We start from the raw sequence: 57,671 nt of genomic DNA, 5'->3' as shown, positions 1-57,671 counted from the left end.
TGTGGGTTTATCAAATTTTAATTAATTTAATTCAAATTTACTCATGGGCGTTGATCATATATATTTTAATGTCCTGGTTCCCGAATGCAAGAGAGACAGCGATTGGGCAATTCCTTGCTAGAATCTGTGAACCGTACCTGGAACCATTCAGACGGATTGTTCCATCGATCGGGATGATTGATATTTCACCAATTGTGGCATTCATTGTATTAAACCTGGCGCAATCAGGTTTAACGCAATTATTTAGATGGCTTATTTAATTGGAGCTGTAACCCATAAAGGACTGAAACCGGTCAATCCGTTTCAGTCCTTTTATTTTGGGTAAAACAAGGAGGGGATGAACTCATGTCTTCAATTTATCAACACTTTAGACCTGATGAGAAAGAGTTTGTAGATGCTGTCTTAGAGTGGAAGGATTCTGTAGAACACCAATATGCACCGAAACGGACGGACTTTTTGGATCCAAGACAGCAGCATATTGTCGAGTCGATTATAGGAAACAACGATGAAATCCGGCTTTCTTTCTTTCCGGAAGATACGGAACGGAAACGAGCATTAATATATCCCTCCTATTTTCAGCCGCAGGAAGAAGATTTTGGTATAAAGGTATTTGAAATACAGTATCCATCGAAGTTTGTTACAATAGAACATAGGCAGGTATTAGGGACCCTTATGTCTCTTGGATTAAAACGGGATAAATTCGGGGATATTGTGACCGGTGAAGAGGCCATCCATTTGTTGCTTGCAGATGAAATCTCAGATTACGTTCGCATGGAACTCACTCAAATTGGAAAAGCCAAGGCATCTTTAAAGGAAATACCATTGCATGAAAAAATGGAGAGTCAACAAGAGTGGCAGGACAAAACAACGACTGTCAGTTCATTAAGGCTTGATGTCGTACTCGCTGCAATTTACAATGATTCACGTCAAAAGGCTCAAACATTGATTAAGAGCGGTCATGTGAAAGTGAATTGGAAAACCGTTGAAAATCCATCTTTCGAAGTTGAAGCTTCAGATGTACTATCCGCAAGAGGATACGGAAGAAGTAAGTTACTGTCCTTAGAAGGAAGAACAAAACGGGATAAATGGCGAATTTCTGTTGGAATACTGAAATAATTTCAGAAAAATAAAGGAATTCCCCCACATACTGTCGAAATTTTAGTTATAATAAATATGTAATTCACCAAGTACTGGAGGTGGCTCCCATGCCTTTAACGCCATTAGACATACATAATAAAGAATTTAGTCGTGGCTTTCGTGGTTATGATGAGGATGAGGTTAATGAATTTTTAGATCAAATTATTAAAGATTATGAAATTCTGATCCGTGAGAAGAAAGAAACGGAAGAACGTTTAAACTCATTGAATGAACGTTTAGGTCATTTTACCAACATTGAGGAAACGTTGAACAAATCAATCGTCATTGCTCAAGAAGCAGGGGAAGAAGTCAAGAGAAATGCAATGAAAGAGTCAAAGCTCATCATTAAAGAAGCAGAGAAGAATGCTGATCGAATCGTGAACGAATCATTGTCAAAGGCCCGTAAGATTGCCATTGAGATTGAGGAGCTCAAAAAACAGTCAAAAGTGTTCAGGACCCGATTCAAAATGCTTATCGAAGCACAGCTTGATCTCCTAGATACAAATGATTGGGATCAATTGATGGAATTTGATCTGGATGCTACGGATTTAAAAACATTAAAAGAAGAAGAGACATTGTCTTGACGAAAAGCGCAATATTTTCATATAATTGAACAACACATTCTTAATTGTCATAGGTTAAGACAGGGACAGTACGTTCTTTTAAATACATCCTTTCTAGCGAGTCGGGGACGGTGTGAGCCCGACAAGGAAAAGAGAGCGGAATATCACCCTCGAGCCCTACTCATGAAATTCGGATAGAAGAGTAATGACTAGCGATTTATTCACGTTACGAATCTTAACAAGTGAAGATCATTTACGATCTTTATGAGGGTGGTACCGCGGGAAAGCTTTCTCGTCCCTTTATCAGGGATGAGAAAGCTTTTTTTATTTTAATATAAATGAGTAAAGTACACCTGTTCTGATTAAGACGCGAAGGATTTAGAAATGATGGCAATAAAGATTAACGATTTAGGAGGAAGAGTTTCATGGAATATAAAGATACTTTATTAATGCCAAAAACGGAATTCCCGATGAGAGGGAATTTACCGAAACGCGAGCCGGATACACAGAAGAAATGGGAAGAAATGAACATTTACCAACAGGTTCAGGAAAGAACAAGTGATCGTCCTTTATTCATCCTTCATGACGGACCTCCATATGCGAATGGTAATATTCATATGGGTCATGCGTTGAATAAGGTCCTCAAGGACTTCATCGTGCGATATAAATCCATGAGTGGATTTCACGCACCGTATGTTCCGGGTTGGGATACCCATGGGTTGCCGATCGAGCAGGCCTTAACAAATAAAGGCGTAAAACGCAAAGAAATGACGATCGCAGAATTCCGTAAATTATGTGAGGAATATGCATATGAGCAGGTGGATAATCAACGTAAGCAATTCAAACAATTAGGCGTACGAGGCGATTGGGATAATCCTTACATTACACTGAAGCCTGAATATGAAGCCCAGCAGATCAAAGTGTTCGGTGATATGGCGAAAAAAGGATACATCTATAAAGGGAAAAAGCCAGTCTATTGGTCACCATCAAGTGAATCAGCACTTGCTGAAGCAGAGATCGAATATCAGGATAAGCGTTCCCCATCCATTTATGTTGGATTTGCCGTTACAGATGGAAAGGGTGTCCTGGAGGAAGGAACCCAGCTCGTCATCTGGACGACAACTCCTTGGACGATTCCTGCCAATCTTGGAATCGCAGTTCATGCTGATCTTAGCTATGTCGTTGTCAATGTGAAGGGAAACAGCTATGTAGTAGCTGAAGATTTACTTGAAGAAGTAGCAAAGAATCTTGAGTGGGAAGACTATTCTGTATCCAAGAAGGTAATTGGTGCTGAGCTTGAGCGTATCGTTGCAAAACACCCGCTTTACGAGCGAGAGTCACTTGTCGTCCTTGGAGAGCATGTTACGACTGATTCTGGTACAGGTTGTGTTCATACAGCTCCAGGGCATGGTGAGGATGATTTCCTTGTAGGGAAAAAATATGGCCTTGAAGTGTTATGTCCTGTAGACGATAAAGGGGTTATGACATCGGAAGCTCCTGGCTTTGAAGGGTTATTCTATGACAAAGCCAATAAGCCGATTACTGATAAGCTTCAGGAAGTGGGTGCGTTACTCAAGTTAAACTTCATTACTCACTCCTATCCACATGATTGGCGTACGAAGAAGCCGGTTATTTTCAGAGCGACCGCTCAGTGGTTTGCATCTATCGATAAATTCCGTAAAGAGTTATTAGAAGCGGTAAATGAAACGAAATGGGTTCCGGCATGGGGAGAAACACGCCTCTACAATATGGTCAGAGATCGTGGGGACTGGTGTATTTCCCGTCAACGTGCATGGGGTGTGCCAATACCGGTATTCTATGCTGAAAATGGTCAGGAAATCATTACAGATGAAACGATTGATCATGTGTCTAAGCTCTTCCGTGAACACGGGTCGAATATTTGGTTTGAGAAAGAAGCGAAAGACCTTCTACCTGAAGGATTCACTCATGAAGGAAGCCCGAATGGGACGTTCACAAAAGAACAGGATATCATGGATGTCTGGTTTGACTCAGGTTCTTCGCATCAGGCAGTCCTTGAGGAACGAGAGGATCTACAACGTCCGGCAGATCTTTATTTAGAAGGCTCTGACCAATATCGCGGGTGGTTCAACTCATCTTTAACGACGAGTGTAGCCGTTTCTGGAAAAGCTCCATATAAAGGCGTATTGAGTCATGGATTCGCCCTGGATGGTGACGGAAGGAAAATGAGTAAGTCACTGGGCAATGTCATGGTTCCTGAGAAAGTCATGAAACAGCTCGGTGCCGACATTCTGCGCCTCTGGGTCGCATCTGTTGATTATCAAGCGGATGTACGCGTATCAGATCCTATTCTAAAGCAGGTAGCTGAAGTTTACCGAAAGATCCGTAATACCTTCCGTTTCTTATTGGGGAATCTTTCTGACTTTGATCCTAAATCCAATGCTGTATCGTTCGATCAGCTAAGAGAAGTCGATCAATTCATGCTTGTAAAGCTGAATGACCTCGTGAAAAATGTGAAAAACTCATACGATAAGTATGAATTTGCGAGCATCTATCATGCAGTGAATAATTTCTGTACATTGGATTTAAGTTCATTCTACTTGGATTTTGCCAAGGATGTTCTTTATATCGAGTCAGAAAATCATGACGAGCGTCGTGCGATTCAGACTGTCTTATATGAATGTCTTGTGTCCCTGACAAAACTGATGTCGCCAATCCTTTCTCATACAGCAGATGAGATTTGGGCATATATACCGGGAGCAGAGGGAGAAAGCGTGCAACTGACGGATATGCCTGAAGTGCAAACATTCGCCAATGCTGATGAATTGAAGAAAAAATGGAATGCATTCCTTGAATTGAGAGATGATGTACTAAAGGCTCTTGAGGAAGCACGTAACCAGAAGATTATCGGGAAATCGTTGACGGCTAAAGTGACTCTTTTCGTGAATGATGAAACGAAAGGCTTACTACATTCCATCAAAGAAGACTTAAAGCAATTATTTATCGTATCTGCCTTTGAAATAGGTGGAGCGGTAAATGAAGCCCCTGAGCATGCCTTAAGTCTTGGTGAAAACAATATCGTTGTCGAAAAAGCTGATGGTGAAACATGTGATCGCTGCTGGATTGTGACTCCAACAGTTGGCGAGGATAAAGATCATCCAACCCTATGCACACGCTGTGCGTCTGTTGTGAAAGAAAGCTATTCTCACCTGGCGTAATGAAAAGGTGACCTGCCGATCGGCGGGTCACCTTTTTTCTGTCTTTATACGCCCGCATTCAAATTCCATAATTGCTATATCTTGCAACACAATATTCATGACTATTTCCTCCATACTATAAGTGGAGGGATCAAGATGACATATGACCGATACACATCTATTGTAGAAGAGCTGATGACATCCTTACAGGAGCTTGAGGCAAGTCAATCTCAACATCCTTTAATACAGAAATATATTGACGAAGAAATTACCGAGGTGAAACAAGCTTTGGTTCGTATCCAGGATAATCAATTCGGATACTGTGAAATGAGCGGGGAAGAAATTCCTTTTGATTACATGATGATGAATCCAACCTGTACATCGATTGAGAATGCCTTAGACTGGAGAAGGTTTGGGAAGATTTCATCCTACTCCTGAATTTCTCTTGTGTTTCCATCAATCTCCTCTAGTTTCAGTGTCTTTATTTCCCCTTTTATGCTAAAATGCAAAGGTAATCAATTAACGATGTTCGGAGGTTGCCTTTGTGTATTATTATTTATTGGCTTTGATTGTTATTGGATTGGATCAATTAACAAAATGGTTGGTTGTGAGACGAATGACCGAGGGAGAAAGCATTTCGATTATCGATAATGTCTTTTATCTTACTTCTCATCGGAATCAAGGTGCAGCATGGGGAATCCTCCAAGGACAAATGTGGTTTTTTTATGTTATTACATTAGTTGTGATTGTAGGTATCGTGTATTATATGCAAGTCCATGCAAAAGGGCATTCTTTGTTTAGTCTTAGTCTCGCTTTTATGCTTGGTGGAGCAATTGGAAACTTTATTGATCGTGTCTTTAGAAAAGAAGTGGTCGATTTCTTAAATACATACATTTTTTCCTATGATTTTCCGATTTTTAATATTGCCGATGCAGCATTAACCATTGGAGTGGCATTGTTACTCATTTACATGTATTTAGACGAACGAAAAGCAAAGAAGGAGAACAAAAATGGAAGTAATTCAGCACAACATACTTGAAGAAGAACAGGGAGAACGTATTGACAAGGTTGTAAGTCAATTGAATAAAGAATGGTCCCGTTCCCAGGTCCAGCAATGGATTAAAGAAGGTCATATCAAAGTCAATGATGAAAATGTTAAACCAAACTTAAAATGTCCTTTGAACGCTGTGATTACGGTTTCGATCCCTGAACCGGAAGAATTGGATGTGGAACCGGAGAACTTACATCTGGATATCGCCTATGAAGATGGCGATGTCATCGTCGTGAATAAGCCAAAGGGGATGGTCGTCCATCCAGCTCCTGGACATTATTCAGGAACGATGGTGAATGGATTGATGTATCATTGTAAAGATCTTTCAGGCATCAACGGAGTTCTAAGACCGGGGATTGTCCATAGAATTGACAAGGATACATCCGGTTTACTCATGGTAGCCAAGAATGATATGGCCCATGAACATCTTGTAAACCAGTTAGTAGAGAAGTCTGTAACCAGGAAATATACGGCCATTGTACATGGCTTGATCCCACACGAATACGGGACGATAGATGCTCCGATCGGAAGGGACCCAAAAGATCGCCAGAGTATGGCTGTCGTAGATAATGGAAAACAAGCGGTCACCCATTTCAAGGTATTGGACCGATATAAAGATTTCACTCTCGTAGAATGTGAATTGGAAACAGGAAGAACCCATCAAATCCGGGTGCATATGAAGTACATCGGCTTTCCTCTGGCGGGAGATCCGAAATATGGTCCTCGTAAAACGTTGAGTATTGAAGGACAGGCCCTTCATGCCGGAGTGCTTGGCTTTGTTCATCCAAGAACGGAAGAATATATGGAGTTCCATGCAAAGTTACCTGAAGAATTCACAAAGTTGATTAACCATCTTGAAAATAACCGTTGACAAATTTCGACGTAAGCTTTATGATGTAATTAATTGAATACGTAACCTTTAATACGGTCCCGTGAGGCTGAGAAGGAGCAATGTACGACCAATTATATTGGCGTGCAATCGATTATAACGATAAGTCTGCCCTCTCATCTTTAACGGTGAGAGGGATTTTTTATGCGAATAATTAAAAAGCGAGGTGGCTGTAAATGACTAAGAAAGCAACGGTGTTGGATCAACCCGCCATTCGAAGAGCACTTACAAGGATCGCTCATGAAATCATTGAACGAAACAAAGGGATTGAAGATTGCATTCTTGTAGGAATCAAAACAAGAGGCATTTACATCGCCAACAGATTAGCCGAACGGATTCATGCGATTGAAGGGGAAGAAATTCCCGTCGGCGAAATAGACATCACGCTTTACCGAGATGATTTAACAAAGAAAACAGACGATCACGAACCAGAGGTGAAAGGTTCTGACCTGCCGGTTGATATTACAAACAAGAAAGTCATTCTGGTAGATGATGTATTATTCACTGGGAGAACGGTCCGAGCGGGCTTGGATGCCTTAATGGACCTTGGCCGGCCAAGTCAGATCCAACTTGCGGTCCTTGTCGATCGGGGACATAGGGAGTTGCCGATTCGGGCGGATTTCGTCGGGAAAAACATTCCGACCTCAAGCTCTGAGAAAATCATGGTTGCTTTAACCGAAGTAGATCAGGAAGACGCAGTCACAATATACGAAAAAGAATAACGGAAGTCCTTTTAAGAGCGGTCCAGTGAGGCTGACAAAGGATGGGATTTGAAGGTGGAAACAGGCCTTCTTGTACCCTCTTTGTGCCCTCTTTAGGACAAAGAGGGTTTTTTAATGGGGAAATATGGGTATCAGAGGAGGAAACAGATATGAATCAAAAACAAGATATCGTATTAGATGTAGAAGAAATACCGAATATAGGGAAATGGGTCACACTAAGTATACAACACTTATTCGCCATGTTTGGAGCGACAGTACTGGTTCCATTCCTGGTGGGTTTAAGTCCGGGAGTCGCCTTGATATCAAGTGGGTTGGGAACACTTGCTTACCTCCTGATTACTAAAGGACGAATACCTGCTTATCTGGGATCATCATTCGCATTCATTGCGCCCATCCTTGCTGCTAAGAGTCTTGGGGGTCCCGAGGCTGCCATGATGGGAAGCTTCCTCGCAGGTATTGTATACGGAATCGTAGCATTACTCATCTCGAAACTTGGCTTAAAATGGCTGATTAGAATCCTGCCTCCGGTTGTTGTAGGGCCGGTTATCATGGTCATCGGGTTGGGTCTTGCCGGAACGGCTGTGAATATGGCCATGTATGAAAATCCTGGAGCAGAGCAATTGGTTTACAGCAACACGCACTTCATGGTGGCACTTGCGACATTGGCCATCACGGTCATCTGCTCGATTTACTTCAAAGGTTTTCTTGGAATGGTGCCGATCCTTGCAGGGATCATTGGCGGATATGTCATCGCGGTTTTCGCAGGGCTAGTAGACTTCCAACAAGTGATCGATGCACCCTTCTTCCAGATGCCGGACTTCTTTGTCCCGTTTATAGATTACACTCCGAGCTTCTCATGGGAAATCGTATCCATCATGGTCCCTGTTGCACTGGTGACCCTGGCAGAGCATACGGGGGATCAGATGGTATTAAGTAAGGTCGTAGGACGGAATTTTATTGAAAAGCCTGGCCTTCACCGCTCCATTCTCGGTGACGGGGTAGCGACGATGATTGCATCCTTCCTGGGTGGACCTCCGAATACAACGTATGGTGAGAACATTGGGGTCCTTGCCATTACACGGGTGTTCAGCGTTTTCGTCATCGGTGGGGCAGCAGTGTTAGCCATCATGTTCGGATTCATCGGGAAAATAACGGCATTGATCGGCTCGATTCCATCAGCTGTCATGGGTGGTGTATCGATCCTACTGTTCGGAATCATCGCTTCAAGCGGACTCCGTATGCTGATCGATAATAAAGTAGACCTGGGTAACAAGCGGAATTTAGTCATCTCAAGTGTCATCCTTGTAATCGGGGTGGGAGGAGCATTTGTGAAAATCAATGAGAATGTATCCTTGTCGGGTATGGCCCTTGCCGCGATCGTAGGAGTGTTCCTGAACCTGGTATTACCGGGAAGGAAGGAAAGTGAAGGAGAAAACAACTTATTCCAAGAAGAAAATGCTAAGCAAGATGTTGCATAGAACCACCTTTTAACATGGTCCAGAGAGTCTAGGAAGGGTGAATTTGAACAAGACATGCGGGATCTCCGCACTGTCCCGGTTGGTATGTTCAAAAACACCCTGTCAGAAAAATGGCAGGGTGTTTTTTTGAAAATAAAAGGTAAGATAGGGGGGCTCATGGTGAAAAATTTGTTGACGATGAAAGACTTATCCAAAGAGGAAATACTTCGGATATTGGATGAGGCCGAGCGCTTTAAAGAAGGAGAAACATGGAGGGATGGTTCAAGTAAATATGTGGCCAACCTTTTCTTCGAGGCAAGTACAAGGACAAAATGCAGCTTTGAAATGGCTGAAAGGAAGCTTGGACTTGAAGTCATTCCCTTTGAAGCACAAACATCGAGCGTCCAGAAAGGTGAAAGCTTGTATGACACGGTGAAAACGTTGGAAAGCATCGGAGTCGAGGCGGTCGTCATCCGTCATTCTCTTGAACGATACTTTGATGAACTGGCACCTCTCAACATAAGTGTGATCAATGGTGGAGATGGATGTGGGAATCACCCTACTCAATGTCTGTTAGACCTGCTGACTATACGTCAGGAATTCGGGGGATTTGAAGGACTCAGGGTTTCCATCATCGGGGATATAGCCCATAGCAGGGTAGCCAGGTCCAATGCAGAAGCCCTCACTAAACTAGGTGCGGAAGTCTTTTTCTCAGGGCCGAAAGAATGGTTCCCTTCAGAAGATCGACATCAATATATGCCTATAGATGAATGTATAACAGATTCTGATGTCATCATGCTTCTGCGTATCCAGCACGAGCGCCACGAAAGTACATCCAGTCTGTCAAGAGAGGAATATCATGAATCGTTCGGATTAACAGAAAGTAGAAGAGCCCGAATGAAACCAACTGGCATCATCATGCATCCGGCGCCGGTCAATCGGGGAGTGGAAATTGCAGATTCATTGGTTGAATGTGAACAATCAAGGATTTTCAAACAGATGGAAAATGGAGTATTCGTAAGAATGGCTATTTTAAAAAGAGCGCTTGAAAACAACTAACCAGGGGGAACTTGAGATGAAATGGATAATCCGAAATGCACGTGTTCTAACAAAAAACGGTGACTTAGAGAATGTGGATGTCAAGGTGGAGAATACGAAAATCATCGAGATGGGTCCAGGATTGAAGGGGACAGATCACCAGGAATTCCAAGCAGAAGGGTTATTGCTTTCCCCGGGATTTGTCGATTTGCATGTCCATTTAAGAGAACCGGGCGGCGAACATAAAGAAACGATTGAAACAGGTACAAAAGCAGCTGCAAAGGGTGGATTCACAACCATTGCCGCTATGCCGAATACCAGACCGGTTCCAGATACAGTTGAAAACCTCGAGGCTCTAAACAATAAAATCATGGAAACAGGTACTGTCAGGGTCTTACCGTATGCCGCCATTACGGAACGTCAAATTGGAAAAACCATGAATGACTTACCTGCCTTAAAGAAAATGGGGGCATTTGCCTTCACCGATGATGGAGTGGGGGTACAATCTGCCGGCATGATGTTTGAAGCGATGAAAACTGCAGCAAGTATCAATGCCGCCATCGTCGCCCACTGTGAAGAAAATACATTGATTTATGGTGGAGCGGTTCACGAAGGTGAATTCTCAAAGAAGCATGACCTGCCTGGGATCCCCTCCATATGTGAAGCCGTACATATCGCAAGGGATGTGCTTCTGGCAGAGGCAACAGGAGTGCATTATCACGTATGTCATATCTCAACAAAAGAATCAGTAAGGGTGGTCCGGGACGCGAAGAAAGCTGGCATCAATGTGACAGCTGAGGTAACTCCCCATCATCTTCTGTTATGTGAAGATGATATCCCGGGACTTGACCCCAACTTCAAGATGAATCCGCCTCTTCGAAGTAAAGAGGATCAACAAGCGCTCATAGAAGGTTTACTGGATGGAACAATCGATTTTATCGCTACCGACCATGCACCACATACAGAAACAGAAAAGTCAGAAGGGATAGAGCTCGCTCCATTCGGTATCGTGGGATTGGAAACAGCCTTTCCGTTGCTTTATACACACTTTGTGGAAAAAGAAATCTTTACTCTGAAGCAATTGATTGACTGGATGACGATTAAACCGAGCTCTCTGTTCAATCTTCCGTTTGGACTACTTGAAGTAGGAGGAGGAGCCGATTTTACTCTTATAGATTTAAATGAACAAAAAATGATCGACCCGGCTGAATTTATATCAAAAGGTAAAAACACTCCATTTAAAGAGTGGGAGTGCAAAGGATGGCCGAAAGCAACTTTTTATCAGGGATCTCTTGTATGGAATGAAGGAGGAAACGAACAATGAAAAGACAACTCATTTTAGACGATGGAACAGTTTTCGTGGGAGAAGGATTTGGAGCAAATGAAGATAGTATTGGTGAAGTTGTATTCAATACGAGTATGACTGGCTACCAGGAGATTCTATCCGATCCATCCTACTGCGGACAGCTTGTAACCCTGACCTATCCGCTTATAGGGAACTATGGAATCAACCGGGACGATTTTGAATCGATCTCTCCAGCCATAAAAGCGTTCATTGTCAGAGAAGTGGCTGATTTTCCTTCAAACTGGAGAAATGAATCAACGTTGGACGAATTATTAAAAATAAAAGGTATTCCAGGAATTTCAGATATCGACACCAGAAAGTTAACAAGGATCATCAGAAAGCATGGAGCCATGAAAGGCATCATTTGTTCTGCTGAATATAATCCACAAGACATGCTAAATAAATTGAAGGATACTACCCTTAGGACTGACCAGGTAAAACAGGTTTCCACGAAGACAGCTTATGCTAGCCCCGGGAGAGGTTATCGCGTGGTGTTGATGGATTTTGGGATGAAGCACGGTATCTTACGGGAATTGAATAAACGTGATTGTGACGTAATAGTGGTGCCTTATGATACTTCCGCGGAAGAAATCAGACGCCTGCAGCCTGACGGAATCATGTTATCAAATGGACCGGGGGATCCGAAAGATGTACCGGAAGCGATAGAAACAATCAAAGAACTTCTGGGTGAAATTCCACTCTTCGGCATCTGCTTAGGTCATCAATTATTCGCTCTCGCCTGTGGTGGCGACTCTTTCAAGATGAAGTTCGGCCACCGTGGAGGCAACCATCCGGTTAAAGATTTGAAAACAGGTAAAGTTGCGCTGACCTCTCAGAACCATGGATATGCAGTAGATGAAAAATCCTTAGCAGGTTCGAGATTACAGGTGACACATACTGCAATAAACGATGGATCAGTAGAAGGATTGAAGCACTTGGACTTCCCGGCATTTACGGTTCAATATCACCCTGAAGCATCTCCGGGACCTGAAGATTCAAACTACTTATTCGATGATTTCTTACAACTTATGAAAGAAGAGAAAAGAAAGGAGCTTCAACATGCCTAAACGTACAGACATCAAAACCATCTTAGTTATCGGAAGTGGACCTATCATCATTGGACAGGCGGCAGAATTCGACTATGCCGGAACACAAGCATGCATCGCCCTAAAAGAGGAAGGCTACCGGGTAATCCTGGTGAACTCGAATCCTGCAACTATCATGACGGATGCCGAAATGGCTGATAAAGTGTATATCGAACCGTTGACATTGGAGTTTGTCAGCAGGATTATCCGCAAAGAACGACCGGATGCCCTGCTGCCTACATTAGGTGGTCAAACAGGATTGAACATGGCTGTTGAGCTCGCTCAATCAGGGGTTCTGGAAGAGTGCGGAGTGGAAATTCTCGGGACGAAGCTTTCTGCCATCGAGAAAGCGGAAGACCGTGACTTATTCAGGAATTTGATGAATGAAATGGGTGAGCCCGTACCGGAAAGTGAAATCATTCATTCATTGGATGAAGCCTATCAATTTGTGAACGAAATTGGATATCCAGTCATCGTCCGCCCTGCTTATACTCTTGGTGGAACCGGCGGTGGAATCTGTCATAACGAAGATGAATTGATCGAGATTGTCAGCTCAGGATTGAAGTACAGCCCGGTAACCCAGTGTCTCTTGGAGAAGAGCATTGCTGGCTTCAAGGAAATAGAATATGAGGTTATGAGAGATGCAGCAGATAATGCGATCGTGGTGTGTAATATGGAAAACATCGACCCGGTTGGTATCCATACGGGAGATTCGATTGTAGTAGCACCTAGTCAGACCTTAAGTGACCGTGAGTATCAGATGTTGAGGAATACAAGTTTGAATATCATCCGGGAGTTGGGAATAGAAGGGGGCTGTAACGTTCAGCTTGCCCTTGATCCGGACAGCTTCCAGTACTACATCATTGAGGTGAATCCGAGGGTGAGCAGGTCTTCTGCACTTGCTTCTAAAGCTACTGGATATCCAATCGCGAAGCTTGCTGCCAAAATAGCAGTCGGTCTTACCCTGGATGAAATGATGAATCCTGTTACTGGCAAAACATATGCATCATTCGAACCTGCACTTGATTATGTGGTGACCAAGATTCCAAGATGGCCATTTGATAAATTCGAAGCGGCAAAGCGTAACCTGGGTACCCAAATGAAAGCAACAGGAGAGGTAATGGCGATCGGCAGAACCTTCGAAGAGTCACTCCTGAAAGCGATCCGCTCCCTTGAAAGCAACACATATCACATGGAACTGAGTGATGCACAGCAATTGACGGACGAGTGGATCGAGAAAAGGATTCGAAAGGCCGGGGATGAACGCCTATTCTACATCGGCGAAGCCCTTAGAAGAGGGGTAACGATTGAAACCATACATGAATGGAGTAAAATCGATCTCTTCTTCTTATATAAAATGAATAGAATCGTAGAGTTTGAAAAGGAATTATCTCAGAATCATTTCCACTTTGAACTCGGTCAAAAAGCTAAGCGCATGGGCTTTTCAGATATCACCGTGGCCAAGCTATGGGATAGTACAGAAGCAGAAGTGTATAACTGGAGAAAAGAACATGACCTGACGCCTGTCTATAAAATGGTCGATACTTGCGCAGCAGAGTTTGAATCAGAGACGCCTTACTTCTACGGCACCTATGAAGATGAGAATGAATCCAGGGTCACTGAACGTGAGAGCGTCATCGTCCTTGGTTCGGGTCCGATCAGGATCGGACAGGGAGTGGAGTTTGATTATGCAACGGTTCACTCAGTATGGGCGATTAAAGAAGCAGGTTATGAAGCGATCATTGTGAATAACAACCCGGAAACGGTTTCGACTGACTTCAGTATTTCGGATAAATTATACTTCGAACCACTGACGGTAGAAGATGTCATGCATATCATTGATCTTGAAAAGCCTAAGGGCGTCGTAGTGCAGTTTGGCGGACAGACGGCAATCAATCTGGCAGACGAGTTGGTCAGAAGGGGAGTCACGATTCTCGGTACCACCCTTGAGGATCTCGACCGGGCAGAGAACCGGGATAAATTTGAACATACTCTGAATGAACTGGGGATTCCACAACCGGAGGGGAAAACGGCAGTATCTGTGGAAGGTGCCCTGTCTATAGCTGGAAACATCGGTTATCCGGTCCTAGTCAGACCATCATACGTTCTCGGCGGAAGGGCAATGGAAATCGTTTACAGGGAAGAAGAGCTTCTTATGTACATGAAGAATGCCGTAAAGGTCAATCCTCAGCACCCTGTATTAATCGACCGCTATCTGATCGGAAAAGAAATTGAAGTGGATGCCATTTCGGATGGAACAGACGTCGTCATCCCTGGAATCATGGAGCATATCGAGCGGGCCGGGGTCCACTCAGGTGACTCCATTGCTGTGTATCCTCCACAACAGCTGACGCCAGAACAAAAGCAAACCATTGTCGATTACACGACGAAACTCGCTAAAGGCTTGAATATTGTGGGCCTCTTGAATATTCAATATGTCATCTCAAAAGGTGAGGTCTTTGTCCTGGAAGTGAACCCGCGATCCAGTCGCACAGTGCCATTCATCAGTAAAATCACAAATGTACCGATGGCCAATATTGCGACCAAATCGATTCTTGGAATTTCCCTTAAGGACCAAGGATATGAGTCGGGGCTAATCCCTGAAAAGCATGGAGTGTACGTTAAAGTGCCTGTCTTCTCCTTTGCCAAATTAAGACGGGTGGACATCACTCTCGGGCCTGAAATGAAATCTACAGGTGAAGTAATGGGGAAAGATTTCACATTGGAAAAAGCTCTCTACAAAGGAATGGTTGCAGCGGGAATGCAGATGAAGGAATATGGATCGGTTCTCATGACTGTTGCAGATAAAGACAAAGACGAAGCCGTGATTCTGGCTCAACGCTTCATCGATATTGGTTATCAAATCCTTGCAACAAAGGGTACGGCAGAGCATCTGACAAAAGCAGGTATTGCTGTTCGTGAAGTAGATAAAATCGGGTCAAGCGGCCCTACATTATTAGATATCATCCAGAGTGGTGAAACACAGCTTGTCATCAATACATTGACCAAAGGGAAACAACCTGCCCGGGATGGGTTCAGAATTCGAAGGGAATCAGTGGAAAATGGCATCCCTTGCCTAACTTCACTGGATACTGCCGAAGCCATCCTGAGAGTGATTGAATCGATGACATTCTCTGCCGAGGCACTGCAAGCACATTCGAAAGCGAAAGAGGCGGTGTTTCAATGATCGTAAACGAAAAGATGGTCGTGCTTTCTCATGAAAGGATTGCTGAAAACATCTTCGAGATCGTACTTCAAGGAGATTTAGTGGAGGAAATAAAGGCTCCAGGCCAATTTGTTCACGTGAAAGTCGGGACTGGAATCGACCCCTTATTAAGGAGGCCGATATCCATCGCATCCCATGACCTTCATGAGAAGACCATGACATTGATCTACCGCGCCGAAGGGAAAGGCACGATGCTCCTTTCCAAAGTTGGAACGAGAGAAAGGGTCGACGTATTAGGCCCACTTGGAAATGGATTCTCCGTAGAACGTGGAAATAAGACCGCACTTTTAGTAGGTGGAGGAATTGGAGTTCCTCCCCTCTACGGTCTTTCTAAAAAGCTGGTTGACAGCGGTTGGAAAGTGAACCATATCCTCGGTTTTCAAAATGAAGCTGTCAGCTTTTACGAAAATGAATTCCGGGAACTCGGAGACACATATATTGCAACTGTAGATGGATCCCTTGGTACTGCAGGCTTTGTAACGGATGTTATCAAGGAAGAAAAGCCAGCCTTTGATGTATTTTATTCTTGTGGTCCTACACCCATGCTGAAAGCGCTGGAATCTCAATTGGATGACAAACGTGGTTTCATCTCATTGGAAGAAAGGATGGGCTGTGGAATCGGGGCTTGTTTCGCCTGTGTCTGTCATAAACAGGATGATCCTGAAGGGGCGAGTTATGTGAAGGTTTGCAGTGACGGCCCGGTATTTCCTGCAGGGGAGGTGCTTCTATGAAGTCATTACAAATCGAATTACCCGGATTATCTCTAAAAAACCCTGTCATGCCTGCTTCAGGTTGTTTTGGATTCGGACGGGAATATAGTCAGTTCTATGATTTAAGCGAGCTTGGAGCAATCATGATCAAAGCGACGACGGAAGAGGCGCGCTTTGGTAATCCGACTCCCCGGGTTGCTGAAACGAATGGCGGTATGCTCAATGCAATTGGTTTACAAAATCCCGGACTCACCGGTGTGATGGAAAAGGAACTTCCTTGGCTTTCACAATATGATGTACCGATCATCGCAAACGTGGCAGGCTCTCAGGTCGAGGATTATGTTGAAGTGGCAAGAGTCATCTCTTCCGCTCAAAACGTGAGAGCCCTGGAGCTTAATATCTCCTGTCCTAATGTTAAAACAGGAGGAATTGCTTTTGGGACTATCCCTGAAGTAGCGAAAGAATTGACCGAGAAGGTAAAAGAAGTCTCTCAGGTTCCCCTGTATGTAAAGCTGTCACCGAACGTAGCCAATATTGTGGAAATGGCAAAGGCCGTTGAAGCAGGTGGGGCGGATGGTTTGACAATGATCAATACACTCCTCGGAATGCGATTGGATATGAAGACAGGGAAGCCGATTTTGGCAAACAAAACCGGCGGCCTATCAGGACCTGCGATTAAACCCGTTGCCATCCGGATGATTTATGAAGTGAGTCAACAAGTAGACCTGCCAATCATCGGAATGGGTGGAATCCAGTCGGCTGAAGACGTCATCGAATACTTCTATGCAGGAGCAAGCGCGATTGCAGTCGGGACAGCAAACTTCGTTGATCCATTCGTATGCAAAACAATCATAAACGATCTACCGCCATTACTCGATGAACTTGGAGTCGATCATATTTCGCAATTAACCGGAAGGAGCTGGGGGAAGAATGACTCAAAAGCCGTTTATAGCTCTTGATTTCCCTTCTTGGGAGATGACATCAAACTTTTTGGATCAATTTTCGGAAAGTTTACATGTAAAGGTAGGTATGGAGCTCTATCTTCAAAATGGCCCTGTCATACTTGAGAAGCTTTTAAATAAAAATCATAGGATATTCCTGGACCTGAAACTTCATGATATTCCCAACACAGTCTACGGAGCCATGAAGGGGCTAGCGAGCTTTGACCTGGAGCTTATCAATGTGCATGCAGCAGGTGGCAGCATAATGATGGAAAAGGCGTTGGAAGGTTTATACGCAGGTACACCGGCCAACCATGAACGCGCTTCTCTAATTGCAGTTACACAGCTGACATCGACATCAGAAGAACAAATGCGAATAGAGCAATTGATCCCTAAAACCATCGATGAATCTGTCTTACACTATGCAACCCTTGCGAAACAAGCAGGGCTTGATGGAGTGGTTTGTTCTCCACGTGAAGCATCTATGATTAAAGAATATTGTGGGAATGACTTTTTACGTGTCACTCCTGGAATTCGCTTAGCTGAAGATGATGCAGGAGATCAAAAAAGGGTCACAACTCCACATTTGGCAAGAGAATTAGGCTCTTCCTACATAGTCGTCGGAAGAAGCATCACGGGTGCAGATCAACCGCTACACGCTTATGAACGGATCGTAAAGGAATGGGAGGGCAAAGCATGAAACAAGAAATAGCAAAGAAATTATTAGACATCGAAGCTGTATATTTAAATCCGGAAGAGCCGTTTACGTGGTCATCGGGAATAAAGTCACCCATCTATTGTGATAATCGTCTGACACTATCTTATCCTTCTGTACGGAATAGCATCGCAGAGGGACTGTCAGAGATGATCCGGCAGCACTTTCCTGATGCAGAGGTCATTGCAGGTACGGCAACGGCGGGAATTCCCCATGCTGCGTGGGTTAGCGAGAAGTTAAACCTCCCTATGTGTTATGTCAGGTCAAAGGCCAAAGCCCACGGAAAAGGAAAGCAGATTGAAGGAATTGCGGCTGCTGGGCAAAAGGTGGTAGTGGTGGAAGACCTAATTTCAACGGGAGGAAGCTGTATAACAGCGGTTGACGCCTTAAGAGAAGCAGGATGTGACGTATTAGGGGTAGTCGCTATATTCACATATGAACTGGATAAAGGGAAAAGGATGCTTAAAGAACAAGATATTAAATCATTTGCACTCTCGGATTATTCAAGTTTATTGGAAGTAGCGGTCCAGAGTGGAATCATCCGAGAAGATGATTTAGCACAATTGAAGCGTTGGAAAGAAGACCCGGAGAATTGGGGAAGTTAAGTGGGAAAGCAACTCGTATGTGAGTTGCTTTTTTTATTATTTCGAGGGGAAGGACCATCATATCTATTATCTGCCTTTTTTTGACATGCAAAAAGTTCAATATGTCTGCTGTTCGAGAGAATCCTCAATATTCCCATAAAAAGCTCAAAACAAAAAAACTCCCACTCCAGTCCAAAATATGACGGAGTGAAAGTGCTTCCTCTCAATATTAATCCCTCAGCGCTCGAACCAGATCCAAATCTGGTGTTACATACACGGTTTGTTGTCCGTCATAAATGACAAAACCCGGCTTTGCGCCTTTTGGTTTCTTTACCTGTTTGACTTCGGTGAAATCTACCGGAACCGAACTTGATTCACGTGCCTTACTGAAGTAGGCAGCGATATTGGCCGCTTCCTTGATGGTTTGTTCAGAAGGGTTGGGATTCTTGATGACAACATGAGAGCCCGGTATATCCTTCGTATGAAGCCAAATCTCTTCTCTTCCAGCGACCCTGCTGGTTAAGTAGTCGTTTTGCTTGTTGTTTTTCCCAACCAGGATTTGAGTACCGTCACTTGAAGTGTACTGTTCAAGTACAGGCTTGGAATTGAGCTTTCTCTTTTTCGTTTGCTTACGAGCCCTAAGGTAACCTTCTTCCTCCAGCTCTTCCCTGATTTCTTCAACATCTTTTGTAGAAGCGGATTCTAATTGCTGCAGCAGTTGCTCTAGGTACACAATCTCTTCCTGAGCTTTTTCGATTTGTTCATGAACGATCGTAATGGCATTCTTCGCTTTTTGATAACGGGAGAAATAATTCTGTGCGTTATCAGAAGGAGATTTTTGAGGATTAAGCGGAATCGTTATACTTTCCCCATTTTCATCATAGTAATTAACCACGCTGACCTCCGTCATGCCACGTTCCACGGCATACAGATTCGACGTAAGGAGTTCCCCGAGTAATTGATAGCGGTCAGCCTGTTGGGCGTCATCTAAAGTCTTCTTTAACTTCTCGATTTTATTGATGTTTTTATCCCGTTCATTTCGGATGAACCGCTCCAAGTCGTTCCCTTGTTGCTTGACGCGGTCCCGTGCAGCTTTTTGATAGAAGAATCGGTCCAGCAATTCACTTAAGGAAGAAAAGGTATGTTTTTCACCCTTGAGATGCTCAAGATCCATCCAGTAGAATGTTTCTTTCTCACCAGTGATAAGGGTCGGATTCTTGTCAAAGGTTTTTGCATGATGAATCAATGATAAGAATGATTCAGCGATGGTTGACTGGTTTCCGATCCCTGCCCGGTGAATGACTTCTTTCGCATAAAGCGGAGATATTCCTGCGAAGGATTGAACGATCTGTTTATCGAGCTTTCCGGCATTGAAATCAAGGGCTCTCAGGACATCATCCTTCGTAGCTTCGAGCGGATCTTTCTTGTCCTGCTGGGGCGGCAGTACATACGTGTGGCCTGGTAATACTGTACGATGTGTATTCATGCTAGGTGAAATATGCTTGATGCTATCAAGGATCATATTTCTTCCTTTATCCACCAGGATGATATTACTATGCCGTCCCATGATTTCAATGATTAATTGTTTGTAAGAAATATCTCCAATTTCGTTTCTTCCTTTAACTTCGAAAATGATCATCCGATCCAATTCCACCTGATTGATGCCTTCAATGATGTATCCTTCAAGGTGTTTTCGTAACAGCATGCAGAACATCGGTGGGACAGAAGGATTTTCATAATTTTCTTTGGTTATTTGGACACGTGAATAACTTGGGTGAGCCGACAAGAGCACTTTGTGGTTTTTCCCGTTCGCCCTGATGATCATGATGATTTCGTTTTTATATGGTTGATGTATTTTATTAATGCGTCCATGCAATAAGCTTTCATTCAATTCTTTCGTCATATTTCTTGTAAATAATCCATCAAATGACATATATAACATCCTCTGCTTTAATCAATTTCAGTGTAATTACATTTTATCCGTTTTACCTGCTGTCTAAAATGTAACGAAGGTAACCGATTTTTCCTCTTTCCTTGGTAAAATGCAAAACCTATATAAATCATATCATTTTTTAGGACGAGTCTGAATAAGAATGCTATGAGAAGGATAACTTTTCGTATCGTAGGAGGAGAGTGACATGGTTGCATGAAATTTCATGAGATGAGACAAGAGGACATAGAGCAGTCATTAAATACTAATTATCAAGAGGGGCTATCAACAGATCATGTAGCAGAAAGACGGAAACAGTTTGGATACAATCAATTGGAAGAAGCTGAAAAGCAGTCTGCTTTGTTATTGTTTTTCAGTCAATTCAAGGATTTTATGGTTCTCGTGTTATTGGCAGCCACTCTCATTTCGGGATTGCTTGGGGAATACATCGATGCGATTGCCATCATTGCCATTGTACTTATAAACGGTTTTTTAGGGTTTTTCCAAGAACGAAAAGCGGAAAGATCCCTGCAGGCATTAAAGGAGCTTTCTGCACCGCAAGTCTCGGTATTGAGAGATGGAAAGTGGGTGAAGATTGTCTCAAAAGAGGTTATCATCGGGGATGTTATTCGATTTGGCAGTGGAGACAGAATCGGTGCTGATGTACGCCTTATCGAAGCGAATAACCTGGAGATAGAGGAATCTGCACTTACGGGTGAATCAGTTCCAGTTGCAAAATCCACTCAACCTGTCAATGGTGAGAATATGAGTCTTGGAGATTTGGAAAACATGGCGTTTATGGGAACGATGGTCACACGAGGAAACGGGATTGGTGTCGTGACCTCGATTGGCATGAAGACAGCCATGGGACAGATTGCGGATATGATTCAAAAGGCTGAAACCATGACGACCCCTCTTCAGAGAAGACTTGAAGAATTAGGGAAAATCCTCATTACGGTTGCACTTGTATTGACGGCGCTGGTGGTGGGAATCGGTGTGATTCAGGGCCATGATATGTATACAATGTTTTTGGCAGGGGTTTCATTAGCTGTTGCAGCCATTCCTGAAGGGTTACCGGCCATTGTAACTGTGGCTCTTTCACTGGGCGTTCAGCGGATGATTAAAAAGAAGGCAATCGTTCGAAAGCTTCCGGCTGTTGAAACGTTAGGCTGTGCTTCGGTTATTTGTTCGGATAAGACAGGTACCCTTACTCAAAATAAAATGACGGTCACCCATCTGTGGAGCGGCGGGAAAACGTGGACGGTAACTGGAACAGGATACGAGCCGGACGGACAATTCTATAACGGGGAGCGACGTGTGACTCCTCATAGTGAGAATGCCTTACAGCAATTATTGACGTTTGGAATGCTCTGTAACCATGCAGAACTCGTAACCCGTGAAGGAAGCTTTATTGTCGATGGAGATCCTACTGAAGGAGCACTGCTTGTTGCAGGTTTGAAAGCGGGACTCTCAAGAGAGTCATTACAGAAAAAATTTACGATTGTGAAAGAGTTCCCATTCGATTCCACCAGGAAGATGATGAGTATCATCGCAGTTGATCAAAATGGAAAGTACTTCTCTGTAACCAAAGGTGCCCCGGATGTTTTGGTCGGGAAGAGCGAGTCGGTCCTTTGGGAAGGAAGGCTCCAAAGGAAATCCTCAGAAATCACGGGAGAAGTAGAGGGTGCCATCCATGACATGTCTTCTAACGCTTTAAGAAACATTGCCATTGCATATAAACCGATCAAGGATAGGGCCTGGGAGTCATTAACGGAGTCAGACATAGAAGAAGGTGTCACTTTCATCGGCTTGCAGGGAATGATTGATCCCCCAAGACCGGAAGTAAAGCAAGCGGTAAAAGAGTGTCGTGCAGCCGGCATCAAGACGGTCATGATCACCGGGGATCATGTGCTGACGGCCAAAGCCATTGCGAAACAGCTGGGAATATTGAAAAATAAAGATCGCGTACTCGACGGTAAGGCTTTAAATCAGATGGAAGTACATGAACTGGAAGAAATTGTGGATGAAGTATCGGTGTTTGCAAGGGTGTCTCCAGAACATAAATTGAAGATTGTCAAAGCATTGCAAAATAGGGGGCATGTAGTAGCGATGACCGGGGACGGGGTAAATGATGCCCCGGCCATTAAATCTTCTGATATTGGAGTGGCTATGGGGATAACCGGTACAGACGTTGCAAAGGAATCTTCCTCTTTGGTTCTCTTGGATGATAACTTTGCTACGATCAAATCAGCGATCCAGGAAGGCAGGAACATCTATGAAAATATCCGGAAATTTATTCGGTACCTTCTCGCGTCGAACGTCGGTGAAATACTCGTCATGCTATTTGCCATGATTCTTGCCCTTCCACTGCCGTTGGTCCCGATTCAGATTTTATGGGTGAATCTTGTGACAGATGGCCTTCCTGCCATGGCATTAGGTCTGGATAAGCCGGAAGATGATGTTATGAAGAGGAAACCGAGGCATCCGAAAGAAGGTGTGTTTGCACGGGGACTCGGCTGGAAAGTCGTGTCAAGGGGATTCCTGATCGGAGGGGCGACTTTACTTGCGTTCATGTTATCCTACAAGACACACCCTGATCATCTGGCTTATGCCCAAACCGTCGCGTTCGCTACATTGGTCATGGCACAGCTGATCCATGTGTTTGATTGCCGTAGTGAAGTTTCGGTGTTTTCAAGAAATCCTTTTGGGAACATGTATCTTGTCTGGGCCGTATTATCTTCGCTTATTTTAATGCTGATCGTCATCTATGTACCATCATTGCAGCCAATCTTCCATACGGTGCCGATCGTGTTAAAGGACTGGCTCTTAATCATCGGTTTAAGCTCAGTTCCGACGTTTTTACTTGCAGGGTCATTTTTTGCAAGAAAAAAACAGTGAAATGTGGTATAATCCAAAAGGTAATAGAGAAAATCCTCTATTACCTTTTTTATATAAATAGTGATGTATCGATTATAAGGGATTGTTCCCTTCGCTGAATGAACAGTACAAGATAGGGAGATCAGCGTTGTTCTACATACGTAAACCGTCAAAGGATTGGATGTGATCGTAATGGTTGTCAGTATGACAGGCTTTGGCAGAAGCAAAGTAGAGTCTGAACAACATTCTGTAACGGTAGAAATGAAATCCGTTAATCACAGATTCAGTGAGTGTTATATAAGGATGCCGCGTCAATTATTGAAGCTCGAGGATAAAATAAAGAAACAAGTTTCCCAAAGCGTCAAAAGAGGGAAAGTGGATATTTTCATCACGATCAGCGGTGAAGGCCTCGTACATAAAAACCTGCATATTGACTGGAAGCTCATTCAAGATTATTATCAGTTAGTAAATAAGGTGAAAAAAACCTTCTCATTACATGATGAAGTGCAACTATCCCATCTGTTAGACAGAGAAGAATTTGTGATGGTTGAAGAAATGGAAGAAGAAAATGAAGAGCTTGAGCACTTGGTATTAAAAGCTGTTGATGAAGCCGTGTTGGATCTCAGAAGGATGCGGGAGAAAGAAGGTGAGCTCCTTAAGAATGACTTTCTCACACATCTCCAAAAATTTGAGCTGAGCGTAGGGGAGCTGACCCAGCATGCCCCTGAAGTGGTCAATCTATATAGGGAACGATTAAGAAAAAGAATAGTAGAATACAATGAAAATTCTTTTGACGAAAGTCGTATCCTTACGGAAGTGGCCATCTTTGCGGATAAATCAGATATCACAGAGGAATTGACAAGGCTTAAAAGTCACATTCAGTATTTTCATTCCACATTGATGAATGAAGGCCCTGTAGGCAGGAAATTGGATTTCATGATCCAGGAAATGAACAGGGAAGTCAATACAATTGGTTCAAAAGCAAATGATTCCTTCATTGCCACCATTGTGGTAGAACTGAAATCAACACTTGAGAAGCTGAGAGAACAAGTGCAAAATGTAGAATAAGAAGTTTAGTTTTCCGGCATTCCGGCGAAACTAAACTATTGATTAGGAGGAGCATTATGTCGATCAAGCTCATCAATATAGGATTTGGAAATATCGTTTCAGCTAACCGGATCATTTCAATTGTAAGTCCGGAATCAGCCCCGATCAAGCGCCTGATACAAGATGCAAGGGATCGTGGAACACTCGTTGATGCTACATACGGAAGAAGAACAAGAGCGGTCATTATTACGGACAGCGATCACGTCATTCTTTCAGCTGTTCAACCCGAAACCGTTGCTCATCGTTTGACAGATAAAGAGGATTTAGTAGAAGAAGGGCAGGGTAAATAAATGAAAGAAAAAGGATTGCTGATCGTTCTTTCCGGACCATCAGGTGTAGGGAAAGGAACAGTTCGTAAAGCGATTTTTTCCCAGGAAGATACAAAGTTTGAATATTCCATTTCGATGACCACACGGAAACCCCGTGAAGGAGAAGTGGATGGTGTAGATTATTTCTTCAAATCAAGAGAAGACTTCGAAGCGCTCATCACCGAGGGCAAGTTGTTGGAGTATGCAGAGTTCGTTGGGAACTATTACGGGACTCCTGTGGACTATGTACGTGAAACACTGGATGCAGGAAAAGATGTTTTTCTTGAAATCGAGGTACAAGGTGCACAGCAGGTAAGAGATAAATTTCCTGAAGGACTGTTTATCTTTCTGGCACCCCCAAGTCTATCCGAACTTCAAAACCGCCTCGTCACTAGAGGAACTGAAACGGACGATTTGATCCAAGGTAGAATGAATACAGCAAGAAAAGAAATTGAAATGATGAATTTATATGATTACATTGTTGAAAATGATCAGATTGAACATGCAGTAGACAAAATTAAATCCATCGTTCAGGCAGAACACTGCAAGCGGGAACGCGTGCAACAACGATACTTAAATATGCTGGAGGCTGAGTAAATGTTAAACCCATCCATTGATTCATTAATGAAAAAGATCGATTCTAAATATTCGCTGGTAAGTATTGCTGCTAAGCGTGCAAGGAACCTTCAAGACACGGGTGATTATCGTTTGAACCGTTATGATTCTCATAAGTTCGTAGGGAAAGCTCTTGAAGAAATCCATGCAGGTCAATTGTCTATGAAAGAAAGAGATGCCAAAGCAGTCTATTCTGATGAATAAACGGCAGTGTGCTTATTGAATAACTCCAGGGGTTGACTCGAAAGATTTCATCATCTTTCGGGACAACCCTATTTTCTTTTTCTATTAATATCCTTCATAATATAAAGAGGATAAAGAGTAATGGGGGAAAGTAGAATGATGCAGGGGAAAAAAATACTATTATGTGTTTCTGGTGGAATCGCTGTATATAAAGCAGCGGCATTGACGAGCAAGCTTGTTCAAGAGGGTGCACAAGTGAAAGTGATCATGACAGAGTCAGCACGAAATTTCGTTGCCCCCCTCACGTTTCAGGCATTATCACGTCAAGATGTATACTGGGATACTTTCGATGAAAAGGATTCATCTAAAATCGCTCATATTGATTTAGCGGATTGGGCCGATCTGGTACTGGTGGCACCTGCAACGGCCAATATAATTGGAAAACTTGCAAACGGCATTGCGGACGATATGATCACCACAACCATCTTAGCGACGACGGCGAAAGTGTGGATCGCCCCGGCCATGAATGTACATATGTATGATCACCCGGCAGTAAAACGCAATATTGATATACTATTTGAGTTTGGCTACCAATTTGTCGAACCAAGTGAAGGGTATCTGGCATGTGGATATGTAGGGAAGGGAAGACTCGAAGAACCGGAGAAGGTAGTCGAATTGATCAGTGATTATTTTTCAAATGGTGACAAAGAAACTATGCTTTTACGAGGAAAGAAAGTAGTGATAACAGCAGGTCCTACAAGGGAAATGGTCGATCCTGTACGTTTCTTCTCTAATCGCTCTACCGGGAAAATGGGATTCTCCCTTGCAGAAGCGGCGGTTTCCCTTGGGGCAGAGGTGTTGCTGATTTCCGGTCCTTCTGAATTACCCGTTCCAAAGGGTGTTGAATATGTTTCCGTCACGAGTGCAGAAGACATGTACAATGCCGTCCACGAAGCTTTCCCGTCTGCTGATATCGTTGTGAAAAGCGCTGCGGTTGCTGATTATCGCCCTAAAGAAATCCTGGGGGACAAGTTAAAGAAAAAAGATGGAAATCTCGTGATTGAATTCCAGCGGACAAAGGATATCTTAATGAGCCTTGGTGAGAGAAAGACCCATCAATACCTGATCGGATTTGCAGCAGAGACGACAAATGTCATAGAGTATGCCAGAGCTAAGCTTGAGAAAAAAAGGGCGGATATGATTGTCGCGAATAATGTGAAGGAGTCGGGATCCGGATTCGGAACAGATACGAACAAAGTAATCATTGTGACAAATCGAGGTAACGATCGTGAGTTACCATTACTACCAAAAGTAGAGGTAGCTAAAGAAATCTTCAAAGAAGCGATTGCTCAAATGGAGAAGGGTACCGCACATGAACGTAGCTAGTGTCATAGTAGATGTTCCTGCCATGCAGACGGATCGGACGTATGATTATATCATCCCAGATGAGTGGATGGACAGCATCGTTCCCGGCATGAGAGTCATCGTTCCATTTGGTCCAAGGAAGATTCAGGGCTTTGTCATTGAATTAAAGGAAAAAGGGGAAGTCTCGAAGCTGAAATCGATCATCGAGCCGATGGACCTTGTACCGGTTTTGAATAAGGAGCTACTCACACTGGGGAACTGGCTTACAGAGAAGACGCTCTGCTTTAAAATATCAGCATTTCAAGCGATGCTGCCGGCTGCGATGAAAGCAAAATATGAAAAATACTTTCGGCTGGAAGAAAACAGGAGTAAAAGCGAACTTCATCTCTCCCTGCAGCGGTTCTTTCAGAATGGAAAAGACGTCGCCTGGAAAGTGATCGAAGAAAGCGGCCTTCTCCCGCTTGTACATAAAGAGGTAAAACGAGGTAACCTTGAAGTCCTTTACAGAGTGAAAGCAAAAGGCAGTAAGAAAACCGTTCGTAAGCTTTATCTTAATGTACCGGCTGATAAAGCGGATGAAGTGAAAAACAGTCTGCCTCCCCAGGCAAGTAAACAAAAACAAATTATTGAATATATGATCGATTCTACGCCTGGTGGAGATGGTATCCTCCAGTCCACACTCTTGGATGACATGTCTACGACTTCAAGTACAATCAAATCGTTGGTTAATAAGGGGATCCTCATTGAGAAGAACGTTGAAATGTACCGGGATCCATTTCAAAATAGAGTATTTGAGAATACTTCACCTCTTCCGTTGACCCCACAGCAAGATCAGGCGATTCGTCCGATACTGAGTACCATCGATCAAGAAGAGCATCACACATTTCTCTTGTATGGTGTAACGGGTAGTGGGAAAACAGAAATTTATTTACAATCGATCCAGCGTGTCTTACAGGAAGGGAAGGAAGCCATCGTACTGGTTCCTGAAATATCCCTTACACCACAAATGGTCCACCGTTTTAAAGGACGCTTCGGCGACGATGTTGCCGTCCTTCACAGCGGATTGTCAGTAGGTGAAAAATATGATGAATGGAGAAAGATCCAACGCAAAGAAGTGAAAGTGGTGGTAGGTGCACGCTCTGCCGTTTTTGCCCCCTTCGAAAATTTAGGGATCATCATCATCGACGAGGAGCATGAAACGAGTTACAAGCAAGAAGAAAATCCTCGTTATCATGCGAGGGAAGTGGCGATCTATCGAGGCGAAATCCATGGTTGTCCAGTGATTTTAGGCAGTGCGACCCCATCTTTGGAAACATTCGCCCGGGCTTCTAAAGGTGTATATGAGCTCTTGACACTGGATAAACGTATGAATGACGGCCCGCTCCCATCTGTCGATATCGTGGACATGCGGGAGGAATTAAGGAATGGTAACCGTTCCATGTTTTCAACCACCCTGTTTGAAAAGCTTCAATCCCGGATCGAAAAAGGAGAGCAAACCGTGCTATTCCTTAATCGCAGAGGACACTCCTCCTTCATCATGTGCAGGGATTGCGGCTTTGTCCTGCAATGTCCTAACTGCGACATTTCCTTGACGTATCATCGATTTTCCAACGGGATGAAATGTCATTACTGCGGTCATGAAGAAAGTGTACCTACCACTTGTCCGGAATGCATGAGTGAGCATATCCGTTACTTTGGAACGGGCACTCAGAAGGTGGAGGAAGAATTGACGAAGCTCCTACCGGATGCAAGGATCATTCGCATGGATGTCGATACCACATCCCGAAAAGGATCCCATGAAAAGCTATTAACGGCTTTCGGGGAAGGAAAGGCGGATATCCTTCTTGGTACCCAAATGATCGCCAAAGGTCTCGATTTTCCGAATATCACGTTAGTCGGAGTTCTTAGTGCAGACACCATGCTGCATCTGCCGGATTTCCGTGCTGCTGAGAAAACGTTTCAGTTATTGACACAAGTGAGCGGGCGGGCTGGCAGGCACACATTACCAGGTGAAGTCGTCATTCAAACCTACACACCTGAGCACTACTCGATCGAGTTGGCGTCTGATCATGATTATAATCGGTTTTATCAGCAGGAAATGATGATGAGGAAAATGGGCTCATACCCACCTTTTTACTACATAACACTGATCACATTAAGTCATGAGGATGTCATGAAGGTAGTGGATATTTCGGAAAAGATGACATCTTACGTCCGTTCTAAGCTATCTGATACGACAATCATTCTCGGGCCTGTGGCGTCACCGATTCCCAGGATCAAGAATAGATATCGATACCAATGTTTGATAAAATACAAACGGGAACCAAATCTTGGCATCACATTGAAAACAGTACTTGATCAGTTCCAAAAACAATATACATCACAGGGGCTAACCATCTCCATTGATGTGAATCCTTATGTGATGATGTAATCAATTAGAAAAATGGAGGACAGTTATGGCAATACTTCCAATTGTAATGCACCCAAATGCCATTCTCGAAAAAGAGTGTGAGAAGGTAACGGATTTTGATAAAAAACTAAAGAAATTACTTGCAAATATGTATGACACAATGCTTGAGGCTGATGGAGTGGGACTTGCTGCCCCCCAGGTGGGAATCGACCTGCAAGTAGCCGTCGTCGACATCGGGGATGATTCAGGAACAATCGAATTGATCAACCCGGAAATCATAGAGTCGAACGGATCTCAAACGGACCTGGAAGGATGTCTCAGTTTCCCTGGTCTATATGGTGAAGTGACCCGTCCATACTCCATCAAGGTGCGTACACAAGATCGAAAAGGAAGAACGGTTGAATTTCAAGCCGAAGACTTTATGGCAAGGGCGATTCAACATGAAATCGATCACCTTCACGGCATTTTATTTACATCCAAAGTAGAGAAATATATCACAGAAGAAGAATTAGAAGGGTATGAAGCTTAATGACAAAAGTGATTTTTATGGGAACACCGGATTTCTCGGTTCCTGTTCTTCAATCATTAATAGATGAAAAATATGACGTGATCGCGGTTGTGACTCAACCCGACCGCCCTGTGGGAAGAAAGAGGATCCTCACCCCGCCGCCTGTTAAAGTGGCAGCTGAAAAGCATGGTATCCCGGTTTATCAGCCCGAAAAGATTAAGAATGAAGATGAGTTAAACCAGGTGCTTGCTTTAAAGCCTGATCTTATTGTGACCGCTGCGTTCGGGCAAATCCTTCCCAATGCTCTCCTTGAGGCACCGAAATATGGTTGCATCAATGTACATGCCTCACTTCTTCCGGAATTGAGAGGCGGTGCGCCTATTCATTATTCAATCCTACAAGGTAAAGAGAAGACGGGAATCACCATCATGTATATGGTGGAAAAACTGGATGCAGGAGACATCATCAGTCAAGTGGAAGTAGATATTGATGAACGGGATCATGTGGGGACCTTGCATGACAAATTAAGCGTTGCGGGTGCCAAACTGTTGATTGATACGATTCCGCAATTGTTGGAAGGGAAAATATCCCCAGTGAAACAAGATGATTCTAAAGCCACTTTTGCACGCAATATCAAACGCGAACAAGAGAAAATAGATTGGAAGAATGACGGAGAGCAAATCTACAACCATATCAGGGGTCTTCACCCTTGGCCGGTTGCTTACACCACTTTGGAAGGATCGGTCATGAAAATATGGTGGGGAGAGAAAGTAAGCGGGGTCACTTCTTCACCTGGCGAAATCATCAGGGTGGAAGAGGATGGTTTCATCATTTCAACCGGGAATTCAACGGGCATCAAAATTACCGATTTACAGCCTTCAGGTAAGAAAAGAATGAGTGCAAAGGACTACCTCCGAGGAGCAGGAGCTCATTTAAAAACCGGCATGATGTTAGGAGATAACGATGAGTAAACGAAATAAAACCGTTCGCGAAGCAGCGCTAGATGTTATCATAGCGGTTGATAAAAATCAATCGTATAGTAATTTGCTGCTTCATTCCGTCATTGAAAAAAATGAACTGCCACAGAAGGATATTGGTTTATTGACGGAGCTGACATATGGAACCATTCAACGAAAAATGACCCTTGATTTCTATTTGGCCCCATTCATTAAAGGGAAGCTCGATGATTGGGTGCGTCAATTGTTACGATTATCCCTCTACCAACTTGTGTATCTTGACAGAATACCGGATCGTGCCGTCTTCTATGAAGCGGTGGAAATCGCCAAAAAGAGAGGGCATAAAGGAATCTCAGGATTAGTAAATGGGGTGCTGAGATCCGTGCAGCGAAAAGGTCTACCCTCTCTTGATTCCATAAAGGATCCAGTTGAACGAGTGGCAATCGAGACGAGTCATCCATATTGGCTTGTGAAGAGATGGGAAGAACAATTCGGTTTGGAGAAAACGAAAGAAATGTGCGAAACCAATTTAATCGCACCAAACCAAACGGCACGTGTGAATACGACTAAAATCAGTCGTGAAGAGCTCGTACAGCAGCTGTTGGAAAACGGGACTGAAGTGAAAGAAAGTCCGATCGTACCTGAAGGGATTCAATCAATCAGAGGGAATCTTGCAAAAACAGAAAGCTATCTCAATGGTCAATGCAGTATACAGGATGAAAGTTCGATGCTCGTTTCATATGCATTAAAGCTTGAAAAAGGGATGAAGGTATTAGATGCATGCGCAGCCCCAGGCGGGAAAACAACTCATATTGCAGAGAAGCTTTCAGGGACGGGTGAAGTGCACGCACTTGATCTGCATAAGCATAAAGTGAAATTGATCGACGACAATGCATCGAGGCTTGGATTAACCAACGTGATAACGGCAGCCCTTGATAGTCGGAAAGCTGGAGAGAAGTTTGATCATGATAGCTTCGACCGGATTTTAGTCGATGCACCATGCTCGGGACTTGGTGTGCTTAGAAGAAAACCAGATATCAAATACGTCAAAAGAGAATCGGACCTCCACTCTCTACAAAAGATTCAACTGGACATCCTTTCTGCAGTAGCCCCATTACTGAAAAAAGATGGGTTATTAGTTTATAGCACATGTACCGTGGATCGAAATGAGAATGAAGGCACTGTGTCGTCATTCCTTAGCGATCATCCTGAGTTTGAGCCACATCCCTTGGATCAGCTCCCAGAGCCGATAACACCATTCATTGAAGGGAACCAGCTCCAGGTTTTCCCTCAAGATTTCGGCGGGGACGGATTTTTTATTTCCTGTTTCAGGAAAAAGGATTGAGTCGGATTACATCAAAGATTGAAAGTAAAGCAGGAAAATCCACTATTAAAGTCGTAAAAGTACAACAGACCTTAAAGAATCGAATCCTTGAATTCCCGTTACCACTATTACGGGGATCAAGTCGTTCTTATGTGAAGGATGCTCCATCTGTAATAAACAGAAGGGCATAAGAAGAGAAGAGGTGACCTAAGTGAAGACGGTTTATTTTACGGACAAAGGGAAAGTGCGCCAGTTAAATGAAGATAGTGCCGGCGTATTCGTGAATCATCATGGAGATCATTTAGCTGTTGTAGCAGATGGGATGGGCGGCCACAGAGCGGGTGACGTTGCAAGCGAGCTGACCATATCCATCCTGAAGGACTTATGGGAGAAAACTGAGAAATTTCACACCGCTGATGAAGCTGAAAATTGGTTAAAATCAACTATTAACGAAGTAAACAAAGAAGTATATACTTATTCACAATCCAATTCTGAGTGCGAGGGGATGGGGACGACACTCGTCGGAGCCATTTGCACCTCTTTATTCGCGTCAATCGTGAATATTGGTGACAGCAGAGGCTATATCCTGAACGAAAATGGATTTCACCAACTGACAGAAGATCATACCCTGGTGAATGAATTAGTCAGAAGTGGAGAAATCTCGAAGGAAGATGCAGAGCATCATCCAAGAAAAAATGTGATACTTAGAGCGATCGGAACGGAAGCTTCGATTACGATGGATATTAAAACGATTATGTTTGAAGAGGAAGATGTCATTCTTCTATGCTCGGATGGTCTATCTAATAAAGTCTCTGAAAAAGAAATGAAAGAAGTATTAGAGCAGGATCGCTCTCTTCAAAATAAAGGGGAGTCGCTCGTTCATTTAGCCAATGAATATGGCGGTGAAGATAATATTACCGTAGTAATTGTCGAGTTTGCCGCTGAAACGGAAAGCGGGTGATAACATGATGGAAGGTAAGCGCATCAGTGGGCGTTACAGAATTATTAAACTGATCGGTGGCGGTGGGATGGCCAACGTCTATTTAGCACACGATGTGATTCTAGATCGTGAAGTGGCCATCAAAATGCTCCGGATCGACTTTGCCAATGAAGAGGAATTCATTAAACGTTTCCAACGGGAGGCCCAATCTGCTACCAGCCTTGCTCACCCGAATATTGTGAGCATCTATGATGTAGGCGAAGAGGACGACCTTTATTATATCGTCATGGAATATGTTCATGGCATGACGTTAAAGCAATACATACAGCAGTATTCACCGGTTCATGTCGACAAGGCGATCGATATCATGAAGCAGCTGACATTAGCCATGTCCCATGCACATCTTAACCATATTGTTCACCGGGATATCAAGCCACATAATATCCTGTTAGATGAAGATGGAAATGTGAAGATCACGGACTTTGGGATTGCAATGGCCCTCAGTGCAACGAGTATCACTCAAACCAATTCGGTTCTTGGATCCGTCCATTATCTTTCTCCCGAGCAGGCAAGGGGGGGAATGGCGACAAAAAAATCGGATATCTATTCACTAGGTATCGTCATGTTTGAATTGTTGACGGGCAGGCTGCCATTCTCTGGTGAATCGGCCGTCTCGATTGCCTTAAAGCATTTGCAATCTGAAACACCATCTTTAAAAAGATGGAATCCCGATATCCCTCAAAGTGTAGAGAATATTGTGTTGAAAGCCACTGCCAAGGACCCGTTCAGACGATATGAAAGCCTGGAGGAAATGGACGAGGACCTGACATCAGCACTCGATCCCGATCGAATGGATGAACCCAAATTCGCAGTGCCGCTTGATGATGAAGCGACAAAAGCGATTCCGGTCATCACGGATCAAAAGGCATATTCTAATCTGGATGATACGATCGTCCATCAAACCAATACCGATATCGTGCAAACCAAGCCAACGGTCCCGGTAAAGGAAGATAAGAAAAAAGCAAAGAAGAAAGATAAAGGCAAAAAAGCAAAGAAGGACAAACGTAAAAGAAAATGGCCGATCATCATCATCAGCTTGTTCTTTTTACTGATTGTGTTGGGTGTTGCCGCATTTACGTTGGTGCCTGGATTATTGGGGCCGAAAGAGATTGAGGTTCCCGATGTGGCGGGTAAAAACACAACTGAAGCCGTTTCAATGATTGTTTCAGAAGGGTTTGTTGTCGGTGAAACTAAGGAGCAGTCAAGCGACACTGTAGACGAAGGTAAAGTAATCAAGACAAATCCTAAAGCCGGCAGAATGGCGAATGAAGGGTCGGAAATTGATATCTATGTCAGTACAGGAAAAGAAAAGGTGGAAGTAGAGGATTATGTCGGCAAGAATTTTGATGAAATTGCATCAGAACTTGAGGATAAAGGTTTTACGATAGAAAAGGAAGAGGAATTTAACGATGATGAACCATCTGGAACCATTACCGATCAAGATCCTTCCCCTGGAGATGAAGTCGTACCTGAAGAGACGACAATAACCTTTACAGTGAGTAAGGGCTCCAAGCCGTTTGATATGGAGAATTTAGAGGGATATTCAAAAGCAGAGCTTAATCAATATGCAGACCTAAAAGGTTTAAAGATTGAACAAAGACCGGAGGAATTCTCCGATACTATTGAAGCTGGGAAAGTAAAATCTCATGATCCATCACCAGGTACCCCAACTTTCCAAGGGGAAACAGTTTATGTAACAATGTCAAAAGGCCCGGAACCACCAAAGGAAGAGGAATTACCTCCTAAAGAAGTCACATTAAAAATTATGGTTCCATATACAAAAGAAGACGGAACTCCGCAGCCAGTTGAAATTTATATTGAAGACAAAGATAGTACCTATGAGGAACCTGATCAACTTGATGGCATTACTAAAGACACCGAGTTTACTCTCTCATTTCAGTTAGAAGATGGTAAGGACGGTAAGTATAAAATATTGAGAGATGGTCAGGAAATTGACTCTGGGACTGCCAAATATCCTAAAGAAGAATAATTTTCACTTTCCAAAGGGCTGTACCCGGGTTTTTCATGAACCTACGGGACAGTCTTCTTAATTTCATTTATAATGGTTATGATACATAATGGAGATAGCTAAATAATTCAGATAAACGCTTTTGAATAGGAGGTTTCGAATGCCTGAAGGAAAAATTGTTAAAGCATTGAGTGGATTTTACTATGTCCTTTCAGAAGGCAGCGTTACGCAATGTCGGGGAAGAGGCAATTTCCGCAAAAATAAAATCACTCCGCTTGTGGGTGATTATGTTGAATTTCAAGCCGAAAATAAAACCGATGGGTATATCTTGAAAGTACATGATCGAAAGAATGAATTGGTACGCCCTCCGATTGCCAACGTCGATCAAGCTATATTAGTCTTTTCAGCAAGTGAACCGGATTTCAGTCCGGCGCTCCTGGACCGTTTCCTTGTGCTGGTGGAGAGCAAGGAAATCGAACCGCTTATCTGCGTGACCAAAATGGACTTGGTGACATCTGCAGAAGCTGAAAAAATTGAACAATATGTGAGCGAGTACCGCTCTTTTGGATATGAAGTTTTGATGACGTCTTCCAAAACAGAGCATGGTCTTGAGGAGCTGACTCCGTATTTAAAAGATAAAATTTCGGTGTTTGCCGGTCAGTCCGGAGTGGGGAAATCGTCTCTTTTGAACGCGTTAAAACCTGAATTGGAACTGAAGACGGCAATGATTTCTTCGCATCTCGGGCGGGGGAAACATACAACACGACACGTGGAACTCATCGATATCGAAGATGGATTAGTGGCGGATACGCCCGGTTTCAGTTCATTGGAGTTTTCAGAGCTTGAAATAGAAGAACTGCCAAGGTGCTTCCCGGAAATGGTGGAAGTATCCGAAGAGTGTAAATTCAGGGGATGCCTTCACATCAATGAGCCTAAATGTGCTGTGAAAGCGGCTGTTGAAGCGGAAGAAATTCCAACATATCGTTACGATCACTATTTAACTTTTCATAAAGAAATCAAAGAAAGAAAGCCGAGGTACTAAATATGAAAATCGCACCATCCATTCTTTCTGCCAATTTTGCAGAGCTGGGCAATGAAATTAAAGATGTGGAAAAAGGGGGAGCGGACTATATTCATGTAGACGTCATGGATGGTCACTTCGTTCCGAACATTACACTTGGACCGATGATCGTGAGTGCAATCAGACCGCTGACGACTTTACCTCTGGATGTTCATTTGATGATCGAAAACCCAAGTCAGTACATTGAAGCGTTTGCCGATGCGGGGGCTGATTATATCACCGTCCATGTAGAAGCAGATCCCCATCTGCACAGGACGATCCAAATGATCAAAAGCAAGGGCGTTAAAGCGGGTGTCGTCCTGAATCCCGGAACCTCTGCAGAATTGATTAAACCGATCCTACAGGATGTCGATATGGTCCTCTTGATGACCGTGAACCCTGGATTTGGCGGGCAATCGTTCATTCCATCCGTTGTACCAAAGATTAAGCAAATCCGCGAGTGGGCGAAAGAAGTAAATCCGTCTCTTGAAATTGAAGTGGACGGGGGCATCAACCCTGAAACGGCAGCTATTTGTGCAGAGGCGGGTGCAGATGTGTTTGTTGCGGGATCTGCCATCTATAATAAGCCCGATCGCAGGGCAGCAATTGAAGAATTGAAGAAAGCACTCGTTTAAATGGCATCAGGCTGACCCTAATGGGGTCAGTCTATTTTTATAAAAAAGGGGAGTGTAGGATATGGAAATCAATCTTGTTGCAGGCGGACCCGGGAGATATATACCTGATTTGAGTGCCTATTCAAGTGAAAATACTAAATGGATTGGTGTGGATCGGGGCGTTTACTATTTAATGGAACAACATATCAATCCATGGGTCGCATTTGGGGATTTTGATTCCGTAAGCTCTACGGAATTGGAGGAAATCAGGGAAACAGTGCAGGAGGTCAATCGATTCCAGCCTGAGAAGGACGAAACGGATCTGGAACTTGCACTCAACTGGACAATTGAACAACGGCCTGAGAAAATCAACATTTTTGGTGCTACTGGCGGACGCCTGGACCACTTTATGGGTAACCTTCAATTATTGATGATGCCAAGCCTTTTAGAAACGGGCATCCCTGTGGAAATCATAGACGTCCAGAATCGATTATACCTTGCGAAATCTGGGGAATATTCCGTCCTGGAAATCCCGGAATACCAATACATTTCCTTTGTTCCTGTTACCGAAAACGTTGAAGGAATCACCCTCTCAGGCTTTAAATATCCATTAAAAAATCGGAATATTTCAAGAGGATCCACACTATGTATTAGTAATGAACTTATACAATCATCTGGTACTTTTTCCTTTTCAAATGGCATATTAATGGTTATAAGAAGCAGTGATTAATGCTTCTATCGACCAGACAGAAAAGAAGATGTACTTAACTGAAACTGCTTGAATAGACTGAACTGTTGTCAAGCGAAACATTACGTTCTTTAGATTGTGGGGAGGGACTAAAAATGCGCTTTTATACAATTAAATTACCGAAATTCCTGGGTGGACTTGTGAGGGCGATGTTGGGAACGTTTAAAAAAGAATAAATGGTTTGTTGGAGATGGCTTGATGCCATCTTCTTTTTTTGACTTTTGATACTGTTCATGTTTATCTTTCAATAAGATGTCCCGCCCAGAAGATCCAGCAAAAAATAAGCGGAGTTTTTCCGGTTATATACAGAGTAAACCTTGAATTAGGGATATTAAGCGGAGTTTTTCCGCTTATAATAGGAAGATCATTCATTTTTGTGCTTATTTGAATTAATAGGCGGAATTTTTCCTTCTATTTCATCTTTTTTAAACAGTAATTTCAAAATAACCGGAATTTTTCCGGCTATTTATTAGCTCTGATGATTAACATGATCTCCCAATCGAGAAGTAGTGCCCCTCTTGAAAATGCGGGCGCCTCCGCTTTTCGATATGTCCAGCTCCAGGAGCTTGAGGCTCGAGGTCATTTCTGAAAAATCCCCAAAGGCAAAAAGCGCCTTCAGGGATTTTCCAGAAATGCTTGTCACCTCAGGGCGAGCCCCTTCCGCTTTTCTGCGATGTCCAGCTCCGGCGGCTAGACCCTCGAGGTCATAAGTCAAATCAACCAAAATGGCAAAGAACGCCATTCCGGTTGATTCACCTTAAGCTTGTCGGGTCTGACCAAGCCGCCTCCGCTTTTATGTCTGTAAAGTATTTTTTCTTGAAAGGTTTAAATTGTAGTATTGCATTATAGAAAGTTGTGTGATAAATTATTAAAGTATCTTTATGATAATAAGCGAAATGTGGAACTGAAATTAACTTCAGCTTCTTGTTAGTGAGGAGGGAATATATTATGGCAAAACAATGCGTAGTAACAGGCCGTAAAGCAAGCTCAGGTAACGCTCGCTCTCACGCAATGAATGCGAACAAGCGTACTTGGGGTGCAAACCTGCAAAAAGTTCGAATTCTTGTAGACGGAAAGCCTAAGAAAGTATGGGTTTCTGCAAGAGCGTTGAAATCTGGTAAAGTAGAACGCGTATAATACTTAAAATGGAAAGGCGCCTGATTCAGGCGTCTTTTTTCATTCTCCCATGATCAAATCAGTCATACGGAAGACATATACTCTTGGAATGAGAATGATTAATCTTTGAATAATAAGGAAAAAATAGAGGGTAAACCCAACAAATGAAGCTTGAGATAATAGTTTAGCTTTCAAAAACAGCATACTTATAGTAAAATGTTTTTAGCCAAGCATGTAATTAAAGGGGGAAAACATTCCATGTCCATCGAATTAAAAACGCAGTACGGACAAATTGATATTACGAATGATGTCATTGCAATGATTGCTGGAGGTGCAGCGGTGGATTGCTACGGAATTGTTGGAATGGCTTCAAAGAACCAAATTAAAGACGGTTTCACAGATATCTTACGTAAAGAAAATTTCACTCGCGGAGTGATTGTTCGTCAAGATGAAGAGGAAGTACATATTGATATGTATATTATTGTGAGTTATGGTACAAAAATTTCTGAGATTGCCCATAATGTACAATCCAAGGTTAAATATACTCTTGATAAGACCGTCGGCTTGGCGGTAGATTCAGTAAATATTTTTGTGCAGGGGGTTCGTGTCACGAACCCGTAGTGAGGAGGAAGATTCGTGTCGATTACATCTTTGGAAGGAAAACGTTTTGCCCAAATGGTGATACAAGGTGCCACTCAATTATCTGCTAACGCGCAGCTGGTTGACGCGCTTAACGTTTTTCCTGTTCCTGATGGTGATACTGGAACAAATATGAATTTATCAATGACTTCTGGAGCGAAGGAAGTCCAGAACCATATTCAAGATCATATCGGAAATGTGGCTACTGCCCTTTCGAAAGGGTTATTAATGGGGGCAAGAGGTAACTCAGGTGTTATCTTATCCCAATTGTTCAGAGGCTTTGGTAAAGCGATTGAAGGGAAAGAATCCTTATCGAGTGCAGAGTTTGCCAACGCACTTCAAACAGGTGTAGAAACGGCTTATAAAGCTGTGATGAAACCTGTAGAAGGAACGATTCTAACGGTTGCGAAAGATGCTGCACGAAAAGGTGTGACGGCAGCTGAAACAGAAACTGATTTCGTTAAGTTGATGCAGGCAATCGTCGATGAAGCACAGGCTTCATTGAATCGTACACCTGATTTACTTCCTGTATTAAAGGAAGTGGGAGTAGTCGATAGTGGTGGACAGGGGCTTCTATTTGTTTACGAAGGTTTCCTAGCAGAGCTCAAAGGTGAAAAAGTATCCAATCAGTCATCACTTCCGTCCATGAATGACCTTGTCAGCGCTGAGCATCACAAAGCTGCCCAGGATTTCATGAGCACTGAAGATATTGAGTTTGGTTATTGCACGGAATTCATGGTCCGATTCGAAGAGGATAAACAATCCTTTGTAGAAGAAGACTTTCGTCAGGATTTGAGTGAATTCGGTGATTCGCTGCTCGTAATAAGTGATGAAGAGTTGGCTAAAGTACATATCCATTCTGAACAACCTGGTGATGTATTAACATATGGTCATCGATATGGAAGTCTCATCAATATCAAGATTGAAAACATGAGACAGCAGCATAGCAGTATTGTAGGGGAGTCTAAACCGGTCAAAGCTCCGGCAAAGACCCAGGAAGTCGACTTTGCCATTGTTACCGTATCAATGGGTGAAGGCATTGCCGAGTTATTCAAGAGTATCGGTGCCACTGCTGTAATTGAAGGCGGACAAACGATGAATCCAAGTACGGAGGATATCGTGAAAGCCGTTGAAGAAGTGAATGCCAAGAAAGTGATCATCATGCCGAATAACAAGAATATCATCATGGCTGCTGAGCAAGCGGCTGAAGTTCTTGAAATGGAAGTAGCTGTCGTTCCGACGAAGACAGTTCCTCAAGGCATGGCGGCATTGCTAGCTTTCAATCCATCTGCTACGGTTGAAGATAACAAGCAGTTGATGACGGAAGCTTCAAAGCAGGTCAAGACTGGTCAAATCACATTTGCTGTCAGAGACACAACGATTGACGGTGTTGCGATTTCAAAGGATGACTTCATGGGAATCTCAGAAGGCAAGATTGTCGTTTCCGATTCTGACCGTCAAAAGTCTTCTAAAAGCTTATTGGAAAAGATGCTGGATGAAGATTCCGAGATCTTAACCATTCTCTATGGTGAGGGTGTAACGGAAAAAGAGGTTGAGTCACTCAGAGATTATGTTGAAGAGCATTATGAAGACGTTGAAGTGGAAGTTCATAATGGTAAACAGCCACTTTACTCCTATATATTCTCAGTTGAATAAGGAATGAAGCGAGGGGGCAGCTCTATAAGAGTTTGTCCCCTTCATCTATGTTAGAATGGTAGTATAGATTGGATGTATAGTTAGGGGGAAAAGCGATGAAATATAAAAGTGTATTTGACATTATAGGGCCTGTTATGATTGGTCCATCCAGTTCTCACACGGCCGGTGCCGCAAGAATTGGGAGAGTGGCAAGGAATTTGTTTCGGCGGGAACCGAAATGGGCGACGATCTCCTTTTACGGTTCGTTTGCCAAAACGTACAAAGGCCATGGAACTGACGTTGCCATCGTAGGTGGGATTCTTGACTATGATACATTTGATGAGCGAATCATCGAATCGATAAAAGTAGCTAAGGAAAAAGGGATTAAAATTAAATTTCAAGAAGAAGAGGCCATCACGGATCATCCGAATACGGCTAGGATCCGCATGGGGGATGAGCAGGGTGAAATAGAGCTTGTCGGTATTTCCATTGGTGGCGGGAAAGTTGAAATCATCGAATTGAACGGCTTTGAGCTTAAACTTTCAGGGCATCATCCAGCGATACTTGTTGTGCATGATGACCGGTTCGGTGCGATAGCATCTGTATCCAACATCATTGCCAAGCATCAATTGAACATTGGTCACATGGATGTATCCCGGAAAGAGAAAGGCCAAATGGCCTTGATGACCATTGAGGTCGATCAGCCGATTGATGAGGCTGTTATCAAGGAATTGAGCTCTTTGCCGAACATTACCCAGGTAACACGGATTTCCGATTAAACAATTACTATAATGACAGCGTTTACATGAGGCGAGGAGGTTATTGGAATGTTTCGAAATGTAGCAGAGTTGGTTGAACTTGCTGAAAGTCAGAATAAGAAAATATCTGATATTATGATCGAACAGGAAATGGAGTTTACAGGTAAAACATTTGAACAAATTTACAGTCAGATGGAGAAGAACCTGGAAGTAATGGAGCAGGCAGTAGCGAGAGGTCTTGAAGGTGTTAAATCCCATTCAGGATTGACTGGCGGTGATGCAGTATTACTGCAGAAATATATTGATTCAGGACGTTCATTGTGCGGTGATACGATATTGGATGCGGTCAGTAAAGCGGTAGCAACGAACGAAGTGAATGCAGCGATGGGGACCATTTGTGCAACACCTACTGCGGGATCTGCGGGGGTAGTGCCGGGAACCTTGTTTGCTGTGAAAAACAAGCTGAATCCTACAAAGGATGAAATGATCCGCTTTTTATTTGCGTCTGGTGCCTTTGGCTTTGTTGTGGCAAATAACGCATCGATCTCAGGTGCAGCTGGAGGCTGTCAGGCAGAGGTGGGGTCTGCAAGTGGAATGGCTGCTGCCGCCATCGTTGAAATGGCAGGAGGTACGCCTAGTCAATCAGCAGAAGCCATGGCGATCACTTTGAAGAATATGCTGGGTCTCGTTTGTGATCCCGTTGCGGGTCTCGTAGAAGTTCCATGCGTGAAACGCAATGCGATGGGTGCTGCCAATGCGATGGTTGCGGCAGATATGGCTCTCGCAGGCATTACTAGTCGGATTCCTTGTGACGAAGTGATTGATGCCATGTATAAAATCGGTCAAACAATGCCGGTGGCACTGCGTGAAACGGCTCAAGGGGGTCTGGCGGCTACACCGACCGGAAGAGAGCTTGAAGCAAAAATCTTTGGGGTTTCCCTGAGTAAACGTGAAGACTCGTAATGGAGAACTGACGATCCAGAACATCAAGGGGATTGGTGAAGAAACAGCTTCACAGCTGAATGATATGGGGATATTTTTTGTTCTGGATCTGTTGGAATATTTACCCTATCGCTACGAGGATTACAGGCTAAGGGATTTGGAAGAAGTTGCACACGATGAGCGGGTCACAGTTGAAGGGAAAGTTCATTCTGAACCTGCACTGATGTTTTATGGCAGAAAGAAATCACGATTGACCGTGAGGATACTGGTGGGCAGGAATTTAGTGCAAGCTGTGTTTTTTAATCAGCCATACTTGAAGAAGAAAATAAATCTTCATGATACGGTGACTGTGACAGGTAAATGGGATAAAAACAGACAAATCATAACGGTCCAGTATTTTCACTCTGGACCTCAGGACAAGCAGGGTGATTTTGAGCCGGTTTACTCATTGAAGGGCACAATGAAAAACAATACTCTCAGGAAATTCATCAAAAAGGGCTTCAGTGAATATAGCGATATGATCACCGAGAATCTACCCTCTCATTTGATGGAAAAATATAAGCTTTCTAGTCGGAAAGATGCCTTGTATCATCTTCATTTTCCAGATTCCACCGAAGATATGAAACAGGCGAGAAGGAGATTCGTGTATGAGGAATTTCTGCTGTTTCAATTGAAGATGCAGGCCCTGAGAAAATTCGAAAGGGAACATTCTTCCGGTATACAACAACTTTACGATTTGGATAAGGTTAAAGCATTCATTGAATCTTTGCCGTTTCCATTGACAGATGCCCAAAAAAGGGTAGTGAATGAGATATCAGCAGATATGAAATCTCCTTATCGGATGAATCGTCTCCTACAAGGGGATGTGGGGTCCGGTAAGACGGTTGTATCTGCCATTGCCCTTTTTTCCAGTGTGACAGCAGGATATCAGGGGGCCTTGATGGTCCCGACGGAAATTCTAGCAGAGCAGCATGCGAACTCCCTCAGTGAACTGCTTTCTCCCAGGGGACTTTCCGTCGCCCTTCTAACAAGTTCTGTAAAAGGAAAGAAGCGACGTCTATTACTGGACAAGCTGAAAGAGGGAGAAATCGATATTCTCATTGGAACCCATGCACTGATCCAGGAAGATGTTGAATTCAAACACCTTGGTCTCGTTGTCACCGACGAACAACACCGTTTTGGTGTCAATCAAAGGCGGGTCCTTAGAGAAAAAGGAGAGAGCCCTGATGTATTGTTCATGACTGCGACCCCGATTCCAAGGACACTTGCCATCACGGTATTCGGTGAGATGGATGTCAGTATCATCGATCAGATGCCTGCAGGACGAAAGGCGATTGAAACCTATTGGGCGAAAGCGGATATGTTACCCAGGGTGCTTTCGTTCATGGATAAAGAATTAGATCAGGGGCGTCAGGCTTATGTGATATGTCCGCTGATCGAAGAGTCAGACAAGCTGGATGTGCAGAATGCCATAGACGTTTATAATCAACTGGTCCACTATTTCGAAGGTCGATACAAAGTCGGACTCATGCACGGAAGACTTCATCCTGAAGATAAAGATGGAGTCATGCGGGAGTTTAGTGCGAATCATCTTCAAGTGCTTGTTTCCACTACCGTTGTAGAGGTCGGTGTGAATGTTCCGAATGCGACATTTATGCTCATCTATGATGCAGAACGATTTGGCTTGAGTCAGCTTCACCAGCTGAGAGGACGGGTAGGACGGGGAGAACATCAATCATATTGTATTCTCCTTGCTGAACCGAAGACCGAAGTCGGGAAAGAACGGATGAAGATCATGACCGAAACAAATGATGGATTTGTTCTTAGTGAGAAAGACCTTGAGCTGAGGGGGCCGGGTGATTTCTTCGGCCGAAAGCAGAGTGGTATGCCGGAGTTCAAAGTGGCCGATATGGTGCATGATTACCGGGCATTGGAAGTCGCTAGGGATGATGCTGCTACTTTGATTCAATCAGACCATTTTTGGCATGATCCCGAGTTCGAACCGCTCAGGGAGTATTTGGCCAGGTCAGGAATATTAGAAGGGGAAAAGCTGGACTAGAAAGGCAGATTGTGAGATTATTTCTTGCAATCTGCTTTTTTAGATTATATACTACTATTAGTACCTAGTACTAATACTGGACGGTGTTAATATTGAGACTTTCGAAAAAAGAAAGACAGGGAAACCTGACAGACACGATTAAAGAAAATCCTTTCATTACTGATGAAGAATTAGCGGAACGGTTTCGGGTGAGTGTTCAGACAATCCGTTTGGATCGTATGGAATTATCCATACCTGAGCTTCGTGAACGAATTAAGTATGTGGCTGAGAAATCGTTTGAAGACGAAGTAAAGTCATTGCCTATCGAAGAAATTATTGGAGAAATTATTGATATAGAATTAGACCAAAGTGCTATTTCCATTTTTGACGTGAAGCAGGAGCATGTTTTTGTCAGAAACGGAATTGCAAGGGGACATCACTTGTTCGCTCAAGCAAATTCACTTGCAGTAGCCGTCATAAATGATGACCTGGCCTTGACCGCCAAGTCAACGATCCGTTTTACCAGACCTGTAAAAGAAGGGGAGCGGGTAGTAGCGAAAGCAAAAGTGATACATATGAAGGATCAAAAGGACCGAACAACGGTAGAAGTTCAAAGTGCAGTCGGTGGTGAGCTCGTTTTTACAGGTGAATTTGAAATGTATCGCTCTAAAAAATCTGTAAAGGATGAAGAGTAGATGAAATTAGCCGTTGATGCAAAGGGCGGAGATCATGCCCCGAAAGAGATCGTACTCGGTGTGAAGCGAGCATTGAATGAATTTAATGATATTGAAGTGCTATTATATGGTGATGAAGAACAGATCAAACAATACATCACTCCTTCAGACAGGCTGACAATCGTACACACAAATGAAGTGATTGAGGGGACCGACGAGCCTGTCAGAGCTGTAAAGCGTAAAAAGAACGCGTCCATGGTACTGATGGCTCAGGCGGTCAAAAACGGGGAAGCCGATGCGTGTATTTCTGCCGGGAACACAGGTGCTCTGATGACGGCTGGACTATTTATCGTCGGGAGAATCGAAGGCATCGAACGCCCAGCCCTTGCTCCAACTTTACCTACCCTTGACGGAAATGGATTCCTTATGCTTGATTTGGGTGCAAATGTTGATGCGAAGCCTGAGCATCTTGCGCAATATGCCCTCATGGGGAGCATTTACGCCGAAAATGTGAGAGGAATTAAAAATCCACGCGTAGGGTTATTGAATATTGGGACAGAAGACAAAAAAGGAAATGAATTAACGAAACGGTCATTCCAGTTAATGAAGGACCTGCCAATAAATTTCGTCGGAAATGTAGAGTCCAGGGACTTGCTGGATGGACCGGCCGATGTAGTCGTAACAGATGGTTTCACTGGTAATATGGTGTTGAAGACCATCGAAGGAACGGCACTTTCTGTCTTCTCCATGCTTAAAAAGACCTTTACGGCGTCAACGAAAAATAAAATTGCTGCAGGATTGGTGAAGAATGACCTTAAAGGATTAAAGAATATGCTTGATTATACTGAGTATGGCGGAGCAGGATTGTTTGGGCTAAAGGCCCCGGTAATCAAAGCCCATGGCTCATCGAATGAAGTGGCGCTATATAATGCCATGAGACAGGCAAGGGAAATGGTGAAGCACGACGTTTCCAATACTATTAAAGATGCTATTAAGGGGAGTGTGGAATAATATGAGTAAAATTGCGTTCATCTTTCCTGGACAAGGTTCCCAAACGGTGGGAATGGGAAAGGATTTAGCTGATCAATACCCTGAGGTACAGTCGTATTTCATGAAAGCAGATGAAAGATTGGGTACAAATCTTTCTTCAGTCATATTTGAAGGTCCACAGGAGGAGCTTACGCAGACTACAAATGCACAGCCTGCGTTATTAACGACCAGTATGGCTATCCTCGATCGTTTAAAAGCTGAAGGAATTACGGCGGACTATACAGCCGGACACAGCTTAGGTGAATATTCTGCCCTGGTTGCTTCAGGTGCCATGAAATTTGAAGATGGTGTGTATGCTGTCCGTAAAAGAGGGGAATTCATGGAAGAAGCAGTTCCGGATGGAGAAGGCACGATGGCGGCTGTTCTTGGTATGGATAGAGATTCCCTTAAGGAAGTTACCGACCTAGTAACGGAAGAGGGTCATATCGTCGGGCTCGCAAATTTAAATTGTCCTGGACAGATCGTCATTTCAGGTACGGTGAAGGGTGTGGAGCTTGCATCGGCAAAAGCGAAAGAAGCTGGAGCAAAGAGGGTCATCCCCCTTCAAGTCAGTGGGCCCTTCCATTCTCAATTGATGAAGCCTGCTGCGGATCAATTTGTATCGATTCTGGATTCGATTGTGATTGAAGATGCCTCTGTACCAGTCATAGCAAACGTAACTGCCAAACCTGTGACCGAACGTGAAGAGATCAAGCGTTTATTAATTGAACAATTATTCTCCCCTGTTCAATGGGAAGATACAGTTGAGAAGCTTCTTGAGTTGGGCGTGGATACATTTGTCGAAGTAGGACCGGGTAAAGTCCTTTCAGGATTAGTGAAAAAAGTAAACAGACGAGTGAAGACTTATTCCGTTCAAGATGAAGCATCCTTGGAACAAACCATTCAGGCCTTGAAGGAGGAAGCGTAAATGAATTTAGAAGGTAAAGTGGCACTTGTTACGGGAGCATCCCGTGGAATCGGAAGAGAGATTGCTCTTGAACTTGCCCGTGAAGGCTGTAATGTTGCAGTGAATTTTGCGGGAAGCGAAGCGAAAGCAAACGAAGTGGTAGATGAAATCAAGAGCTTAGGCAGAGAAGCAATCGCTGTCCAGTGTAATGTATCGGATGGTGAAGCGGTTCAGGCCATGGTGAAGGAAACGATCGGTCAATTTGGTTCTATCGATATCCTTGTGAATAATGCCGGCATCACGAAAGATAATTTGTTGATGAGGATGAAAGAAACGGAATGGGATGATGTCATCAACATCAATCTTAAAGGTGTCTTCCTTTGTACGAAAGCCGTTACGCGCCAAATGATGAAGCAGAGAAGTGGAAGAATCATCAATATCTCTTCCATAGTCGGAGTAAGCGGGAATCCGGGACAGGCAAACTATGTAGCAGCCAAATCCGGTGTAATCGGATTGACGAAAACTACGGCCAAAGAATTAGCAGCACGCGGCATCACGGTGAATGCGATTGCTCCTGGATTCATTTCCACGGATATGACAGATAAGCTTCCTGAAGATGTCCGCAATGAAATGCTGAAGCAAATCCCTCTCAGCCGTTTTGGGGACCCGAAAGATATCGCAAAGACAGTAACATTTGTTGCTTCTGATTCAGCTGCTTATATGACGGGACAAACTCTCCACATCGATGGCGGAATGGTCATGTAAAGGTAAGGAAATAATAAAATATTCATCGTTTTCATGTATACTCTTTTCATTAGAGGTCAAAATGCTCTATAATACTTGAGGGGAGGTGACAAAAATGGCAGAAGTATTAGATCGTGTAACAAAAATTATCGTTGATCGTCTAGGTGTAGATGAATCTCAAGTAACTCTTGAAGCTTCTTTCAAAGAAGATCTAGGAGCTGACTCCCTTGATGTAGTTGAGCTGGTTATGGAACTTGAAGATGAATTCGACATGGAAATCTCTGACGATGATGCTGAAAAAATCGGCACAGTAGGTGATGCTGTGAACTACATACAAGCAAAGGCTTAATCGTTAGATTGAATTGACAGATGGCACCTGTCATCTTATATTCAAACCATTTAAAACTTGGTAGGGGCTTCATCTCTACCAAGTTTATTTGTGTTCTAACCTCACACGCAAGAATTTTTTGCGTAAATCATTTTTTTAGAATAAACTTGATTAGTATACATTGAGAACATATTAGCAAGGTGGAGTGCCTTATGCGAAAGCAAAGCAGAAACGGATTATCTAAACATAAAAATGATTTGAAATTCAAGACATTTCAAAATCAAATGGGAATTCAATTTAAAGACGAAAAACTCCTTAAACAAGCTTTTACTCATTCATCCTATGTGAATGAGCATCGTCGCAAGCCTTATGAAGACAATGAACGCTTAGAATTTCTCGGTGACGCCGTCCTGGAATTGACGGTATCTCAATTTCTCTTCAAGAAGTATCCCATGATGAGCGAGGGTGAACTTACGAAATTAAGGGCGGCCATCGTTTGTGAGCCATCCTTGGTGAAGTTTTCAATCGAATTGAACTTCGGTGAACTCATTCTCCTGGGAAAAGGGGAAGAAATGACCGGGGGACGTGAGAGACCGGCTCTGCTTGCCGATGTCTTCGAAGCTTTTATCGGGGCGGTATATTTGGATCAAGGGTTAGAGACGGTCGTTTCAATCCTTGAAAAAGTTGTCTATCCAAAGATTAATGTCGGTGCTTTTTCTCATGTGATGGATTACAAGAGTCAGTTACAAGAGCTGGTTCAAAGAGGCAGCGCAGGTATGATCGAATATAGTATCTTGGAAGAAAGCGGTCCGGCCCATAATCGCCAATTCATTTCCAGAGTGAGTTTAAATGATGAAGAACTGGGAATTGGAAAGGGCCGATCTAAGAAAGAGGCTGAACAACAAGCCGCACAAAAGGCTCTGGAAAAGTTAAAACAGAAGCTAGACGCTAAATAGGGGGAAAGAAGATGTTCCTCAAACAACTAGAAGTAATGGGGTTTAAATCTTTTGCAGAAAGAATATCCGTGGAGTTTGTCCCGGGTGTCACGGCAGTCGTTGGTCCAAACGGAAGTGGAAAAAGCAATATTATAGACGCAATCAGGTGGGTACTTGGTGAACAATCTGCCAAAAGCCTGCGCGGTTCTAAAATGGAAGATGTCATCTTTGCCGGCAGTGATTCCAGAAAAGCACTCAATATAGCGGAAGTGACACTTGTTCTTGATAACGAGGACGGTGCACTTCCTATCGACTATAGTGAGGTGAGTGTCACAAGAAGGGTCTACAGATCGGGAGATAGTGAGTATTTGCTAAATAAACAGCCGTGCAGGCTGAAGGACATCATTGAGCTTTTCATGGATTCAGGTCTGGGGAAAGAGGCATTTTCCATCATCAGTCAGGGAAAAGTAGAAGAAATCCTGAATAGTAAGCCTGAAGAAAGAAGAACGATCTTTGAAGAGGCTGCAGGGGTATTAAAGTATAAATCACGTAAGAAAAAGGCTGAGAATAAGTTATTTGAAACACAGGAAAATCTTAATCGTGTAAATGACATCCTTCACGAATTGGAAGGGCAGGTAGAACCCCTGAAGATTCAAGCTTCTATGGCCAGGGATTATCTGGAGAAAAAAGAAGAACTTGAGAAGTTTGAAGTTGCCTTAACCGTTTATGACATTGAAGATTTACATAAGCAGTGGGAACGTCTTAGTGATGAATTCGAGAAACATGGGAAAGAGGAGCAGTCCCTTTCTGCATCGATCCACAAAAAAGAAGCAATCCTGACTCGAACGCGGGATAAAATAGCCGCTCTCGATGAGTCCATCTCAAACCTGCAGGAAGTTCTCCTTGCTACCAGTGAGGAATTAGAGAAACTTGAAGGTAGAAAACAGGTTTTGGTGGAACGAAAGAAAAATTCTTCCACAAACGAATCTCAGTTGAAGCAATCCATTGAGGAAGCAAAAACACAAATCGATCTTTTAGCTACTGAAAAAGAGAAAGCAGAGCTTGACTTTGAAAGAATCAATTCTGAAGTATCCGGGCTAAAGGAACTCCTTGTAACGAAACAGAATCAATTCAAGCATTACAATGAAAACATTGAAGATGTCATTGAATCTTATAAAAGTGATTATATCGAAAAACTAAATCAACAAGCATCGGCGAAAAATGAAATTCAATACCTGAAGCAGCAGTTGGAACAGCAATCGAGCCGTAATGGCCGATTGGAGGCAGAAAACGAAAAATATGTCACGCAGCGTGACGAATTACATCTGCGCCACAAGGAAAAGTCGAAAGAACTTCAAGAGCAAAAAGAACATATCGAAGAGCATATCTTCCTGTACCGGGAAGAACAGAAAAAGCTTGAAACTGTGAAAGCCAAATATGAAAAACAGGAAAAAACCCTGTATCAGGCTTTTCAATACCTTCAACAAGCAAAATCCCGGAAAGAAATGCTGGAAGAAATGGAAGAAGACTATTCAGGATTTTTCCAAGGGGTGAAAGAAGTCCTTAAGGAGCGTGAAGGCCGGTTAACAGGCATCCAGGGGGCTGTTGCTGAACTTATTACTGTTCCAAAATCGTATGAAACGGCAATGGAGACGGCTCTTGCTGCTTCGATGCAACATATTGTGGTGAATACCGAAGAGGATGGCCGAAAAGCGATTGCCTTTTTGAAGAAGAACCAATATGGGCGCGCCACTTTCTTGCCGATGAATGTGATTAAAGGAAAATCGATTCCGGAAAGTCAGAGAAATATGCTGAAAGGGCACCCTTCTTTTGTTGGGGTTGGAGCGGATCTCCTGAAATTTGAAGATCGCTATACAATGATTATTTCCAACCTGGTCGGTAATGTCATCATCACAGATAATTTAAAAGGCGCTAACGAAATAGCCAAGCTTGTTCAATATCGCTATCGGATCGTTACGTTGGATGGAGATGTGGTCAATCCCGGCGGATCGATGTCTGGTGGTACCGTAAAGCAGAAGAAAAATTCACTCCTATCCAGAAAAGGTGAACTTGAAGAGATGAAAGAAAAGCTTTCTGCTATGGAAAGTCAGACAGGCGAGCTTCAATCCCTAGTGAAGTCACTCAAGGAAGAGAGCGTTTTCCGCGAGAAGAAGCTGGAAGAAATGAGAGTGAAAGGAGAGAACTTGCGTCTTAAAGAGCAGGAACTTCTTTCGCAGCTCCGTGAAATCGAATTGTCCAAGCAAAACCTTGACGACAGGCTTTCCTTATATGACGTGGAGAAAAGAGAGTTTACATCGATTAAGGAAAAACATGATTCCAGAACAAAGGAATTGGAAGAGTCTCTCGAAAAAATAGGTGAAGAGGTTTCCGATCTTGATCAAAAGATTAGTGAGTTGACGCGTCAGAAAAACAGTGAACGTACCTCGAAAGATGCTTTGCTGAATGAAATCAGTGATATTAAGGCAGAACTTGCTGCAAGGAATGAGCAGCTCGTTAACAGCCGCCATCAATTGAAAAGAGTTCAAAATACAATACTGGAAACAAACAAGCGAAAAGCAACTTTAGAGGATGACCTTGAATGGCTGCAGACCGAAATGAAGGATAACTTCTCCGGTGAAGAACAGATCGGCAAAAAAGCTGAAGAGTGTGCAGTTCAAAAGGAAGAAACTTCTGGGTTGATTGCTGTGCGCCGGGACGAGCGCTCAGCCCTTCAGCAAAAAGTAGAAGATGAAGAGCTCGAGCTTAAAGAGTTGAAGCGTCAACATAAAGGACTGGTCGGAGCATTAAGAGACGAGGAAGTGAAAATCAATCGTCTTGATGTTGAGCTGGAGAACCGCCTTGATCATCTAAGAGATGAGTATATGCTATCATTTGAAGCGGCGAAGGCAGATTACCCCCTTACGATAGAAGTCGATGAAGCAAGGAAGAAAGTTAAACTAGTGAAACTGGCACTGGAAGAACTCGGGACTGTCAATCTGGGTGCGATTGATGAATATGAACGTGTCAAGGAAAGGTACGAATTCTTAGTTGATCAAAAAAATGATCTGTCAGAAGCGAAGGACACCCTCTATCTAGTCATCAATGAAATGGACACGGAAATGATTAAACGATTTGATCAAACCTTCACGAGTATTCAGGAGGAATTTGAAGGAGTGTTCAAAGCATTGTTTGGCGGGGGGAGAGCTCAGTTAAAGCTGACGGATCCGTCTGATCTACTTCATACCGGTGTGGATATAGTAGCCCAGCCTCCGGGTAAGAAGCTTCAGAACCTTGGGCTGATGTCCGGTGGGGAAAGGGCGCTGACCGCCATTGCCCTGCTATTTTCAATATTAAAGATCCGTCCGGTACCATTCTGTATACTCGATGAAGTGGAGGCGGCACTGGATGAGGCAAATGTACAGAGATTCAGCCAATATTTAAAGAAATTCAGTGACGAGACACAATTCATCGTCATCACTCATCGGAAAGGTACCATGGAAGAAGCGCACGTACTATACGGAGTTACGATGCAGGAATCCGGTGTGTCTAAATTAGTATCTGTCAGATTACAGGAAACAAAGGAACTACTTGAAACTTAAAAAGGGTGTGGGAAAGTGAGTTTTTTTAAGAAGCTTAAAGATAAATTTACACAGTCGAGTGATAATGTAACAGAGAAATTTAAAGATGGCTTAAGTAAAACGAGAAACAACTTCACATCTAAAGTGAATGACCTGGTCGCGAGATACCGCAAAGTCGATGAGGAGTTCTTTGAGGAGCTGGAAGAAATCCTGATCGGAGCGGATGTCGGCTTTGATACCGTCATGGAGTTGATCGATGAACTTAAGCTTGAAGTGAAGCGGAAAAATATTCAAGACACGGAAGATGTGCAATCTGTCATCTCAGAAAAGCTCGTTGAGATCTACCAGGGGGACCGTGAAGAGGACAGTACCCTGAACATTCAGGAAGACCAACTGACGGTTTTACTGTTTGTCGGAGTTAATGGGGTAGGGAAAACGACAACCATCGGAAAAATGGCTCATATGTTCAAAGAACAGGGTAAGAATGTTGTTCTTGCAGCAGGTGACACATTCCGTGCGGGAGCCATCGAACAGCTTGAAGTATGGGGTGAGCGCGTCGGGGTACCGGTCATTAAGCAGGCAGCGGGAAGCGATCCTGCGGCAGTGATGTTTGATGCCGTTCAATCTGCAAAAGCGAAAAAAGCAGACATTCTTATTTGCGATACAGCAGGTAGATTGCAAAATAAAGTAAACCTAATGAAAGAGCTTGAAAAAGTCAAGCGGGTGATTGAAAGAGAAATTCCTGGAGCACCTCACGAAGTATTGCTCGTTCTTGATGCAACCACAGGTCAAAATGCCATGGTACAGGCGAAAACCTTTAAAGAAGCAACAAACGTCTCAGGAATTGTCCTGACGAAGTTGGATGGTACAGCAAAAGGTGGGATTGTACTTGCAATCAGAAACGAACTCGAAATCCCTGTTAAATATGTAGGACTGGGAGAAAAAATGGATGATCTTCAGCCGTTCGACGCTGAAAAGTACGTATATGGACTGTTTTCAACCCTCGTAGATCAACAAGAAGAATAAATCATACTTGATAGGGCAGCCTGATGTGAGACTCTGAAGATGTAGTCTTGCAGGCTGCTCTTTTTTTCATAGAGTACGGAATGGGTTTCACCTATGAAAAATCAATAAGTATCCTTGACAAACACCCATAAACACTGTATTCTTCATATGTAAAGGTTTTTCACTTAACAAGGAGGGATATCCGTGCTGGAGAAAACGACCAGAATGAATTATCTCTACGATTTTTATCAGTCTTTGTTAACTCCAAAGCAAAGAAGCTACATGTCCCTCTATTATCTGGACGATTTCTCATTGGGTGAAATCGCCGAGGAATATAATGTTAGCCGGCAAGCAGTGTACGATAACATTAAGCGGACAGAGGCCATGATTGAGGAGTACGAAGAAAAGCTTTTATTATTTAATAAATTTCAGGAACGCAACGAGATTCTTGATCAATTAAGACAAAAAATAGAAGAGCCATCAATCGATTCTTCTCTTTGTTTAAAACTCATTGATGATCTTGAAATATTGGATTAGGAGGCGGCATGAATGGCATTTGAAGGATTAGCCGACCGACTGCAAGGTACAATTCAAAAAATCCGTGGAAAAGGAAAGATCTCTGAAGCGGATGTTAAAGAAATGATGCGTGAAGTTCGTCTTGCTCTTTTAGAAGCTGACGTTAATTTTAAAGTGGTGAAGCAATTCGTCAAGAAGGTAAGTGAACGGGCTGTCGGACAGGAAGTCATGAAGAGTCTGACACCAGGACAACAGGTCATAAAAGTTGTTCAAGAGGAGCTTACGAACTTGATGGGTGGCGAACAAAGTCAGATTGCCGTTGCAAAACGTCCTCCAACCGTCATCATGATGGTTGGTTTACAAGGAGCCGGTAAAACGACGACCACTGGTAAGCTTGCGAACCTGCTTCGAAAGAAACACAATCGCAAACCGCTTTTAGTGGCTGCCGATATATACCGTCCCGCTGCGATCAAGCAGCTTGAAACCATCGGAAAGCAATTGAGCCTTCCCGTGTTTTCAATGGGAGATCAGGTAAGTCCGGTGGAAATTGCGAGAAAAGCCATTGAACAGGCAAAAGAAGAACATCACGATTATGTTCTCATTGACACGGCAGGTCGACTTCACATCGATGAAAACCTGATGGGAGAGTTAAAAGAAATAAAAGAACTCTCGAACCCGGATGAAATCTTCCTCGTTGTAGATGCCATGACTGGTCAAGACGCAGTTAACGTCGCCCAAAGCTTTAATGAAGCTCTTGGTATATCCGGTGTTGTGCTGACCAAACTTGATGGTGATACTCGAGGCGGAGCAGCATTATCCATCCGTTCCGTCACTGAAAAACCAATTAAATTTGTTGGGATGGGCGAGAAGATGGATGCCTTGGAAGCATTCCACCCTGAGCGCATGGCTTCAAGGATTCTAGGTATGGGGGATGTATTGTCCCTCATTGAGAAGGCCCAGGCTAATGTGGATGAAGAGAAGGCGAAAGAACTGGAACAAAAAATGCGTACCATGTCTTTCACATTTGATGATTTCCTTGATCAATTAGGTCAGGTGCGGCAAATGGGTCCACTTGATGAACTGCTCAAAATGATGCCGGGAGCTAACAAAATGAAGGGTCTGGATAAGATTCAAGTCGATGACAAGCAGATCAGTCACGTTGAGGCGATTATCCAATCCATGACGGGTGATGAGAAGATTCACCCCGAAACCATTAATGCGTCCCGTCGTAAACGGATTGCCAAAGGAAGCGGTACATCCATCCAAGAGGTGAACCGCCTTCTGAAACAATTCGAGGACATGAAGAAAATGATGAAACAGATGAGCGGCATGCAAGGAAAAGGTAAGAAAAAAGGGATGAAATTCCCATTTATGTAAGCAATTCGTTCAACTTTTTAAAAGAAAAATTGAACTGTTAAGAAAAAACACTTTACAAACAAAATACACATTTGATATTATACTAACTTGTGTGAAACTATTCGGAGGTGCTTTAATTATGGCAGTAAAAATCAGATTAAAACGTATGGGAGCAAAAAAATCTCCTTTCTATCGTATCGTAGTTGCAGATTCTCGTTCACCACGTGATGGACGTCAAATCGAAACAGTTGGAACTTACAACCCAGTTGCTAAGCCGGCTGAAGTGAAAATTGATGAAGAGTTAGCTCTTAAGTGGTTATCTAATGGTGCGAAACCATCTGACACAGTTCGTAACTTATTCTCAAAACAAGGCATTATGGAAAAATTCCACAATGCTAAAAACAGCAAGTAATCGATTAGATCGATGAAAGATCTTATTCTAACGATTGTGAAACCCTTGGTGGACCATCCTGAAGCTGTCCGCGTCGATTTGGATGAAGGAACGAACGGCTTAACCTATAGGTTATCCGTTCATCCCGAGGATATGGGAAAGGTCATTGGGAAACAAGGGAGAGTAGCTAAATCGATTCGAACTGTGGTATACGCTGCAGCAGGATCTTCACAACAGAAGAAAATCTTTTTAGAGATAGTGGAGTGAGGATGCTTTCATAAGCTCCTGACACCATCTATAGGAATTAGGGGACTGACCCATAAAGGTTACTTATTAGCCTTAAGACGTCAGTCCCCTTTTTCATAGGGAATATTGCTAATCAATGGTATGATAGTAAAAGAGGGTTATGAGGCCCTCATACAAGCCGCCACTCCCCTAAGAACACCCTTAAGGATCTCAACTTCAGTGAGGGGTGAATAGAAGGAGGAGGAAGAACGTTTGAAAGTGATACATACAATTACAGTTAAACAGGTTCTGACTGAAAAGAGTAAAGACCTGCTGATGAGACGATATGAAAACCAGAAGTTTCATTTGAAAAAGGAAAGTGACCAGCTGCAATTCGAAATGAAAAAAATTGAGAGGGGAAAGAAATACCCGTCAACTAAATTAAATCAGCATTTTGAAAGAGAATTAAATGAGCGTGCTGAGAAAATCAAACTTTTGGATTTTCAGATGGAACAGCTGGACATCCTGCCAATTGGAAGCGAGCTGAAGGAAAAGGAGGTCCAAGGTATGATGGACATCCAAGTTGGTGACAATTGGGAGGAAGAAACCCTTTCAAAGACGATAGTAATAGAAGATGGTATCGTGAAAGAAATACGCTAATGCAAGAGGTGAATGCGATGGAAAAGTGGTTTAATGTAGGGAAGATTGTCAATACCCATGGTGTCAAAGGGGAGGTAAAGGTCGTTTCCACAACCGATTTCCCTGAAGAACGTTATCAAAAAGGAAATACCCTTTATTTGTTCCAAAATAAAGGACAAAACCCAATCGAACTTGTGATCAAATCTCACAGAAATCATAAAAGCTTTGACTTACTTACCTTCGAAGGCTTTGAAAATATCAATGAGGTTGAGAAGTTCAAAGAAGGAATTCTGAAGGTTCAGGAAGACCAGCTGCAGGAACTTGGCGAAGGGGAATACTATCTCCACGAGATTGTAGGCTGTAAGGTCGTGACGACCGGAGGAGAAGATCTGGGTACCGTCAAAGAGATCCTGAGTCCGGGGGCGAACGATGTATGGGTAGTAAAGGGAGAGAGGGGAAAAGAGTACCTTATCCCATACATAGAGGATATTGTGATCAGTGTCGATATCGAGGAGCAGCTCATAACCATTGAACCGATGGAAGGTCTATTATCATGATGAGAATTGATGTCCTGTCCCTATTCCCAGGAATGTTTGAAGGTAT

Annotated in this window: 56 protein-coding genes and 1 other annotated feature (2 of these 57 cut by a window edge); of the genes, 54 read left to right on the top strand and 2 right to left on the bottom strand. The window is 43.3% G+C overall.

The window, feature by feature from the left end; translation table 11 throughout:
- The 17 genes from KYJ26_RS18990 to pyrE form a co-directional block, all read left to right on the top strand.
- A protein-coding gene (locus KYJ26_RS18990; RefSeq protein ID WP_219169005.1) for a YggT family protein crosses the window boundary here: on the top strand, window positions 1-260 show its 3' portion. 4 nt of this gene lie to the left of the window's left edge; the window shows 260 of its 264 coding nt (coding positions 5-264); the start codon falls outside the window, past its left edge; the stop codon is at window positions 258-260.
- Window positions 261-345: 85 nt separating this feature from the next.
- Entirely contained in the window at window positions 346-1,116 is a 771-nt protein-coding gene (locus KYJ26_RS18985) for a YlmH family RNA-binding protein (RefSeq protein WP_219169003.1), read from the top strand.
- A gap of 89 nt (window positions 1,117-1,205) precedes the next feature.
- The gene (locus KYJ26_RS18980; protein ID WP_098350955.1) at window positions 1,206-1,721 is read left to right on the top strand and encodes a DivIVA domain-containing protein; all 516 of its coding nucleotides are present in this window, start codon (window positions 1,206-1,208) and stop codon (window positions 1,719-1,721) included.
- Window positions 1,722-1,768: 47 nt separating this feature from the next.
- Window positions 1,769-2,003 (top strand) — a binding site (T-box leader).
- Between the two features lie 122 nt (window positions 2,004-2,125).
- Window positions 2,126-4,897, top strand: coding sequence for an isoleucine--tRNA ligase (gene ileS / locus KYJ26_RS18975; protein ID WP_219169001.1), 2,772 nt, complete (start codon window positions 2,126-2,128; stop codon window positions 4,895-4,897).
- Between the two features lie 135 nt (window positions 4,898-5,032).
- A complete protein-coding gene (locus KYJ26_RS18970; protein ID WP_219168999.1) occupies window positions 5,033-5,314 on the top strand; it encodes a hypothetical protein in 282 nt (93 codons plus the stop codon).
- A gap of 106 nt (window positions 5,315-5,420) precedes the next feature.
- Window positions 5,421-5,915, top strand: coding sequence for a signal peptidase II (lspA, locus tag KYJ26_RS18965; protein ID WP_219168998.1), 495 nt, complete (start codon window positions 5,421-5,423; stop codon window positions 5,913-5,915).
- Window positions 5,887-6,798: an RluA family pseudouridine synthase gene (locus KYJ26_RS18960; RefSeq protein WP_219168996.1), complete on the top strand. Its 912-nt coding sequence runs from the start codon at window positions 5,887-5,889 to the stop codon at window positions 6,796-6,798. Before lspA ends, KYJ26_RS18960 begins: the two co-directional genes overlap by 29 nt.
- 194 nt (window positions 6,799-6,992) lie before the next feature.
- The gene (gene pyrR / locus KYJ26_RS18955; RefSeq protein ID WP_219168994.1) at window positions 6,993-7,538 is read left to right on the top strand and encodes a bifunctional pyr operon transcriptional regulator/uracil phosphoribosyltransferase PyrR; all 546 of its coding nucleotides are present in this window, start codon (window positions 6,993-6,995) and stop codon (window positions 7,536-7,538) included.
- A 149-nt stretch (window positions 7,539-7,687) separates the two neighbouring features.
- Window positions 7,688-9,016 carry a uracil-xanthine permease family protein gene (locus KYJ26_RS18950; protein ID WP_219168992.1) on the top strand — a complete coding sequence of 443 codons (1,329 nt, stop codon included), beginning with the start codon at window positions 7,688-7,690 and terminating at the stop codon, window positions 9,014-9,016.
- A gap of 159 nt (window positions 9,017-9,175) precedes the next feature.
- Window positions 9,176-10,054 (top strand): aspartate carbamoyltransferase catalytic subunit, encoded by an 879-nt coding sequence (locus tag KYJ26_RS18945; RefSeq protein WP_219169361.1) that lies wholly within the window; start codon window positions 9,176-9,178, stop codon window positions 10,052-10,054.
- Window positions 10,055-10,070: 16 nt separating this feature from the next.
- On the top strand, window positions 10,071-11,357 hold the full coding sequence (locus tag KYJ26_RS18940; protein ID WP_219168990.1) for a dihydroorotase: 1,287 nt from the start codon (window positions 10,071-10,073) through the stop codon (window positions 11,355-11,357).
- Window positions 11,354-12,445 (top strand): carbamoyl phosphate synthase small subunit, encoded by a 1,092-nt coding sequence (locus KYJ26_RS18935; RefSeq protein WP_219168988.1) that lies wholly within the window; start codon window positions 11,354-11,356, stop codon window positions 12,443-12,445. The genes KYJ26_RS18940 and KYJ26_RS18935 overlap by 4 nt, the downstream gene beginning before the upstream one ends.
- Entirely contained in the window at window positions 12,438-15,650 is a 3,213-nt protein-coding gene (gene carB, locus KYJ26_RS18930; protein WP_219168986.1) for a carbamoyl-phosphate synthase large subunit, read from the top strand. The genes KYJ26_RS18935 and carB overlap by 8 nt, the downstream gene beginning before the upstream one ends.
- Complete coding sequence (locus tag KYJ26_RS18925; RefSeq protein WP_219168984.1) at window positions 15,647-16,420, top strand: dihydroorotate dehydrogenase electron transfer subunit; 774 nt, start codon at window positions 15,647-15,649, stop codon at window positions 16,418-16,420. Before carB ends, KYJ26_RS18925 begins: the two co-directional genes overlap by 4 nt.
- The gene (locus KYJ26_RS18920) at window positions 16,417-17,358 is read left to right on the top strand and encodes a dihydroorotate dehydrogenase (RefSeq protein WP_219168982.1); all 942 of its coding nucleotides are present in this window, start codon (window positions 16,417-16,419) and stop codon (window positions 17,356-17,358) included. Before KYJ26_RS18925 ends, KYJ26_RS18920 begins: the two co-directional genes overlap by 4 nt.
- Window positions 17,330-18,040, top strand: a complete 711-nt coding sequence (gene pyrF / locus KYJ26_RS18915) for an orotidine-5'-phosphate decarboxylase (RefSeq protein ID WP_219168980.1) — start codon at window positions 17,330-17,332, stop codon at window positions 18,038-18,040. Before KYJ26_RS18920 ends, pyrF begins: the two co-directional genes overlap by 29 nt.
- Window positions 18,037-18,660 carry an orotate phosphoribosyltransferase gene (gene pyrE, locus KYJ26_RS18910; protein ID WP_219168977.1) on the top strand — a complete coding sequence of 208 codons (624 nt, stop codon included), beginning with the start codon at window positions 18,037-18,039 and terminating at the stop codon, window positions 18,658-18,660. The genes pyrF and pyrE overlap by 4 nt, the downstream gene beginning before the upstream one ends.
- Window positions 18,661-18,868: 208 nt before the next feature.
- Here pyrE and KYJ26_RS18905 read toward each other — a convergent pair whose 3' ends face one another.
- Window positions 18,869-20,572 carry an Rqc2 family fibronectin-binding protein gene (locus KYJ26_RS18905; RefSeq protein ID WP_219168975.1) on the bottom strand — a complete coding sequence of 568 codons (1,704 nt, stop codon included), beginning with the start codon at window positions 20,570-20,572 and terminating at the stop codon, window positions 18,869-18,871.
- 213 nt (window positions 20,573-20,785) lie between these two features.
- Here KYJ26_RS18905 and KYJ26_RS18900 point away from each other — a divergent pair, with 213 nt between their 5' ends.
- From KYJ26_RS18900 to spoVM, 16 genes are all read left to right on the top strand, one after another.
- Window positions 20,786-23,467, top strand: coding sequence for a cation-translocating P-type ATPase (locus tag KYJ26_RS18900; RefSeq protein ID WP_219168973.1), 2,682 nt, complete (start codon window positions 20,786-20,788; stop codon window positions 23,465-23,467).
- 171 nt (window positions 23,468-23,638) lie between these two features.
- Window positions 23,639-24,514, top strand: a complete 876-nt coding sequence (locus tag KYJ26_RS18895; RefSeq protein ID WP_219168971.1) for a YicC/YloC family endoribonuclease — start codon at window positions 23,639-23,641, stop codon at window positions 24,512-24,514.
- A gap of 56 nt (window positions 24,515-24,570) precedes the next feature.
- Window positions 24,571-24,843: an extracellular matrix/biofilm regulator RemA gene (gene remA / locus KYJ26_RS18890; RefSeq protein ID WP_034755776.1), complete on the top strand. Its 273-nt coding sequence runs from the start codon at window positions 24,571-24,573 to the stop codon at window positions 24,841-24,843.
- Window positions 24,844-25,458 carry a guanylate kinase gene (gene gmk, locus KYJ26_RS18885; RefSeq protein ID WP_219168969.1) on the top strand — a complete coding sequence of 205 codons (615 nt, stop codon included), beginning with the start codon at window positions 24,844-24,846 and terminating at the stop codon, window positions 25,456-25,458.
- A complete protein-coding gene (gene rpoZ, locus KYJ26_RS18880) occupies window positions 25,459-25,680 on the top strand; it encodes a DNA-directed RNA polymerase subunit omega (RefSeq protein WP_034755771.1) in 222 nt (73 codons plus the stop codon). It begins immediately after the preceding gene.
- Window positions 25,681-25,815: 135 nt separating this feature from the next.
- Window positions 25,816-27,045, top strand: a complete 1,230-nt coding sequence (coaBC, locus tag KYJ26_RS18875) for a bifunctional phosphopantothenoylcysteine decarboxylase/phosphopantothenate--cysteine ligase CoaBC (RefSeq protein WP_219168967.1) — start codon at window positions 25,816-25,818, stop codon at window positions 27,043-27,045.
- Entirely contained in the window at window positions 27,032-29,455 is a 2,424-nt protein-coding gene (gene priA, locus KYJ26_RS18870) for a primosomal protein N' (RefSeq protein ID WP_219168965.1), read from the top strand. Before coaBC ends, priA begins: the two co-directional genes overlap by 14 nt.
- Window positions 29,456-29,480: 25 nt before the next feature.
- A complete protein-coding gene (gene def / locus KYJ26_RS18865; protein WP_219168963.1) occupies window positions 29,481-29,963 on the top strand; it encodes a peptide deformylase in 483 nt (160 codons plus the stop codon).
- The gene (gene fmt / locus KYJ26_RS18860) at window positions 29,963-30,913 is read left to right on the top strand and encodes a methionyl-tRNA formyltransferase (protein WP_219168961.1); all 951 of its coding nucleotides are present in this window, start codon (window positions 29,963-29,965) and stop codon (window positions 30,911-30,913) included. Before def ends, fmt begins: the two co-directional genes overlap by 1 nt.
- Window positions 30,906-32,243: a 16S rRNA (cytosine(967)-C(5))-methyltransferase RsmB gene (rsmB, locus tag KYJ26_RS18855; RefSeq protein WP_219168959.1), complete on the top strand. Its 1,338-nt coding sequence runs from the start codon at window positions 30,906-30,908 to the stop codon at window positions 32,241-32,243. The genes fmt and rsmB overlap by 8 nt, the downstream gene beginning before the upstream one ends.
- Before the next feature lie 190 nt (window positions 32,244-32,433).
- Window positions 32,434-33,183, top strand: a complete 750-nt coding sequence (locus KYJ26_RS18850; RefSeq protein WP_219168957.1) for a Stp1/IreP family PP2C-type Ser/Thr phosphatase — start codon at window positions 32,434-32,436, stop codon at window positions 33,181-33,183.
- Window positions 33,184-33,187: 4 nt separating this feature from the next.
- Window positions 33,188-35,212 carry a Stk1 family PASTA domain-containing Ser/Thr kinase gene (gene pknB, locus KYJ26_RS18845; protein ID WP_219168955.1) on the top strand — a complete coding sequence of 675 codons (2,025 nt, stop codon included), beginning with the start codon at window positions 33,188-33,190 and terminating at the stop codon, window positions 35,210-35,212.
- 139 nt (window positions 35,213-35,351) lie between these two features.
- Entirely contained in the window at window positions 35,352-36,233 is an 882-nt protein-coding gene (gene rsgA, locus KYJ26_RS18840; protein ID WP_219168953.1) for a ribosome small subunit-dependent GTPase A, read from the top strand.
- A 2-nt stretch (window positions 36,234-36,235) separates the two neighbouring features.
- Window positions 36,236-36,886: a ribulose-phosphate 3-epimerase gene (rpe, locus tag KYJ26_RS18835; protein WP_219168952.1), complete on the top strand. Its 651-nt coding sequence runs from the start codon at window positions 36,236-36,238 to the stop codon at window positions 36,884-36,886.
- Window positions 36,887-36,947: 61 nt separating this feature from the next.
- Entirely contained in the window at window positions 36,948-37,595 is a 648-nt protein-coding gene (locus tag KYJ26_RS18830; RefSeq protein WP_219168951.1) for a thiamine diphosphokinase, read from the top strand.
- Window positions 37,596-37,708: 113 nt separating this feature from the next.
- Window positions 37,709-37,789: a stage V sporulation protein SpoVM gene (gene spoVM, locus KYJ26_RS18825; RefSeq protein WP_032088878.1), complete on the top strand. Its 81-nt coding sequence runs from the start codon at window positions 37,709-37,711 to the stop codon at window positions 37,787-37,789.
- Window positions 37,790-38,082: 293 nt separating this feature from the next.
- Here spoVM and KYJ26_RS18820 read toward each other — a convergent pair whose 3' ends face one another.
- Entirely contained in the window at window positions 38,083-38,355 is a 273-nt protein-coding gene (locus tag KYJ26_RS18820; protein ID WP_219168949.1) for a hypothetical protein, read from the bottom strand.
- A gap of 206 nt (window positions 38,356-38,561) precedes the next feature.
- On the opposite strand from KYJ26_RS18820, the gene rpmB reads away from it, so the two are divergent.
- The 21 genes from rpmB to trmD form a co-directional block, all read left to right on the top strand.
- Window positions 38,562-38,750: a 50S ribosomal protein L28 gene (gene rpmB, locus KYJ26_RS18815; RefSeq protein WP_034755741.1), complete on the top strand. Its 189-nt coding sequence runs from the start codon at window positions 38,562-38,564 to the stop codon at window positions 38,748-38,750.
- 237 nt (window positions 38,751-38,987) lie between these two features.
- Window positions 38,988-39,350 carry an Asp23/Gls24 family envelope stress response protein gene (locus KYJ26_RS18810; protein WP_034755738.1) on the top strand — a complete coding sequence of 121 codons (363 nt, stop codon included), beginning with the start codon at window positions 38,988-38,990 and terminating at the stop codon, window positions 39,348-39,350.
- A 15-nt stretch (window positions 39,351-39,365) separates the two neighbouring features.
- Window positions 39,366-41,024, top strand: coding sequence for a DAK2 domain-containing protein (locus tag KYJ26_RS18805; RefSeq protein WP_219168948.1), 1,659 nt, complete (start codon window positions 39,366-39,368; stop codon window positions 41,022-41,024).
- Between the two features lie 95 nt (window positions 41,025-41,119).
- Entirely contained in the window at window positions 41,120-41,782 is a 663-nt protein-coding gene (gene sdaAB / locus KYJ26_RS18800; protein ID WP_219168947.1) for an L-serine ammonia-lyase, iron-sulfur-dependent subunit beta, read from the top strand.
- A 48-nt stretch (window positions 41,783-41,830) separates the two neighbouring features.
- Entirely contained in the window at window positions 41,831-42,724 is an 894-nt protein-coding gene (gene sdaAA / locus KYJ26_RS18795; protein WP_219168945.1) for an L-serine ammonia-lyase, iron-sulfur-dependent, subunit alpha, read from the top strand.
- Complete coding sequence (gene recG, locus KYJ26_RS18790) at window positions 42,711-44,762, top strand: ATP-dependent DNA helicase RecG (RefSeq protein ID WP_219168943.1); 2,052 nt, start codon at window positions 42,711-42,713, stop codon at window positions 44,760-44,762. Before sdaAA ends, recG begins: the two co-directional genes overlap by 14 nt.
- A 92-nt stretch (window positions 44,763-44,854) precedes the next feature.
- Window positions 44,855-45,436: a transcription factor FapR gene (gene fapR, locus KYJ26_RS18785; protein WP_219168941.1), complete on the top strand. Its 582-nt coding sequence runs from the start codon at window positions 44,855-44,857 to the stop codon at window positions 45,434-45,436.
- A complete protein-coding gene (plsX, locus tag KYJ26_RS18780) occupies window positions 45,437-46,426 on the top strand; it encodes a phosphate acyltransferase PlsX (RefSeq protein WP_219168939.1) in 990 nt (329 codons plus the stop codon).
- Window position 46,427: 1 nt separating this feature from the next.
- The gene (fabD, locus tag KYJ26_RS18775) at window positions 46,428-47,372 is read left to right on the top strand and encodes an ACP S-malonyltransferase (protein WP_219168937.1); all 945 of its coding nucleotides are present in this window, start codon (window positions 46,428-46,430) and stop codon (window positions 47,370-47,372) included.
- Window positions 47,373-48,116, top strand: coding sequence for a 3-oxoacyl-[acyl-carrier-protein] reductase (fabG, locus tag KYJ26_RS18770; RefSeq protein ID WP_219168935.1), 744 nt, complete (start codon window positions 47,373-47,375; stop codon window positions 48,114-48,116).
- Between the two features lie 94 nt (window positions 48,117-48,210).
- Window positions 48,211-48,444: an acyl carrier protein gene (gene acpP / locus KYJ26_RS18765; RefSeq protein ID WP_034755712.1), complete on the top strand. Its 234-nt coding sequence runs from the start codon at window positions 48,211-48,213 to the stop codon at window positions 48,442-48,444.
- A gap of 191 nt (window positions 48,445-48,635) precedes the next feature.
- Complete coding sequence (gene rnc / locus KYJ26_RS18760; RefSeq protein WP_219168933.1) at window positions 48,636-49,379, top strand: ribonuclease III; 744 nt, start codon at window positions 48,636-48,638, stop codon at window positions 49,377-49,379.
- 11 nt (window positions 49,380-49,390) lie between these two features.
- Window positions 49,391-52,957 (top strand): chromosome segregation protein SMC, encoded by a 3,567-nt coding sequence (gene smc, locus KYJ26_RS18755; protein WP_219168931.1) that lies wholly within the window; start codon window positions 49,391-49,393, stop codon window positions 52,955-52,957.
- A gap of 15 nt (window positions 52,958-52,972) precedes the next feature.
- Complete coding sequence (ftsY, locus tag KYJ26_RS18750) at window positions 52,973-53,962, top strand: signal recognition particle-docking protein FtsY (protein ID WP_219168929.1); 990 nt, start codon at window positions 52,973-52,975, stop codon at window positions 53,960-53,962.
- A gap of 204 nt (window positions 53,963-54,166) precedes the next feature.
- Window positions 54,167-54,478 (top strand): putative DNA-binding protein, encoded by a 312-nt coding sequence (locus KYJ26_RS18745; protein WP_374939781.1) that lies wholly within the window; start codon window positions 54,167-54,169, stop codon window positions 54,476-54,478.
- A 12-nt stretch (window positions 54,479-54,490) separates the two neighbouring features.
- Window positions 54,491-55,834, top strand: a complete 1,344-nt coding sequence (gene ffh, locus KYJ26_RS18740; RefSeq protein WP_219168924.1) for a signal recognition particle protein — start codon at window positions 54,491-54,493, stop codon at window positions 55,832-55,834.
- Between the two features lie 118 nt (window positions 55,835-55,952).
- Window positions 55,953-56,225: a 30S ribosomal protein S16 gene (rpsP, locus tag KYJ26_RS18735; protein WP_032088859.1), complete on the top strand. Its 273-nt coding sequence runs from the start codon at window positions 55,953-55,955 to the stop codon at window positions 56,223-56,225.
- A gap of 12 nt (window positions 56,226-56,237) precedes the next feature.
- Window positions 56,238-56,471: a KH domain-containing protein gene (locus KYJ26_RS18730; protein ID WP_219168918.1), complete on the top strand. Its 234-nt coding sequence runs from the start codon at window positions 56,238-56,240 to the stop codon at window positions 56,469-56,471.
- A 231-nt stretch (window positions 56,472-56,702) separates the two neighbouring features.
- Window positions 56,703-57,089, top strand: a complete 387-nt coding sequence (locus KYJ26_RS18725) for a YlqD family protein (RefSeq protein WP_219168916.1) — start codon at window positions 56,703-56,705, stop codon at window positions 57,087-57,089.
- A gap of 17 nt (window positions 57,090-57,106) precedes the next feature.
- A complete protein-coding gene (gene rimM / locus KYJ26_RS18720) occupies window positions 57,107-57,625 on the top strand; it encodes a ribosome maturation factor RimM (protein WP_219168914.1) in 519 nt (172 codons plus the stop codon).
- A protein-coding gene (trmD, locus tag KYJ26_RS18715) for a tRNA (guanosine(37)-N1)-methyltransferase TrmD (RefSeq protein ID WP_219169359.1) crosses the window boundary here: on the top strand, window positions 57,625-57,671 show its 5' portion. The gene runs 688 nt beyond the window's last position; the window shows 47 of its 735 coding nt (coding positions 1-47); its start codon is at window positions 57,625-57,627; its stop codon lies beyond the right edge, outside the window. The genes rimM and trmD overlap by 1 nt, the downstream gene beginning before the upstream one ends.

It is taken from the genome of Rossellomorea orangium (genome assembly GCF_019334305.1).
Lineage (GTDB): Bacteria > Bacillota > Bacilli > Bacillales > Bacillaceae_B > Rossellomorea.
This window is presented reverse-complemented; position numbering and strand designations above follow the sequence as displayed.

Bases quoted from the DNA above. Each gene is read 5' to 3' on its own strand.
- KYJ26_RS18985 (WP_219169003.1), top strand. From the start codon at position 346: ATGTCTTCAATTTATCAACACTTTAGACCTGATGAGAAAGAGTTTGTA.
- KYJ26_RS18980 (WP_098350955.1), top strand. From the start codon at position 1,206: ATGCCTTTAACGCCATTAGACATACATAATAAAGAATTTAGTCGTGGC.
- ileS (WP_219169001.1), top strand. From the start codon at position 2,126: ATGGAATATAAAGATACTTTATTAATGCCAAAAACGGAATTCCCGATG.
- KYJ26_RS18970 (WP_219168999.1), top strand. From the start codon at position 5,033: ATGACATATGACCGATACACATCTATTGTAGAAGAGCTGATGACATCC.
- KYJ26_RS18960 (WP_219168996.1), top strand. From the start codon at position 5,887: ATGGAAGTAATTCAGCACAACATACTTGAAGAAGAACAGGGAGAACGT.
- pyrR (WP_219168994.1), top strand. From the start codon at position 6,993: ATGACTAAGAAAGCAACGGTGTTGGATCAACCCGCCATTCGAAGAGCA.
- KYJ26_RS18950 (WP_219168992.1), top strand. From the start codon at position 7,688: ATGAATCAAAAACAAGATATCGTATTAGATGTAGAAGAAATACCGAAT.
- KYJ26_RS18940 (WP_219168990.1), top strand. From the start codon at position 10,071: ATGAAATGGATAATCCGAAATGCACGTGTTCTAACAAAAAACGGTGAC.
- KYJ26_RS18935 (WP_219168988.1), top strand. From the start codon at position 11,354: ATGAAAAGACAACTCATTTTAGACGATGGAACAGTTTTCGTGGGAGAA.
- carB (WP_219168986.1), top strand. From the start codon at position 12,438: ATGCCTAAACGTACAGACATCAAAACCATCTTAGTTATCGGAAGTGGA.
- KYJ26_RS18925 (WP_219168984.1), top strand. From the start codon at position 15,647: ATGATCGTAAACGAAAAGATGGTCGTGCTTTCTCATGAAAGGATTGCT.
- KYJ26_RS18920 (WP_219168982.1), top strand. From the start codon at position 16,417: ATGAAGTCATTACAAATCGAATTACCCGGATTATCTCTAAAAAACCCT.
- pyrF (WP_219168980.1), top strand. From the start codon at position 17,330: ATGACTCAAAAGCCGTTTATAGCTCTTGATTTCCCTTCTTGGGAGATG.
- pyrE (WP_219168977.1), top strand. From the start codon at position 18,037: ATGAAACAAGAAATAGCAAAGAAATTATTAGACATCGAAGCTGTATAT.
- KYJ26_RS18905 (WP_219168975.1), bottom strand. From the start codon at position 20,572: ATGTCATTTGATGGATTATTTACAAGAAATATGACGAAAGAATTGAAT.
- KYJ26_RS18900 (WP_219168973.1), top strand. From the start codon at position 20,786: ATGAAATTTCATGAGATGAGACAAGAGGACATAGAGCAGTCATTAAAT.
- KYJ26_RS18895 (WP_219168971.1), top strand. From the start codon at position 23,639: ATGGTTGTCAGTATGACAGGCTTTGGCAGAAGCAAAGTAGAGTCTGAA.
- remA (WP_034755776.1), top strand. From the start codon at position 24,571: ATGTCGATCAAGCTCATCAATATAGGATTTGGAAATATCGTTTCAGCT.
- gmk (WP_219168969.1), top strand. From the start codon at position 24,844: ATGAAAGAAAAAGGATTGCTGATCGTTCTTTCCGGACCATCAGGTGTA.
- rpoZ (WP_034755771.1), top strand. From the start codon at position 25,459: ATGTTAAACCCATCCATTGATTCATTAATGAAAAAGATCGATTCTAAA.
- coaBC (WP_219168967.1), top strand. From the start codon at position 25,816: ATGATGCAGGGGAAAAAAATACTATTATGTGTTTCTGGTGGAATCGCT.
- priA (WP_219168965.1), top strand. From the start codon at position 27,032: ATGAACGTAGCTAGTGTCATAGTAGATGTTCCTGCCATGCAGACGGAT.
- def (WP_219168963.1), top strand. From the start codon at position 29,481: ATGGCAATACTTCCAATTGTAATGCACCCAAATGCCATTCTCGAAAAA.
- fmt (WP_219168961.1), top strand. From the start codon at position 29,963: ATGACAAAAGTGATTTTTATGGGAACACCGGATTTCTCGGTTCCTGTT.
- rsmB (WP_219168959.1), top strand. From the start codon at position 30,906: ATGAGTAAACGAAATAAAACCGTTCGCGAAGCAGCGCTAGATGTTATC.
- pknB (WP_219168955.1), top strand. From the start codon at position 33,188: ATGATGGAAGGTAAGCGCATCAGTGGGCGTTACAGAATTATTAAACTG.
- rsgA (WP_219168953.1), top strand. From the start codon at position 35,352: ATGCCTGAAGGAAAAATTGTTAAAGCATTGAGTGGATTTTACTATGTC.
- rpe (WP_219168952.1), top strand. From the start codon at position 36,236: ATGAAAATCGCACCATCCATTCTTTCTGCCAATTTTGCAGAGCTGGGC.
- KYJ26_RS18830 (WP_219168951.1), top strand. From the start codon at position 36,948: ATGGAAATCAATCTTGTTGCAGGCGGACCCGGGAGATATATACCTGAT.
- spoVM (WP_032088878.1), top strand. From the start codon at position 37,709: ATGCGCTTTTATACAATTAAATTACCGAAATTCCTGGGTGGACTTGTG.
- KYJ26_RS18820 (WP_219168949.1), bottom strand. From the start codon at position 38,355: ATGGCGTTCTTTGCCATTTTGGTTGATTTGACTTATGACCTCGAGGGT.
- rpmB (WP_034755741.1), top strand. From the start codon at position 38,562: ATGGCAAAACAATGCGTAGTAACAGGCCGTAAAGCAAGCTCAGGTAAC.
- KYJ26_RS18810 (WP_034755738.1), top strand. From the start codon at position 38,988: ATGTCCATCGAATTAAAAACGCAGTACGGACAAATTGATATTACGAAT.
- sdaAB (WP_219168947.1), top strand. From the start codon at position 41,120: ATGAAATATAAAAGTGTATTTGACATTATAGGGCCTGTTATGATTGGT.
- sdaAA (WP_219168945.1), top strand. From the start codon at position 41,831: ATGTTTCGAAATGTAGCAGAGTTGGTTGAACTTGCTGAAAGTCAGAAT.
- plsX (WP_219168939.1), top strand. From the start codon at position 45,437: ATGAAATTAGCCGTTGATGCAAAGGGCGGAGATCATGCCCCGAAAGAG.
- fabD (WP_219168937.1), top strand. From the start codon at position 46,428: ATGAGTAAAATTGCGTTCATCTTTCCTGGACAAGGTTCCCAAACGGTG.
- fabG (WP_219168935.1), top strand. From the start codon at position 47,373: ATGAATTTAGAAGGTAAAGTGGCACTTGTTACGGGAGCATCCCGTGGA.
- acpP (WP_034755712.1), top strand. From the start codon at position 48,211: ATGGCAGAAGTATTAGATCGTGTAACAAAAATTATCGTTGATCGTCTA.
- rnc (WP_219168933.1), top strand. From the start codon at position 48,636: ATGCGAAAGCAAAGCAGAAACGGATTATCTAAACATAAAAATGATTTG.
- smc (WP_219168931.1), top strand. From the start codon at position 49,391: ATGTTCCTCAAACAACTAGAAGTAATGGGGTTTAAATCTTTTGCAGAA.
- KYJ26_RS18745 (WP_374939781.1), top strand. From the start codon at position 54,167: ATGAATTATCTCTACGATTTTTATCAGTCTTTGTTAACTCCAAAGCAA.
- ffh (WP_219168924.1), top strand. From the start codon at position 54,491: ATGGCATTTGAAGGATTAGCCGACCGACTGCAAGGTACAATTCAAAAA.
- rpsP (WP_032088859.1), top strand. From the start codon at position 55,953: ATGGCAGTAAAAATCAGATTAAAACGTATGGGAGCAAAAAAATCTCCT.
- KYJ26_RS18730 (WP_219168918.1), top strand. From the start codon at position 56,238: ATGAAAGATCTTATTCTAACGATTGTGAAACCCTTGGTGGACCATCCT.
- rimM (WP_219168914.1), top strand. From the start codon at position 57,107: ATGGAAAAGTGGTTTAATGTAGGGAAGATTGTCAATACCCATGGTGTC.